Annotated in this window: 41 protein-coding genes (2 of these 41 cut by a window edge); 4 read left to right on the top strand and 37 right to left on the bottom strand. The window is 37.6% G+C overall.

The window, feature by feature from the left end:
- The 7 genes from F4694_RS22930 to F4694_RS22960 all read right to left on the bottom strand — a co-directional run.
- On the bottom strand, window positions 1–582 hold the 5' portion of the coding sequence (locus tag F4694_RS22930) for an ABC transporter permease (protein ID WP_257029361.1). Its footprint begins 288 nt before the window's first position; the window shows 582 of its 870 coding nt (coding positions 1–582); its start codon is at window positions 580–582; its stop codon lies off the left edge, out of view.
- Between the two features lie 684 nt (window positions 583–1,266).
- Window positions 1,267–4,398 (bottom strand): beta-galactosidase, LacZ type, encoded by a 3,132-nt coding sequence (lacZ, locus tag F4694_RS22935; protein ID WP_179602232.1) that lies wholly within the window; start codon window positions 4,396–4,398, stop codon window positions 1,267–1,269.
- Window positions 4,399–4,581: 183 nt separating this feature from the next.
- Entirely contained in the window at window positions 4,582–5,619 is a 1,038-nt protein-coding gene (locus tag F4694_RS22940; RefSeq protein WP_179602233.1) for a LacI family DNA-binding transcriptional regulator, read from the bottom strand.
- 182 nt (window positions 5,620–5,801) lie between these two features.
- Window positions 5,802–7,589, bottom strand: a complete 1,788-nt coding sequence (locus F4694_RS22945; protein ID WP_179602342.1) for an ABC transporter ATP-binding protein — start codon at window positions 7,587–7,589, stop codon at window positions 5,802–5,804.
- Between the two features lie 25 nt (window positions 7,590–7,614).
- Window positions 7,615–9,369, bottom strand: a complete 1,755-nt coding sequence (locus tag F4694_RS22950) for an ABC transporter ATP-binding protein (RefSeq protein ID WP_179602234.1) — start codon at window positions 9,367–9,369, stop codon at window positions 7,615–7,617.
- 74 nt (window positions 9,370–9,443) lie between these two features.
- A complete protein-coding gene (locus F4694_RS22955; protein ID WP_179602235.1) occupies window positions 9,444–9,890 on the bottom strand; it encodes a MarR family winged helix-turn-helix transcriptional regulator in 447 nt (148 codons plus the stop codon).
- A 537-nt stretch (window positions 9,891–10,427) separates the two neighbouring features.
- Window positions 10,428–11,249, bottom strand: a complete 822-nt coding sequence (locus F4694_RS22960) for a helix-turn-helix domain-containing protein (RefSeq protein ID WP_179602236.1) — start codon at window positions 11,247–11,249, stop codon at window positions 10,428–10,430.
- Window positions 11,250–11,378: 129 nt separating this feature from the next.
- On the opposite strand from F4694_RS22960, the gene F4694_RS22965 reads away from it, so the two are divergent.
- The 3 genes from F4694_RS22965 to F4694_RS22975 are packed head-to-tail and all read left to right on the top strand — an operon-like array spanning window position 11,379 to window position 14,447.
- Complete coding sequence (locus tag F4694_RS22965) at window positions 11,379–12,539, top strand: Gfo/Idh/MocA family protein (protein ID WP_179602237.1); 1,161 nt, start codon at window positions 11,379–11,381, stop codon at window positions 12,537–12,539.
- Window positions 12,540–12,564: 25 nt separating this feature from the next.
- Window positions 12,565–13,302 (top strand): ThuA domain-containing protein, encoded by a 738-nt coding sequence (locus F4694_RS22970; RefSeq protein ID WP_179602238.1) that lies wholly within the window; start codon window positions 12,565–12,567, stop codon window positions 13,300–13,302.
- A gap of 53 nt (window positions 13,303–13,355) precedes the next feature.
- Window positions 13,356–14,447, top strand: a complete 1,092-nt coding sequence (locus tag F4694_RS22975; protein ID WP_179602239.1) for a Gfo/Idh/MocA family protein — start codon at window positions 13,356–13,358, stop codon at window positions 14,445–14,447.
- A 147-nt stretch (window positions 14,448–14,594) separates the two neighbouring features.
- On the opposite strand, the gene F4694_RS22980 is transcribed toward F4694_RS22975, so the two are convergent.
- The gene (locus F4694_RS22980) at window positions 14,595–15,749 is read right to left on the bottom strand and encodes a rhamnogalacturonan acetylesterase (RefSeq protein WP_179602343.1); all 1,155 of its coding nucleotides are present in this window, start codon (window positions 15,747–15,749) and stop codon (window positions 14,595–14,597) included.
- Between the two features lie 440 nt (window positions 15,750–16,189).
- Here F4694_RS22980 and F4694_RS32415 point away from each other — a divergent pair, with 440 nt between their 5' ends.
- Entirely contained in the window at window positions 16,190–16,324 is a 135-nt protein-coding gene (locus F4694_RS32415) for a hypothetical protein (RefSeq protein ID WP_257029356.1), read from the top strand.
- Between the two features lie 98 nt (window positions 16,325–16,422).
- Here F4694_RS32415 and F4694_RS22985 read toward each other — a convergent pair whose 3' ends face one another.
- From F4694_RS22985 to F4694_RS23125, 29 genes are all read right to left on the bottom strand, one after another.
- On the bottom strand, window positions 16,423–16,740 hold the full coding sequence (locus tag F4694_RS22985) for a cupin domain-containing protein (RefSeq protein ID WP_179602240.1): 318 nt from the start codon (window positions 16,738–16,740) through the stop codon (window positions 16,423–16,425).
- Between the two features lie 21 nt (window positions 16,741–16,761).
- Window positions 16,762–19,047, bottom strand: a complete 2,286-nt coding sequence (locus tag F4694_RS22990) for a DUF4962 domain-containing protein (RefSeq protein WP_179602241.1) — start codon at window positions 19,045–19,047, stop codon at window positions 16,762–16,764.
- A gap of 34 nt (window positions 19,048–19,081) precedes the next feature.
- Window positions 19,082–19,846: an SDR family NAD(P)-dependent oxidoreductase gene (locus F4694_RS22995; RefSeq protein WP_179602242.1), complete on the bottom strand. Its 765-nt coding sequence runs from the start codon at window positions 19,844–19,846 to the stop codon at window positions 19,082–19,084.
- Between the two features lie 210 nt (window positions 19,847–20,056).
- On the bottom strand, window positions 20,057–22,576 hold the full coding sequence (locus F4694_RS23000; protein WP_179602243.1) for a CBM96 family carbohydrate-binding protein: 2,520 nt from the start codon (window positions 22,574–22,576) through the stop codon (window positions 20,057–20,059).
- 222 nt (window positions 22,577–22,798) lie between these two features.
- Window positions 22,799–24,631 (bottom strand): cache domain-containing sensor histidine kinase, encoded by a 1,833-nt coding sequence (locus F4694_RS23005; RefSeq protein ID WP_179602244.1) that lies wholly within the window; start codon window positions 24,629–24,631, stop codon window positions 22,799–22,801.
- A complete protein-coding gene (locus F4694_RS23010) occupies window positions 24,628–25,668 on the bottom strand; it encodes a response regulator transcription factor (RefSeq protein ID WP_179602245.1) in 1,041 nt (346 codons plus the stop codon). The genes F4694_RS23005 and F4694_RS23010 overlap by 4 nt, the downstream gene beginning before the upstream one ends.
- 157 nt (window positions 25,669–25,825) lie before the next feature.
- Window positions 25,826–27,418 (bottom strand): extracellular solute-binding protein, encoded by a 1,593-nt coding sequence (locus F4694_RS23015; RefSeq protein ID WP_179602246.1) that lies wholly within the window; start codon window positions 27,416–27,418, stop codon window positions 25,826–25,828.
- 119 nt (window positions 27,419–27,537) lie between these two features.
- On the bottom strand, window positions 27,538–28,416 hold the full coding sequence (locus tag F4694_RS23020; protein WP_179602247.1) for a carbohydrate ABC transporter permease: 879 nt from the start codon (window positions 28,414–28,416) through the stop codon (window positions 27,538–27,540).
- Between the two features lie 11 nt (window positions 28,417–28,427).
- Window positions 28,428–29,399 carry an ABC transporter permease gene (locus tag F4694_RS23025; RefSeq protein ID WP_179602248.1) on the bottom strand — a complete coding sequence of 324 codons (972 nt, stop codon included), beginning with the start codon at window positions 29,397–29,399 and terminating at the stop codon, window positions 28,428–28,430.
- Between the two features lie 197 nt (window positions 29,400–29,596).
- Window positions 29,597–30,853, bottom strand: a complete 1,257-nt coding sequence (locus F4694_RS23030; protein ID WP_179602249.1) for an MFS transporter — start codon at window positions 30,851–30,853, stop codon at window positions 29,597–29,599.
- A 164-nt stretch (window positions 30,854–31,017) separates the two neighbouring features.
- Window positions 31,018–31,386 carry a hypothetical protein gene (locus tag F4694_RS23035; RefSeq protein ID WP_179602250.1) on the bottom strand — a complete coding sequence of 123 codons (369 nt, stop codon included), beginning with the start codon at window positions 31,384–31,386 and terminating at the stop codon, window positions 31,018–31,020.
- Between the two features lie 180 nt (window positions 31,387–31,566).
- Window positions 31,567–32,298, bottom strand: a complete 732-nt coding sequence (locus F4694_RS23040; RefSeq protein WP_179602344.1) for a CAP domain-containing protein — start codon at window positions 32,296–32,298, stop codon at window positions 31,567–31,569.
- 661 nt (window positions 32,299–32,959) lie between these two features.
- The gene (locus F4694_RS23045) at window positions 32,960–33,769 is read right to left on the bottom strand and encodes a polysaccharide deacetylase family protein (RefSeq protein WP_179602251.1); all 810 of its coding nucleotides are present in this window, start codon (window positions 33,767–33,769) and stop codon (window positions 32,960–32,962) included.
- A 34-nt stretch (window positions 33,770–33,803) separates the two neighbouring features.
- Complete coding sequence (locus tag F4694_RS23050) at window positions 33,804–37,043, bottom strand: glycosyl hydrolase (protein ID WP_179602252.1); 3,240 nt, start codon at window positions 37,041–37,043, stop codon at window positions 33,804–33,806.
- An 89-nt stretch (window positions 37,044–37,132) separates the two neighbouring features.
- Window positions 37,133–37,771 carry a YesL family protein gene (locus F4694_RS23055; protein ID WP_179602253.1) on the bottom strand — a complete coding sequence of 213 codons (639 nt, stop codon included), beginning with the start codon at window positions 37,769–37,771 and terminating at the stop codon, window positions 37,133–37,135.
- 111 nt (window positions 37,772–37,882) lie between these two features.
- Window positions 37,883–38,728 (bottom strand): carbohydrate ABC transporter permease, encoded by an 846-nt coding sequence (locus F4694_RS23060; RefSeq protein ID WP_179602254.1) that lies wholly within the window; start codon window positions 38,726–38,728, stop codon window positions 37,883–37,885.
- Between the two features lie 2 nt (window positions 38,729–38,730).
- On the bottom strand, window positions 38,731–39,690 hold the full coding sequence (locus tag F4694_RS23065) for a carbohydrate ABC transporter permease (protein ID WP_179602255.1): 960 nt from the start codon (window positions 39,688–39,690) through the stop codon (window positions 38,731–38,733).
- Window positions 39,691–39,781: 91 nt separating this feature from the next.
- Window positions 39,782–41,089: an ABC transporter substrate-binding protein gene (locus tag F4694_RS23070; protein WP_179602256.1), complete on the bottom strand. Its 1,308-nt coding sequence runs from the start codon at window positions 41,087–41,089 to the stop codon at window positions 39,782–39,784.
- Window positions 41,090–41,277: 188 nt separating this feature from the next.
- Entirely contained in the window at window positions 41,278–42,573 is a 1,296-nt protein-coding gene (locus F4694_RS23075) for an ABC transporter substrate-binding protein (protein WP_179602257.1), read from the bottom strand.
- Window positions 42,574–42,597: 24 nt separating this feature from the next.
- The gene (locus F4694_RS23080) at window positions 42,598–44,157 is read right to left on the bottom strand and encodes a response regulator transcription factor (protein WP_179602258.1); all 1,560 of its coding nucleotides are present in this window, start codon (window positions 44,155–44,157) and stop codon (window positions 42,598–42,600) included.
- On the bottom strand, window positions 44,150–45,934 hold the full coding sequence (locus F4694_RS23085; RefSeq protein WP_179602259.1) for a sensor histidine kinase: 1,785 nt from the start codon (window positions 45,932–45,934) through the stop codon (window positions 44,150–44,152). Before F4694_RS23085 ends, F4694_RS23080 begins: the two co-directional genes overlap by 8 nt.
- Window positions 45,935–46,223: 289 nt before the next feature.
- Complete coding sequence (locus F4694_RS23090) at window positions 46,224–46,847, bottom strand: YesL family protein (RefSeq protein WP_179602260.1); 624 nt, start codon at window positions 46,845–46,847, stop codon at window positions 46,224–46,226.
- 40 nt (window positions 46,848–46,887) lie between these two features.
- The gene (locus F4694_RS23095; RefSeq protein WP_179602261.1) at window positions 46,888–47,595 is read right to left on the bottom strand and encodes a DUF1961 family protein; all 708 of its coding nucleotides are present in this window, start codon (window positions 47,593–47,595) and stop codon (window positions 46,888–46,890) included.
- Between the two features lie 166 nt (window positions 47,596–47,761).
- Window positions 47,762–50,113, bottom strand: coding sequence for an AraC family transcriptional regulator (locus F4694_RS32750; RefSeq protein WP_179602262.1), 2,352 nt, complete (start codon window positions 50,111–50,113; stop codon window positions 47,762–47,764).
- 206 nt (window positions 50,114–50,319) lie between these two features.
- On the bottom strand, window positions 50,320–51,204 hold the full coding sequence (locus F4694_RS23105) for a carbohydrate ABC transporter permease (protein WP_179602345.1): 885 nt from the start codon (window positions 51,202–51,204) through the stop codon (window positions 50,320–50,322).
- A 33-nt stretch (window positions 51,205–51,237) separates the two neighbouring features.
- Window positions 51,238–52,230 (bottom strand): ABC transporter permease, encoded by a 993-nt coding sequence (locus tag F4694_RS23110; RefSeq protein WP_179602263.1) that lies wholly within the window; start codon window positions 52,228–52,230, stop codon window positions 51,238–51,240.
- A 78-nt stretch (window positions 52,231–52,308) separates the two neighbouring features.
- Window positions 52,309–53,838: an extracellular solute-binding protein gene (locus F4694_RS23115; protein ID WP_179602264.1), complete on the bottom strand. Its 1,530-nt coding sequence runs from the start codon at window positions 53,836–53,838 to the stop codon at window positions 52,309–52,311.
- Window positions 53,839–54,008: 170 nt separating this feature from the next.
- The gene (locus tag F4694_RS23120) at window positions 54,009–56,603 is read right to left on the bottom strand and encodes an exo-rhamnogalacturonan lyase family protein (RefSeq protein WP_179602265.1); all 2,595 of its coding nucleotides are present in this window, start codon (window positions 56,601–56,603) and stop codon (window positions 54,009–54,011) included.
- A gap of 11 nt (window positions 56,604–56,614) precedes the next feature.
- Window positions 56,615–57,671, bottom strand: partial view of an oligogalacturonate lyase family protein gene (locus tag F4694_RS23125; protein ID WP_179602266.1) — the 3' portion only. It continues 140 nt past the right edge of the window; the window shows 1,057 of its 1,197 coding nt (coding positions 141–1,197); its start codon lies beyond the right edge, outside the window; its stop codon occupies window positions 56,615–56,617.

Genomic DNA, 57,671 nt, shown 5'->3' on the forward strand with positions numbered 1-57,671 from the left:
GATATATCGAATACGCTGGAAAGCGTTAGCTCCATCGATTTCTGCTGCTTCTAAAATGGATTTGTCAAGGCCCATGATCGCTGCGAAATAGACGATCGATCCATAGCCTGTTGATTGCCATAGGAATGTAATGACAATAATATAAGGCCAAATTGCCGGATTCGAATAAGTCTCTACTGGATCCATGCCAATCATTTTTAAAAATGAATTAAGTATCCCATAATCGTAACTAAGTATGTTATAAGCTAAAAGTCCAACTAAAACGGCAGAAATAAAATGCGGCAGAAACATAAGTGTTTGTGATATCTTTTTGAACCATTTATTTCTTAGTTCGTTGAGCATGATGGCTACAGCTATTTGGAGGATATTACCTAAAATGATGAAAGCAATATTATAAGCTATCGTATTAAAGGTTAACTTCCACAAATCACCAGTCATAACCAAAAAGCGAAAATTATCAAAGCCAACGAACGCGCTCTTAAAGATTCCAAGTGAATAATCAAAGTTTACAAAGGCAAGATAGAGTCCCGGCATTGGCAGGTAAGCAAAAACAGCGAAGAAAATAATGGCAGGTAAACACATAATAAGAAGGGTTCGGTTATTCCACAATCTTTTAAATAAAGTATCTTTGATCTTCGTTTTAACAATAGGTGCCTGGTGTGATTGCACCGTAACGGTTTTCATATAAATCCCCCCTAAACAACACGATTTTGACACGAGCACGAACAAGTTTTCACAAAAGAAAATAAACAAAGTGGTTTAATACATTACTAATCTATCTGTATAAAAAAGTCTTTCCAAAACTACGAAAGGATCTTTTATATAGAAAGATTAGTTCTTTAGCAAATCGTGAAATCGTTTTCAAAGTCATTTCTATAAAATTCCGGTTAATTTTAACATACATAATTTCTACGTAGGTCAAATGAAATGGGTTTCATAATTACTAACAAAAAATGCAGTTTGTTGTTTGAAGCACTAGTAATTTCTTAGATTAATACGATGAAAGCGGTTACCTAATTTTCATTATATTCATATTTCTATTAAAAGTAAATACTATATACTGAATTTTCCTATTGTTCCGAAAATTATTTTATATTACACTTCCATTGGGCTTATTAGTATTTGTCCTACATTAAGAAACGGGTTTCAATATGTTCCCTTGGAAAAATAATGATCATCCAAGGGAACAAACCAACCCTTTTTACAGTAGTTCTTTTCTAGCAGCAAAATAAGAATCACCAAATTGACAAGGTACTATAAATTCCTTTATATTTTAATCCCCTTAATTTTAAAAGAATAAGAGTAGCATCGATTTGCAAAGAGGGTGAATTCAGGATGTGTTTTTTGGCCCCAGCTGTCGTCTCCGCCTACGCCCATTTGTTTATAATTAATCCTTACTACCGTCTTATCGCTAGATGGTAATTTATATCCGTGATCATGTTCTTCAAGCTCAAAGGGGGTGTATGGTAAAGCATTCACTTCAACCGTAGGGCTTCCAGAAATTTTTAATCCTTCCCCCTGCTGATTGGTTAACAATGCCCATCTTACACCTGTTTTATTTCCGCATTCCTGTGGTCTTAGGTATGGTACATATTGGTCTTTTACTATACCACTATAAATTCCAATTTTCGCGCCTTTCTCTTTATCCCAATAATTTTCATATGGGCCCTTTCCATACCAAGTGATGGTATCAAATCTGCCATCTAATGTTGTCATCATTCCAACCTCTGGTATCTCAGGAAGATCGTTCCCTGGTTCTAGCTGATAGTCTACTGTTATTTCTCCATCACCCATAATGGTGTAAACAATCTTGCAAGATGACAGTGTTGCCGGCAAAGTGAATTCCGTTGTAACTACAGTAGCCGTACTCTTTGCATCAATTAAAAACGATGTAAGAACTTTATTCTTTCCAGCTTCTCTCCATACAGAGCTGCGTTCCTGCAATTTATTCCCACGGTCATTATCTGTCATCGCACGCCAAAAATTTAGACCTACACCATTCTCGAGTAAAGGGATGCCATTAAAACTATAGGACTCTAGGGTTCCATTTCCTTTATTAAAAATAACATTAAAGCTTTCCCCACTAATTGTTACATAATTGTCTTCTTGAATTACTTTTGTTTGTGGGAAATTGACAGGCATACTTTCTGATATTGCATTAACTGTAGGAACAACAAATTGTTCAAAAGCAACTTCATGGCCATTATCTGCCCAATTGGTGCTATTTTTCAAATGCAGGCTAACAGTTAAAATGTATTCATCAGAATGTTTACATCCTTCAGGAATAGAGTAAGCTAATTTAATCGTTTTTGTGGAGCATGGTTCTACCCTTATTTCTGAGGTGCCTTTTTGAATTACCAAACCATTTTCTGCTAGCTGCCAAACGAGTTCGTACTTTTGAAGGTCTGTAAACAGATAGTTATTTACTACATCAACAAGTCCCTCTTGGAGATTAGCTGCAGTAAAGCGGACATTCTGATAGCACTTTTTCACCTCGATAATCTTTGGTGATATCGTACCATCTGCAAAAATCAAACCATTCCCTGAAAAATTCCCATCATGAGGTGTTTCTCCAAAGTCACCGCCATAAGCTAAGTATGGTACACCATCATTGGTCTTTGTTTCCAAAGCTTGATCCTTCCAGTCCCAAATAAATCCTCCCTGAATAATAGGGTATTTTTCAAATAAATCTGTATACTTGTAAAGGTTTCCACAAGAATTCCCCATTGCATGACTATATTCACATAGAATGTACGGTTTCGGATTATCAGTGTACTTAGCATATTCAGCATATTTCTTTACACCTTCAGGACTTACATACATTGTGCTTTCAATATCTGAAGCGGCTTCTGATTTTCGGTAATGGAAGATTCCTTCATAATGAACAATTCTAGTAGGATCATTCTCCTTTAGAAAATCATGCATTTTTATAAAATTATCCCCGCCAAACGATTCATTCCCAAGCGACCAAATAATAATCGAAGGATGGTTTTTATCTCGTTGAAACATTGAGTTACAACGATCAAGGACGTTTTCTCGCCATTCAACCTTGCTGCCTGGCACCGCATCGCCTTCATCTTTCTGCCCATACCTCCATGTCCCGTGAGTTTCAAGATTTGTTTCATCAATGACATACAAACCATATTGATCACATAATTCGTACCACAATGGATTATTCGGATAATGCGAAGTACGGACGGCATTAATATTATGCTGCTTCATTAATTTAATATCATTAACCATATCATCGTAACCAACAGCTCTCCCTTTACCGGATGCAAACTCGTGTCGATTTACACCTTTGAAGACAATTCTTTTGCCGTTGATTTTCATGAGACCATCTTTTATTTCAAATGTTCGGAATCCTACCTTACAGCTTTCCGTTTCTTTAATGATTCCGCTTTCATCTTTTAAAGTCAAAACTAGAGTATAAAGGTATGGACATTCTGCACTCCATTTAAAAGGATTACTTACATGAGTTGAAGTATTGATCGAAAGGAGGGATTGATTTTCCATATCAACCATTATTTGAAGTGATTCTTCTAATACAGGGTTTTCTTCATGGTCATAGAGCATCGCTTCAACTGTATAGCCATTCACGGTCTGCTCAAATGCATTTTTGATTTTTGCTTCAATTTTCAATTTAGCGTCCTTATATTCCTGATCCAATTCCGTGGTCACAAAGAAATCATTAATATGAATTTCTGGAGTAGAATACAAATAGACATCACGAAAAATTCCGCTCATTCTCCAAAAATCCTGGTCTTCTAACCAGCTCGCATCACACCAACGATAAACCTCTACCGCTAACTTGTTTTCGCCATCAATTAAGTATGGTGTTAAATCAAACTCGGCCGGTGTAAAGGTATCTTCACTATATCCGACAAATTCTCCATTCACCCACACATAAAAGGCTGATTCTACTCCTTGAAAGTTAATATAAACCGGTTTGCCCTTCCAATCCTCTGAAATCGTAAAACTACGAATATACTGTCCAACAGGATTATAGTTTGTCGGAGCAAAAGGCGGCTTTATATCTTCTTTTCCTTCCCAAGGGTATCTAACATTCGTATATTGAGGATAATCATATCCTTGTAACTGCCAGTGTGACGGCACTTTGATTTCATCCCACTCACTAGCATCATAATCCCCCTTAAAAAAGTCCTGATTTCTTTTTTTAGGATTCTCATAAAATGCGAACTTCCAATTTCCATTTAACGACTGATAAAATTCAGATGAAGTTCGGTCTCCTTTTAATGCCTCTTCTGCTGTCCTGTAAGGCATTAATGTTGCATGAGCATCCAATCGATTCAATTGAAAAATCTCTGGGTTGTTATTCCACTCAGGATATCCATTTTTAGGTGGAGAGTATTTATATTTATTCATCAGTTTAAACATAAAACTACCTCACTTCCATAAACTTATTTAAAATCATGAAATCGGTTTCAAACCTATCAAAAAACAAAGGAATATAATTATCTATTATAGTAAAGTTGATTACTATAACTTTATATTCCTCAAACGCGAAACCCATTTCATAATTATCGTACCTCAAGATTTGGAAACACGCAATATTTTATTTCATTTTTCTGAAAATATTTTACAAGAATCTCTTAGTACGAGTGATGTTGGAATAACCGTTTCTTTCTTTGCTTCTTTCTCATTAATTAAATCTACTAGTACCTTAATAGCGGTTTGACCCAATTGATCATAATTCTGACTTATAGTCGTAATGCCTGGAGGGAAATGCTTTGCCAAATAAATGTCATCAAACCCAACAACTGAAACATCATCTGGAACCTTTAACCCAAATTTGGTAAGGACCTTTATTACGCCAATTGCTACTAAATCGTTCGCACAGATAACCGCAGTAGGCCTTTCTTTTAAAGAGAGGAATTTTGCAGCAACTTCTTCACCAGATTCAATACTAAACCCGGCATCCAAAACCCAACTTTTATTGACACCTAGTCCTTTCGTTTCCATCACATTAACAAATGTTTTCTTTTTTACATCCGTTGAACTTATCCCTTCTAATCCGCCAAGAAAACCAATCTTTTTATGATTTAGGTTTACTAGTAGTTCAACAAGCATTTCAACCCCTGATTCTTCATCCGTTCTAACAATATGGGCATCTACCCCTGACATTTGACCGTTAACAAAAACAACAGGAACTCTTTCCATTACTTTCTTCATTTCTTCAGCGTATTCCTGATCGGTGTCAGTGTCATTAATTCTACCGCCAAGATAAATAATCCCATCGACCTGTTTTTCTACTAAACTTTGCAAGTATTTCGATTCATTTTCTGAGTTGTTCATCGTATTGCACAAAAATGTTGTATATCCTAATTCCAATGCAAAAGCTTCACTTTTTTGAACCAGTGTTGAAAAAAACGGGTGATTTATGTCTGGTAAGATAAATCCGATGGTTTTCGATTGCTTATGTAATAAGCTTCTTGCTAAACTATTGGGTCTAAAGTTATATTTTTCAATCACATCAACTATTTTCCGCATTGTCTGTGGACGGACTTTTGCATTTCCGGTTAAGACTCTTGAAACTGTAGCTGGAGATACATTAGCTTCTTTAGCAATGTCATATATTGTTATATTTTCCTTTTTCATACCTTTCCACCACCGCTAATGATTTCATTGCAATCAAGAAGATTCAGTGAAACCGATTTCATTCAATTGTACTGCCATAATAATCTTTAGTCAACACCTATTAGGCTCCCCTATTATAGGAGAGCCTTTTTTTCTATTAACATATAAAACAATTGGACAAGGTAGTATCTTAGCTTCTTTAATTACGAAGCTTCTTCAAACTGACTATTATAAAGCTCAGCATAAAAACCATTTTTTGAAAGTAATTCTTCGTGATTACCACTTTCGATTATATCTCCATCCTTCATAACAAGGATTAAGTCTGCATTTTTAATCGTAGAAAGCCTGTGGGCAATGACGAAAGATGTTTTTCCAACAGTCAATTTATCCATAGCCTGTTGAATCAATACTTCTGTTCGAGTATCCACCGAACTTGTCGCCTCATCTAAAATCAGTAATGGTTTATTATCAACCATCGCACGTGCTATGGTAATAAGCTGTTTTTGCCCAGCTGAAAGATTTGCTTTATCATCGAGAATCGTATCATATCCCATTGACAGAGTTTTAATGAAGTGGTGCAGCCCCACTGATTTACATGCCGCCACTACTTCTTCATCACTTACGCCATTTCTGGAATAGACAATATTTTCACGAATGGTTCCTTCGAACAGCCATGTGTCTTGTAGAACCATACTGAATAGATCATGAATGTTTTCCCGCGTGAGGTTATTAATCGGAACACCGTCGATCAGTATTTCTCCACCATTTACTTCATAGAAACGCATTAGTAGGTTGACTAATGTTGTCTTACCAGCACCTGTTGGCCCGACAATTGCGACTTTTTCTCCTGCTTTAGCAGTTGCCGAAAAGTTATTGATAACCATTTTATCTTGACCATAGCCAAAGCGAACATTCTTAAACTCGACATCACCGATGGCCTCCTCAAGCTTTTCTCTTTTATCACTTTCATTAACTAGCTCTTCTTCAGCGAGAAATTCAAATACACGTTCACTGGCAGCCGCTGTTGACTGCAGGTTGGTAGCTGCTTGAGCAAGCTGTGTAAGAGGCTGGGTAAATAGGCGGACATAAAGCATAAATGCTACGATCACACCAAATGTAATCATATTATTCACAGCGAGAACTGCCCCCACAATACATATAACCACAAAGCCAAAATTACCAACAAACATCATTAACGGCATCATGAGTCCTGACATGAATTGAGATTTCCAAGCGCTAGTATATAGTCTTGTGTTAATCTCATGAAAGGTCTCCCGGGCTTCTTTCTCTCCGTTATATACCTTCACAACATTGTGTCCTGAATAAATTTCTTCAATATGACCATTCAGTTTTCCTAGCTCTTTTTGCTGCTGAGCAAAGTATTTTTGTGATTTTGAGATAATGGATGTCATCAATCCAAACCCTACAATAGTAGATAAAATTGCAGCAATCGCCATGATCCAATTGGTATAGAACATCATGATAAGGGAGCCGAGGAACATGGTTATGGCTGAAACAAGTGTACTTAAGCTCTGGTTCATCGTTTGCCCAATCATATCTACATCATTCGTAACACGACTAAGAACATCCCCGGTACTTGTAGAGTCAAAGTATTTTAATGGTAAACGATTAATTTTGGTTGATAGATCGGATCGCAAATTTTTTGAAACACGCTGCGTGACCGTAGCCATGATAAATCCTTGAATATAGTTAAACAAAAATCCTAATCCATAAAGGAATGCAAGAAGGGTTGCCACATTAACCACTGCGTCAAGATCAATGCTAGACATCATTCCTTCTGTGATTATATCCGTAATTTCACTAAGTAGATCTGGCCCAATAATATTGAAAACGGCACCTGCCATTGCAAGAATCAATGCTATGATAATAGCTGGTAAATATACCCTACAATAGGAGATGAGTTTCCTCATCGTATTCTTAAAATCTTTAGGTTTTTCTCCACGCCCCCCTTTTCCATGGGGAGATTTCATATGAGCGCCACTTTCCTGATTTTTCTTACCCAATTTCAAGCTCCTCCTTTGATAACTGAGAATAAGCAATTTCCTGATAAACACTGCAATTTTGCATTAACTCATCATGTGTACCAACGCCGACAACTTCACCATGATCCAGCACTATAATCCGGTCTGCATCTTTAATGGTACCAATACGCTGTCCAACTATTAACGTTGTGGCGTCTTTTGTTTCATTTTTAAGTTTGGAGCGCAGCACTCGATCAGTTTTATAATCAAGCGCTGAAAATGAATCATCGAATATATAGATTTCTGGCTGTCTATGAACTGCCCTTGCGATAGACAATCTCTGTTTTTGTCCCCCGGAAACATTGGTGCCTCCCTGAGAAATCGAGGCATTGTACTGGTTCTCCATCTTCTCGACAAATTCAGTTCCTTGTGCAATATCAATTGCCTTCTTAACATCCGTTTCCTTCGACCCACTGTCCCCATATACTACATTTGTAGTAACTGTACCACTAAACAATATAGCTTTTTGAGATACATAACCGAGCTTTTTGCGTAGAGATTCCTGGGTATAATGTTTAACATTTACACCATCGACCAACACTTCCCCTTCTGTTGCATCGAAATAGCGAGGAATTAGGTTAAGTAATGTACTTTTCCCACTGCCTGTTGAGCCAATAAATGCTACCGTTTCACCTTTACTAGCCTTGAAACTAACATTGCGGAGGATATATTCTGCTGCGTCAGGATATTTAAAACTTACATTTCGGAATTCAATTTCTCCTGAAAGACCTTTTTCTCCTTCTGTCACGTTTCCATCAATGATTTTTGCTTTGGTATCGAGTACTTCTTGAATTCGTTTTGCAGATACGGAAGCACGAGGAAGCATGATAAATACGAAGGAAAGCATCATAAATGCCATAATTACCTGCATGGCATAAGATGAGAAAACGACCATATCTGAGAACAATGATAAACGATCCGGCAGTGCTGCAGCGTTAATTAACACTGCTCCAATCCAATAGATTGCGAGACTTATACCTGACATGATGATCCCCATCGTCGGCATGATTAAGGCCATTGCCCGGCTGGTGAAGAGATTTGTATTTGTAAGCGCAATGTTGGCTTCGTCAAATTTCTTTTCCTGATAATTTCCAGCGTTGTAGGCCTGCACAACCCGTATGCCGGTCAAGTTTTCCCTTGTTACACGATTCAAGTTATCTGTTAAACTCTGAATAATTTTGAATTTTGGCAATGCGACAAAAATAAGAATACACAGCATCAAAATTAGGAATAAAACGGCAAAGCCAGTTGCAGCCGTCCATTGCCAGCTCTTTCCCATCATTTTCATGACAGCCCAAACCGCTAGAATTGGAGCCTTTACGATTACTTGTAATCCCATTGAAATAAGTAGTTGAATCTGAGTAATATCATTCGTGGAGCGGGTAATAAGACTTGCTGTTGAGAAGCCATTGATCTCTTCGATTGAAAAAGACATTGTCTTCTCGAAAACCATAGCCCGAAGACGAACAGAAAAACCAGCCGCGACTTTAGCTGCAAAAAAGCCAACAATGATAGATGCAATCACACTACCAACTGCACATAAAAGCATATATCCTCCTTGGAGGAGAACATCACTCATCTTACTTCCTTCTGTTTGTACCAGCATGGTGATTTCATGCATATAATCTGGTAGCTTTAAGTCTAGGTACACCTGTGTCACGATGAATACCAAACTGCACAGTATTAACAGGTATTCTTTTTTCTGTAGATATTTAAATATTTTCAGCATGTATATCCCTCCTGTGAGCCATTCACATTAAACCTAATAGTGTTAGATAATTCTTTAAAAACTTAGCAGACTCACTATTCATGCCTGCATTCTTGATCATTCATATCATTGGTAATATCTTTTATCCGTTTAATAATTCGAATTAATTCCTGAGCATCTTTTTCACCAAGTTGTTGAAGAGTATGCTGCATCATCGAAATCAGTTTATTATATTCTTCCATCATAAAACTTTTACCAGATTCAGTTATTGTAACAATAACCACTCGTTTGTCGTTTTCAGCCCTGTTTCGTTCAATAAAACCTTTTTTGGCTAAACTGTTGAGGGCGGATGCAACACGGGGGGTGGTAAGATCCAATTTCTCACTAAGATCACCTGATGGAACCCCGTTACTTCCAAAAGTAAGATACCCTAAAATTCTTCTCTCACCATGAGAAAGATCATCAACTTTTTTCTGAAATGGCAGTTTAGCTGTTCTAGTCATAATATGAAACAGCTCTTCCGCCAACGCCTTGAAGTCCATTTTCAAACCCCTTCCGAAATATCTAATACTATTAGATAATATATTCAATTTGGAGCACATTGTCAAGGAATTTCAATCCAGGACAGAATAATAAGAACGATAAAAATTTTATGGGTTCTGTACTGCCTATTTTAATTTGCCAGTCCCCGCCTAATTACACTTTAAATTTTTGATATTCTCATAAAAAAACTAATCAGAATTTTTTTCCGATTAGTTTTTGTTTTATTGAATGTTTTTTTACACTCTCAGATATATTATTTTAGCTTTGTTAAAATCTGATGTAGTTTTACTGTGTTTGAAAAATAAACGGAAAAATTCCGGCTAAATTGGGAAATACCCATATTTCCTTGAAATTAAGCGGAGCTTTTCCGTTTATTTGATCAAAATCTTTGGATTTTGTCATATCTAGAGCAGTTAACCGGAATATCTCCGCTTATATCAGCTTCATAAGCTTCCTCTAAATACATTAACCGGAAATTCTCCGCCTATGAATTCTCATACCTACACGGAAATCAACAATGAACCATAACAGAGCCATTATTTTAAGTTCTGATGAATTGCAGTCTCCAAAGGGTACATATCCATAAACGACTGGGGCTGCTTATCTCGGTACTCCTTTGGTGTACATAATTTTATCTTTACAAAGTTACGATTAAATGAACGTATGCTTTCGTAACCACAAAGGAAAGCAATTTCTGTAATATTCTTTTCTGTATAAATTAATAGATAACAAGCATAATTTACTCTGGTTTCATTTAAAAAATCGACAAACGACATATTAATATGGGTATTAAAATACTTCGATAAATAGTTATAACTGTAACCTACTGTTCCAGCGATACTTTTTAAAGAAATCGATTCTGTAAAATGGTCCTGAATATAGGTTAACAATTTATGGAGCAGCTCTTGATCTTGTTTTTCACTTTTAATTAAGCTGGTTTGTCCCATTAGTTCAGACAATAGTAAATAAAGGCAAGCCTTTTGTTCTAGCAGATTTGGGTTATCTTTGAAAAGTGTCCTAGAAATGAGTGTATTTGCTTCCTGAGATAAGGTGAAAACTGGATTTTCAAGTGAACTATTTTCTATCATCCTTTGAAATGTCGGAACATAGTCTGGCGAAAAAATACAAATATTAGCTCGAGAATGTGATTTTGTAATAAACGAGTGAATTTCAAACGGCAATATGAGTAAGAATTGTCCAGTTTTCAAATGGTAACTTTTTTGACTAATTATGACTTCCATTTCCCCATCAACCAAGAATAATAATTCAAAACCACGATGAAGATGGCTTGGAAAGTTTAAATCCAATGTATGATAGTTTGATATGTAATCAAAATGGTGAGCCTCATATATTAACATTCTAAGAACATCCTCAAAGAGTAAATTTTGTCTAGGATTATATAAGTTTTTACTTGTTGTGTCAAACCTGTAAATGATAGATTTATCGATATTAGAGTTATCTTGATGGCAAACGAAAGGAGATACGATATGGAAAAAATTAGAATTGGAATGATTGGTTATAAATTTATGGGTAAAGCACATAGTCACGCTTACCGGGATCTTCCACTCTTTTTCCCGAATACCGTTCATCCTGAGATGAAGGTTATTTGCGGACGTGACCTAAACGGTGTGACCACTGCAGCCAAGCAGTTCGGCTGGGAGGAATATACAACGGACTGGAAGAGCCTCTTAGTAAGAGCTGACATCGATTTAATCGATATTAATGCACCTAGTGATGTACATAAAGAAATAACGATTGCCGCTGCTCAAGCTGGCAAACATGTTTTTTGCGAAAAACCGTTAGCGCTTACATTAAAGGATTCTAGAGAAATGCTGGATGTCGTTGAGGCTGCTGGAGTCAACCATATGGTTGGATTTAACTATCGTTTTGCTCCTGCTGTTATGCTGGCTAAAAAGCTTATTGATGAAGGAAGGCTCGGCCATATCTATCATTTCCGTGCTTGGTTTTTACAGGATTGGCTCGTGGATCCAAACTTCCCGTTAGCCTGGAGACTCCAGAAAGAAATTGCCGGTTCAGGCTCTCATGGAGACCTTGGGGCTCATTTAATCGATCTATCTCACTATCTCATTGGCGATATTACCGAAGTCATTGGTATGAACGAAACATTTATTAAAGAACGTCCTATTCCATCGCAGATGACTGGTTTATCAGCAAAAGTCAGTGATAGTAATGAAAAAGGCGAAGTGACAGTCGATGATGCTACCCTATTTTTAGCTCGATTTGCTAACGGAGCTTTAGGAAGCTTTGAAGCTACTCGCTTTGCGGCTGGACACCGCTGTACGAATTCTTTCGAAATCAATGGCAGTAAGGGGAGTGTGATCTTTGATTTTGAACGGATGAATGAACTGCAAGTTTATTTCGTTGATGACCGAGACGATGTTCAAGGCTTCCGCCGCATCTTAGCGACTGACCCCGCGCACGCTTATGCGGAAAACTGGTGGCCGCCAGGACATACGATTGGTTATGAACATACGTTTATTCATGAAATGGTTGAACTTATGGATTCTTTCCGGGAAAATCGACAGCCTGTTCCAAATTTCCGTGATGGCGTAAAGTGCCAGGAAGTCTTAGAAGCGGTTGATTTATCGATTGAAAAACGCCAATGGATCCGAATTTCTGACGTTTAAAAAAATGTAAAGGAGTGCTTTTACCATGAAAAAAAGTGCATTGATTGTTTGGGGAGGATGGGATGGCCATCAGCCCGAACAGGTAGCTGAGATATTTAAAGGGATTCTTGAGGAAGAAAACTTCCAGGTAGAGGTATCCAATTCACTAGACTCGTATGCTGACAAGGAAAAACTTAAGCAATTGGATTTAATCGTTCCACACTGGACTATGGGTGAAATTGAAAGAAAGTATGTCCTAAATATCTCTGAAGCAGTTGCAGCAGGTGTTGGTTTAGCTGGATGCCATGGTGGAATGTGTGACTCTTTCCGTAATAATGTGGACTGGCAATTTATGACCGGGGGTAATTGGGTCGCCCATCCAGGAAATGATGGTGTGGAATACATGGTCAACATCAAACATTCCTCAAGCCCATTATTAGAGGGTATCTCTGATTTTAAAGTCACTAGTGAGCAATATTACCTTCACTACGATCCAGCTGTAGAAGTATTAGCTACTACTCGCTTCCCGGTTTTTCACGGACCGCACAGTGCTAATAAAGCAGTGGATATGCCTGTTGTTTGGACCAAACGCTGGGGCCTTGGAAATGTGTTCTATAGTTCGTTAGGACATCAAGCCAATATTGTTGCTATGCCTGAAGTTTCTCTGATCATGCGACGCGGATTTTTGTGGGCTGCTGAAGGAAAGAAAAGAGCCGAAGAAATGGATGTTGCATCTATTTATGGTAATGTACGAACTTATACTGGCATGGGTGACAGTCAATAAGAGAAAGCGGAAGGCAAGGCAAGCTAATCCATAAACATAAACTGGAGGTTTCTATGAAAAAACTTAAAATCGGTATCATTGGTTGTGGAAATATTAGTTCGATTTATATGGAAAACTGTCAGAAGTTCCCTCACCTCGAGCTAATGGCATGTGCGGACTTAGATGTATCGCGGGCACAGTTACAAGCTGAAAAGTTTGGTGTCCCTAGGGCTTGTTCCGTAGAAGAATTACTGTCTGACCTAGCGATTGAACTCGTAATCAATTTAACCATTCCTAAAGCACATGCCTCTGTTTGCATTCAGGCACTTGAAGCAGGCAAGCATGTTTATACAGAAAAACCACTGGCTGTCACACGCGAGGAGGGTAAACAAATTTTAGAAACAGCTAAGAAGCATAATCTTCTTGTTGGCAGTGCACCCGACACTTTCTTAGGTGCGGGGATTCAAACTGCTATCAATCTATTAGAACAAGGAGAAATTGGAGTTCCGATTGGAGCATCTGCATTCATGATCTGCCGTGGGCACGAACATTGGCATCCAGACCCTGCCTTTTATTATGATACTGGCGGCGGACCGATGTTTGATATGGGACCATATTACTTAACAGCCTTAGTGGCTCTTTTAGGTCCAATCAAACGAATTACTGGTTCTACTCGTATCAGCTATCCTGAAAGAACGGTGCTTAGCACTCCGAAAGCAGGTACTAAAATTGATGTAGTAATTCCTACACACATCTCGGGTGTGATCGATTTTGAATCAGGTGTAGTTGGAAATATTACCACAAGCTTTGACGCCTTTGGCGGCACATCGCTGCCCCCTATTGAAATTTATGGCAGTGAAGGAACGTTGCTTGTCCCTGATCCCAATACGTTCGGAGGACCTGTGAAAATAAGGAAACGGGATGAAAACGAATTTAAAGAGGTTCCTCTTGCATATGGATATTCCCAAAACAATCGAGGGCTTGGCGTTGCTGATATGGCTAAAGCCATCCTCGAAGGTGGGAAATATCGTGCAAATAGTGAATTAGCGTATCACGTTTTAGAAGCGATGCATGGCTTCCATGATTCTTCAGATAGCGGAAAACATTATGTAATGGAAAGTACATGTGAGCGTCCTGAATCGGTGTCTTTGGAATTACACGCTTAGTCATTCGATCTTTACTGGATACTAGAAACCTTGATAAATGATAACTAAGGGCTCCCCATTTTTTGGAGAGCCCTTATTTTTGGAAACTTACTTGCCCAAAATGCCTCGTCTTGCGATATTTATCCCTTAAACATTTAAAGTTATCAGTTAAAAGGTTTTATTGGTGTTTTTTTCTTTATCTCCCGTGAAACCGTCTAATCCCTGTCTTTTTAACTCCTCTGCTACAAGTCTTGCAAGTTCTGTTGCTCCTGCACGGTTTGGGTGCAATGTATCACCATTCATATAAAGAGCAAGAGTGGCTTCCGGTCCAATAGAGGTAAAGTATGCTGAACTTAATACATTTAAGTCTATCAAAGGTACATTTTCTTCCTGTGTTAAAGCGATAATAGAGTGTCTGTACCAACGGTTTACGGACGTGTGAACGCCATCCGCATTAAAGTCTGATGCTCTTCCTTGTGGAGTCGATAGTACCACTGTTGCACCTTTTGCCTTGACCTGCTGGACCATTTCCCGCATATACTCTTTAAATTGCGCTTCCGTTGTTGTATTTTTAGGATTTGTATCATTAATTCCAAGCTGTAAAATAAAATAATCGCCTGGTTTAATATATTTTAGAATGGCTTCTAACTGGCCATCATCCTTAAATCCTCTTGCGATTTGGCCACCGGATGCCATATTTCTAACCTGAAAGATCTCTGGGTCAACAAATTGCGGGAATAATTGCCCCCACCCAGCCTGGATACTGCTGTCTAATGGATAATAATTCGCGACTGTGGAGTCCCCGCCAATATATATTGTTCTTTTGGTTTCTGGATGGCGGGACAGCTTGTTGATTTCGAGAGCACTTAAAGTAAAATTGGTACCCGCCTTACCTTCCGTAATTAACAGATTAAGCTGACCATCCTTAATAGGTATTTGAAATGAATCTGTCGCATTATTACCTGTCATATTTATGACCTGATAGACTTCTTCTGCAGCGACACTGACTCTGAATGCATCTCCTAAAGTGACCTTAACTTCGTAAAGTCCATTTGGCAGATCAACGTTAAACGTATTATCACTAGTTGTACCATATTCTAAAAACTGAACAGCATCACTAGCGACGCCTGAACCGGATGCCGGTACATTAATCATATCTTCCGGCGTATTAAAGCCATAACGCTTTTTCTCATCGTATTTCTCGGTGGCACTGACACCTACGTAACCTTTTTCCACCTCACCATTGCCGAAGTCAAACTTATAATTACTTGGTTCTGCGTTTACAGGTAAATGAGTAAAGCTTCCAAAAAATGCAACCATCATTATAATAATGGTTAATGTCTTTAAAATCGCATTCTTTTTCACGATTCCTTCCTCTCCCTTTTCCTTTTAATTTACTTTCAATTTCATCCTGTGTTCTCGCTATCTACATGACATAGCTATGTAGGCCCTACAAACCAAAAAAAGAACGAAAGCGATTACATTGATTGTCGCCATCCACCACCTCCCTTCTTGAATATATTTCAGGAATATTTTTCCGTCATTATCAATTTTTTAAATTATCAAGGAAATAGGATTTTGTATTTTCTTGCACCAACAGCAAATTCATGGTGATAGGTCTTTGTTAACTGGCATTTTATTATTCCGGGTATTTGGTTTGATGGATTGGAGATGACTGGGTTGAGACATCATCGTCTACTCCTGCCCTTAAAAACATAATCTTTAAAAAAAATGAACAGAATATAGTTTTGGAGGTGATAAAAATGGATGAGAATACAAAAAGCTATCCGAATGCGAGTTTAGGCGGAAAGAAGTCTAATGAAAAAGGTGAAGGTGATTCTGGCCATATGCGTTATGGTCAAGGGAACAAGGGCGAAAGCAAGGGTAGAAACAAGTAATAGCAAATAAAATTTGTAATATTGATCCTTTTCACCATAACAAAAAATGCTCACAAACATTGTTTTAACAACATTTGTGAGCATTTTAATACATTCAATTATCTATTTAGCAGATCATTTCTAAGCGGGGTGAACGTATCAATGATGGCGCCTGCTACTAATGCCTTTGCACCGTGCTTTGCTCCACCTGGAATAAAGATCGTTTCTCCAGGTCCGATAATATGCTTTTCACCATCAATTGTAAATTCAAATTTTCCTCTTAAACAGTAAGTTAGCTGTTCGTGAGGATGGCTGTGTTCATAGCCTTGTGCCCCTTCTTCAAAATGAACTTCCATCATCATAATACTGTCTCCTGGAGGGAAAATTTTTCTTTTCACACCTGGTTCCGCCGCTTCCCAATTCAACTGAATACTCATTTAGTACCTCCTGTTCTCTTTTTAATAGGCTTTTGCAACTTCAACGCGGAATGTTTTCCCGTTTTCTGTTAAATAGAGATGTACTCCGTGGTCCTGATCATCCATAAAATATGAAACGTATTTCTTTTCCCCTTTTCGGTTCGGAGTTAACAGGGTCACAATTCGGTGCCCTTTTGCTTTTTTTGTTGTGGCCTGCAAATGCCATTCTCTTGGCAAGCCTTCCACTTCGGCTGGGTCGACATCCTTGTAGTCATTATTCTGATCTAATGAAAGTTCTCCGGAAGAACTATAGATAAACCGGCCTTCTAAATCGGCTTTTTCTCCCTCAATTTTAAACACCTGATCCTCGATTTTCAGTTGGTGTAAGGAATGCAGAAGCCAGTTGACACTGCCTGCCTGTTCCAAATCTACGGAATCCACAATGACAAAGTACGATTGATTCACGAAGTAGATTTCTCTCTCAAATTTAGTTAAATACGGTACATATTCTTTGTATGCGTTGGTGGCATCTTCTCTTACATAGCTGTATTCGTCCGTTGATACCACTTCCAACACTTCACCATTTGCCTGTTTATTAAGAATTTTATTGGATTCGGCATACTGTCCTACACCATCGATTAGCAAAGTGTTGTGAGATTGGGTCTGCCTTCTCCATTTTTTATGCATGGTACTGTTAAAGCCAACATAATGTCCAGATCGCACTACAAGCGGCTCTCCAAATGCATGAAGGACAAAACTATTCTGATCCCCATGACTATGACTCAGCGACCCGTAAGGACTACTCTTCGTTAACAGCATAATATGCTCATCGGGCTGGTCCATTTTATCGTGGAAGGCAACCCAGCCAACATCCTTAAACCATTTAACTCGCTCAGCATCTGCTGGCGGTACGGACTCAACTTCAGGGAAATCGTGAAGATAAAGCATTTCATCAAACTGAAAGTCCCACCAGCCATAGTTGAAGAACTTTTGATCAGCATCCTTGTCCCATGCTTTTACCTGCTCATAATACCATTGATACCAGCCATTTCCGGTAATTCCCGCAAATTGACGGATATTAAAAGCGGTCTTCAAACCCGGGCGTTCGCCAAGATTGGATTGGTCGCCAAAGCTCGCACGGCGGGTATCCTGACTATAACAATATAATGGGAAGTCTCCGGTTTTCTGGAAAAACGGACGCTTGTAAAAATCAAGACTCAGAAAATTCTTTAATAGATTTAACGCATCAATCAGATATGCCATCCCGGTGGTCCAATACATACCGCCTTCTGCCCATCCGCCATCTTTACCTCCCCAAGGTGTATAGAGACATGCGTAATATTCGATTGTATAATCCAGCCATTCCTGTGCCTCCGGAGCATCATCCAATAAGGCAATCGAACAAGGAATAAGGACAGAAGACAGGGAACGGACCGCATGGCTGTCATATGGAACCTGGTGAATTTTGGAACGTTTGATAACATGGTAGGCTACTTGTTCGGTTCTTCTTAGCAGGGAATGTCGTACAAGACCTTTTTCCTCATCAGACAGGTGTTGAAAAAGCCAATCATATCCCCAGGCTAACGCAGCTGCGATACGGAACGCACATTCGTCATTGTAATCTCTTGATGTGGTGCCCTCTGTGTCCCAATTTGCCACATGAATCAGCCATTCCTTTGCTCGATTGAGAATCGTTTCATCTTCGAGGATTACACCCGCCACACTTAAATGACGTATAGCATAGAGTGTTTCTTGGCAGTCCATGTACATTTGTCTCCACAGCTTAATTACTCGTTTATTTTCCGGATACGGGCTTGGTTCCGGCATTAATTCACGATCGAGCCATGGTTTGACCGACTTTTCGTAAAAAGTACTCCAATTGCAGTGCTGCGGATTTTCTTTAATGTTCGCTTTAAATGTCTCCACTTGCTCAGGAGATAACCATAACCTTGGGTGTGCAAGACTCACTTCCTGGTATCGCTCATCTCTGCTTGGAATAGCGGTAACTGGAAGACCTTCAGGGATTGTGAACTTCCTTGCTTCACTCCAATTATGCTCCACAGTGTCTACTAACGCATACCGCCAATAATAGGTACCTGGTTCCATTGCGGTGTTAGGTGTATAAAAATTAAAGGGAACAGGTTGAATCGTTTCAGTTTGTTCATGTGAGAAATCTTCATTTTTTGAAATCTGCAAGCAGTATTGGTCATTCTCTAATTGAACCGGCAGCCAGGTAAACCGGGGTGGATTCTCGATTAATTCAGTCGTCTCATCTGGCGAATATTTTACATCTAATATACCACTGACTGGTTGATAGATTGATTGCATTTTGTTATTCCTCCTAATCTATTTTTTAAAGAATTTATTTCATGAACATACCGCCATTGATTTCAATGGTTTCTCCCGTAATATAGGAAGCATATGGAGATGTTAGAAATAAGACGGCACCGCTGATATCCTGAGGTACACCGCCACGGCCCAATGGAATTTTTGCAACTGTGGCCTTTCTTCCTTCCTCCGTATTGAAGGTAGCATGGAATTTGGTTTGATCAATAAAACCAGGAGAAAGTGCATTCACTCGAATCCCAAACGGTGCCAGTTCTTTTGCCAGTCCCTTAGTAAAAGTTATGATTGCTCCTTTCGTCGTTGCATATGGTACTGCACCAGGTCCGCCTCCATCATGGGCAGCAACGGAGCTTAGGTTGATAATGATACCGCTTCCTTTTTCTTTCATGCCTGGGATAACCGCTTTGCTCATAAAGGCAGCCGATGTTACATTGACATCGATTATTTTCCGCCATAAATCGATGGTCATATCTTCAATCTTTCTTCGCTCCACTAAATGACCAGCATTATTTACGAGAATGTCTACTGTTCCCAGCTTTTCTTTTACTTCTACTGCAAGAACTCCTATTTGATCAAGGTCTGTTACATCGGCCTGAATCATGATGGCTTCCCCACCCTGATCTTTAATGATGCGGACGGTTTCTTCCGCACCTTCTTGGTTGCTTAAATAATTTACTGCCACTTTTGCACCATTTGCGGCTAAATCAATGGCAATCGCCTGCCCAATTCCGCCACTTGCGCCTGTTACTAAGGCTGTTTTTCCATTTAAATTGAAATGCATATCCTTACCTCCTATTCATAATAAAAAGAAAACCTATAAGATATATTTGGAATAACCCCATTGTAACAATTAGGTTGTTAACGTTCTTCGGAATAATTTTAGACTCTAAAGGCTTTTTTTTAGCCAAACGGATAATCTCTATCAAAAAGAAGGCTGGCTCAAAAGGTCTTTCATTTGCCCCTTTGAGCCAGCCACTATGAAAATCTCATTCTATTTTTCAATTAGGAGTGATGGCCAGTTAGCTTGGTTACTGTCTTCTTTCGAATACATATTAATATTACCGTTCTGCCCTTTTGTATCGACAATCATCAAGGTTACTTTTCCGTCGGGGTGTGATTTAATAAACGGTGTCACATCCAGATTCATTTTTGCGGCTTCCGCAGAGTCAACGGTAATCGAACCAAGATAAACAGCAGAATCCCCGATACCTGTTACTGTAACAGATTCCTGTGCATGATTAGGAGAATTTTGCCACGTAATGGTATCTTCAGTCCAGTTATCATTGGTTAATCCGAAAACATCCAGCTCCACACTCGTTGTGTTACTTCCTATTTTTCCAGTCAACTCCAAAATGGCTTCCTTGACATCGTTAATGTTTGCTATATCAAACTGGAAATAAGCAATCCGGCCTTTTGTATGATCTAAATTATTTTTAATGTTAAAGTATTTGTAATAGTTTTTGTCAGTGGACCCTGCTGCTGTTAAATCTGGATTTTCGAGGCCGTAATTGGATGTTGGTCTCTCAATATCAACAAGTGCATCCGCTGCAGGAGTTAGTTTCTCCTGTTCCCCTGGACTTTCTTCCTGACCCCCAGATTCTAAGTTAATATAAAAATCATTCTCCGTGTTCTTTTCAACTTTATTGTCATTCATGACAATCTCACTGCCGGCTTCAATTCTGATACCATTCGTATTACCTTTAATATGATTGCCAGTTATTGTGATATTTTTAGGATCACCTGCGCCGATATTCCCCGCCTTTGTATCTCCCCTATCATGGGCTAGTACAATACCGGTAAAACCATCGGCTGTATTGTTGGAAATCATGTTGTCACGAATGATGGTTCCTGGAGCATTTAGGATATAGATTCCTTTTCCATTACTAGGTTCGGTCGTATTGGTAATCATATTCTTCTCAATAATGGTATTCGGTGAACCCATGTACACTTTGATACCTTCACGTGAGTTGCTAATTTTATTATCATGAATATAGTTGTAAGCTCCTGACGCATCGTGGTTCGTAGGGGCTGTACCGCCAGTGTTACCGACACCAATACCTGCTCCATTTACAATCCCTGTAATCGTATTTTTATAGATTTCATTCAAAAACTCGTCTTCACCATGTAGATCAATCGAATCTAATACCGTATTTTCAAAGGTATTATTATAAATAACATTATTGTGTGCATAGTACTGGATCAGTGCACCATGACGGATGTATGGCCCTTTAAAGGCACTGTTTCGAACGACATTATAGCGGGTATCATTTTTATAACCTGTACGGTCCGTTTTGGGTACCCCCTGGATACTCACGCCATAACCGGCACCACCGCCGCCTACATCCGTTGCATTTTGGAAAAGAGCATGCTGAACCACGACATCATGGCTATTTTCAACCCTGACACCCATTCTTTGGTATTTTTCGATGGTTACATGGTCAACAAGAATGTTATATGACGGTGCATCACCTGCTCCATCCGTAATATAAATACCGTATGTCGGTCCACCAAGATCAGGATTGGTCTTGGTAGAATCTGTAGAATACTTGCCATCAAAAGTGGAAGTAATCGTCAAATTTGAGACCACGATATTATTCATTCCGTAAGAGCGCAAGACTTTACCGCTTGGTACGTCTGCATCAAAATCAGAAACAAGGTAAACATTGTTTTGACTCTCTCCTCTTAGGTTTACACCTGATTTCAACGCAATATGGGAGGAACCATCGTTTGCTAATGTCCCATTTAAATTATAGGTACCATTTGGAAGATATACTTCATCACCCGGATTGGCTGCGTCAATTGCAGCTAAAATAGTTGCCAGATCATCCTTTTCATTATCCTTTGTATCAGCACCGTAATCTAAAACATTTAGTGTTTTCCCGGTTACTTTATTTGGCTCATGAATCGCATGTTGTGAACCATCAGGATTGATTAATCCGGGCTTCGTATAGGTTACGTCTTCCCGTTCTTCCGGTTTAGGAGGAACGAGTTCTGCAAGGACCAGTTGACCATCAGCTGTTGGACTGTAGATATGTGTAACTGTAATACTATTCCAGAGATTTACGGAGTTCCCTTTACAAAGAATTTTCACGTATCGGGCAGAAGAGTCTTCAACGTCATAGGCTGCGAGACCAAGCTCTCCTTCTTTACTAACTCCATTCTGAAGGACGTTTTCCCACACTGTGCCATCGTTAGATACCTGGACATCAAAATAGGATTGTCTTTGGTTCCCATTATGAAAAGCAAGACCTAGATACCCTATCTCCTGAGTGCTTCCAAGATCATATAAAATCCATTCCTCTAACCCTTGCGAGGACCAGCGTGTACCTAGGTCATCATCTAATGTGTTTTCAGGAAAGTTTCCATCATTCCCACTTGCAGTTACTTCCACGATTGGTAGTTTAATAGGCTGAACTTCTGCAGAATAAGCGGGAAATCCGGGAATGACTAAGATCAACACAACCATTAAATACAGAAACATAGAACCCTTTTTGTTTCGTTTTGAAAACATTTTTACCCTCCTTCTTTTCACTTAAAATCTGACAATCTTCTAAAAACTTGGTATCACACTTTGCTCCTTTCCATCAACAAGTGAAAACGCGGTCATTACTTAGGTTAGCAAAAGGTCTCCTTTTTCATATTAACCAGTAGCAAGGTGAGAATCTGTTGTTTTCTTTATATCGATTAGTCAAATTTTTAGATATCTAAAAAGATTGGATAAAAATGTTATTTTCTATGCGGGCTGATTCGTATCTCTTTGTGCATTTTGGTATGGCAGAATGATTGAAACAGTTGTCCCTTCATTTACCCTACTGCTTAAGTCTAACCCATATTGATTTCCAAAAAGCAGCTGGATTCGTCTGTTTACATTTGTGACCCCTATCCCTAAATCACTTCTAAGTTCTGGTTTATTTTTTCTATCTGCTTTTATAAATTCTCGTAATTCATTTAATCGATCATCCTGTATCCCCCGGCCATTGTCGATTACACAGACATGAAGACACGAACCAATGATTTTTGTCCGAATGGTAATGATGATTTCATTTACGGCTTTCCTAAAACCATGTTGAATTGCATTCTCCACAAGAGGCTGGAGGCTGAGCTTTACCATTGGGGTATTGTATAACGATGGATCAATATCTAAAATCAAATTAATAGGCTTTTTTATTCTGAGTTCATGAATGACGAGATAGCCTTTAACATGTTCAATTTCATCCGCTAATGTGACCAATTCTAAATTTCGGACTGAATAACGGAACATACCGGCCAATGCCTCCGCCATTTTTGAAATTTCCTCAATTCCGTTGATGATCCCATATCCGTTCATTGTTTCAAGGGTATTGTACAAGAAGTGTGGATTAATCTGTGATTGAAGTGCCTGAATCTCTACCTTTTGTTTTTCAAGTTCTCTTTCCTGTAATTCGATTTTTACCTGTTGATTATTTAACTCAGCTATGAAGACCTGGTCGACCAACGTTGACAGCCTATCCACCATTCTGTTGTAGCTTCTTAAAAGACTACTGATTTCATCATTTCTCGGAAGATCCGGAACTTTTTTCCACTCCCCTTGTTCAACGGTTTTCATTGTTCGTTCTAATAATTGGATTGGTTTGACCACTTGCCTGATAGAGTTAACCGATAGGACAAAAGCAATAAAAATCACCATCACAGCTGAAATCACAGCGGTTAAGCGGACTCCGGAAATCGGTGCAAAAAGCTGTGTTTTAGGTACTGCGGCAATCAGTTTCCATCCTGTATATTCTGAAGTTAAAAAATGAAAGAAGGTAGACTTATTGTTCCATTGATCGAAAAAGGTACCCTGTTTATGTTTGCTAAGCTCTTCTTTACCCACCTGATTTAATGTTTTACCAATGAATTTGGTGTCAGGATGATAGATAACTTTCCCATTCGAATCCGCTATCATAAAAAACCCTTCATTCCCAAGGTTAGCTTCTTTCCACAATTCTCCTAATTCAGAAGCATTAATTTCAATCCCTAGGATTCCATTAGGGGAAAACGACTTCATACCTCTAATTTTTCTTGCGATAGTAAGTGTAATTCTTCCATATTGATCGGACGGATGGATGATTATTTTGCCACTCTCCGGCGTAATCTTTTTTAAATTATTATATTTATCTTCCGAAAAAGAACCTCCCTTATCTCGTAACCAAATTTGTCTCTTGTTATCTCCCAATATGTACATTCGATTGATTTCTGGCTTCTGTATGACGATATTATCCATCATCGTCCAAATATTTTCATAATATTGATAACGGATGTGTTCCTCTACGAACACATTATTCTCTTCCAGATCAAGAAAATGCTTTACATTGGGGTTTGAAACAATCGGCAGTGTTACCAGTTCATAATTTTTCACAAAACGGTCAGTCTGAAAATTCACATTCGTGACCACCTGGCCGAGGTAGTCTTCCGTTTGCTTTTCAAGAAGATTGGATGACTGCATATAAATGATGCTTGCCACAATGATTAAAGGTAAAATCATAACTAGTGCAAAATACAACAGCAATCTTTGAAAAAGGTTCAAATTTTCCAGTCTTTTTTTCATACTTCAATCCCTAAAGACTGACGATATTCTTTTGGCGAAATGCCGGTATATTTTTTGAAAGTCTTTGCAAAATGTGGTGCGTCATCATAGCCAATTTCACTCGAAATATCAATAATCCTCAAATCGCTTCTTTCAAGAAGTTTCTTAGCCGTTTCCATTCTTAAATGAATTCGATATTCGACAAAAGTCTGCCCGGTTTCTCTTTTAAATAACTGACTAAAATAAGAACTGTTAAGACCTAGTTTTTGTGCGACATCGTCTAAGTTTATCTTCGAACAGACATTTTTAAGCATGTATTCCTTGGCTGCCTCAATCGGATCAATGATCTTCCCCTTCCTTTGAGATCTAGTCTTTTGAATCATTTCTATACAAATATCCTGAAATTCACGAGTTATTTGATTGATATTCTCTCCAGTTAAGTTAAGTGCAGCGTCCAGACTGATACTGCCCTTTTGATTAATCCTCTGTACCAACGTTTTTACTATATGGTTCATGACATTTTGATAATATGATAGTTTTAATTGTTTTTTCTCCATTTTTTCTTTCCATTTCGCAATGGTTTCGATCACAAGATTCTCATCTAAAACCCATATGGTAGATTCAAGGTCTACTAGCATTCCTTCAATTTCTTTAATATCAATAAAATCATTCTGCTCTTTTTTGATGTTTTCTACCAAGCGGAGCATCGTTTCGTTCAGTTTCTCTTTTGTAATCGGTTTCAAAAGATAGTCTTTTGCACCATGTAAGATGGCACGCTGTGCAAATTTAAAAGAATCGTATCCTGATAAAATGACCCATTTTGCAGTCGGATTATATTTAGCAGATTTTTCAAGTAATGATAGCCCATCCATTTCAGGCATATTAATATCCGTAAAGACTATATCAAAAGTTTCCTGCTGCAGGAGAATATCGGCATCGATACCATCCTCCGCTTCCAAAATTTCTTGGATGGATACTCCTTCCAGTTCCAAATGCTCTAAGAGATGGCGTAATGCTTTCCGAATTATGAATTCATCTTCAATAATTAATATTTTCATGAATGGCTGCACCCCTTTTTTTAAATATTAAAACTATTATACAATGAAAGCTTTTAGCAATTGTAACAACATTTCGGAAAACGAAAAAAAATCTGTATTTTTGACACTCCAATGCAAGAAAGCTGTCCTAAGGTGGTTTTTAGGACAGCCGATCTTGTTATTTTCTTCTTGACTCAGTAAATTCTTTCTTTTTATATCTGTCAGCAGCTTCTTCTAATACCTTATTGCCGCCTCTTTCCTTCCATTCTTCAACTACCTTTGGCCAATCGCTGATTGGTTCAGCACCAGTAATCATCTTAGCCATATGTCCCATCAGCAATTTTGGCGGAGTATCTGAACCTGGCTGCAAATCAGGCAGTGTATCCAATGCCGTCAATGGCGGGTCGAAATTTATCCCATCACGGCCTTCTTTTGCAAGAATGGTATCGTAAACTTTAATCAGTTCCTGTCCCTCTGGTGTCAATTCAAGTAAACCTTTAATATAAGTAGTGTCCTGGACCATCCATAAGAAGGCAGTGCGATAACGCTCAATGTTTACTTCATCGACGCTTACAGGAGTTTTATAATTGATTTTTCCATTTTCCATTGTGTAGTCTTTTCCTTCAATTCCGTAGGTAAAGTACTTTGCTGCTTCTTCAGATAACATCCAATCGAAGAATTTAATAATTCTCTCTGGATTTTTTGTCTCTGCATTGATTGCATAAGCACGGGTAACATCACCATATAGGTAATATCCACCTTTACCATCTGGACCAACCGGAGAAGGTACAACCGCAATTTCAGCCTCAGGAACATTTTCCTTTAATTGCTGCTCCCATTGTAATAATTCGTTGGCATTCATGGACCACATTCCAATGTTCCCAGTGATTGCCTCGTTTTTATACTGCTTTGAATCGATCGTTAAAAATTCTTTATGAAGCAAACCTTCATCGTACATCGTCTTATATGTTTTTAGGGCAGCCTCCATGTTCTTTGAATCAAAGAATTTCGGTACAGGTTTCCCATCCTTATCTACCTCCCACATGCTGCTGTATGGGAAAACGTCAAAGGATCCAAAGAATGTATCTGCATATTTGAAATCTGCTCGTCCGCCAAACGGCTGCGCTACACCCATTTTCTTAAATTCACGTAACACATTTAGTGTTTCTTCCACTGTTTTTGGTACTTCCAAACCTGCCTTGTCAAGCAAATCTTTACGGATATAGGTAGCTCTCCGCGAAGGATTTGAGAGGAACTCAGGAATTGAATAGATTTTTCCATCCTTATATCTTTGTTTCTCCCAGGCAGCTTTTGGAATATACTTTTTCAAATTTGGGCCATACTTTTCAATTAAATCATCAAGCGGAAGGAACACTCCTGCCTCAACTGCTTGCTGTAACGTTTGTCCACTTCCTTCTCCATACCCTGCTGATGTCTGAACTACATCCGGAATATCCCCTGAAGCAAACATTAAATCCATTTTGGTGGAATATTCATTATGTGGCATAAGACGAATTTCCAAATCCGTGTTCGTTAACTTTTCGAGCTCTTTTACATATTCATCCTCGTTAATATTAGGAGAATTTTCTACATGTGTAAAAGCCAGCGTCCTCATGGAAATGGAGAATTTCAATGGTTCTTTTGATTCCTCTTCTGTTTCTTTTGTGTTTTCTGTCTTTTCAGATGTTTTTTCACTTTGACATCCTACTAATAAAATGAGCGAAAAAAGTGCGACTGCTAAAATTTTAACTAGTCTTTTAACCTCTTTCATAGATCCTATCCCCCCTAATTCATTAAGCAAGCGTTTTCATTTGCTTGAATTGATTATAATCTGTCAATGAAACTATCAACTATGGGATTTCTTTAAGTCCACATGTCTTTTTTTTATATTTACTCTTTAATAGACCCAATCATAGTACCTTTCACAAAATGCTTCTGTAAAAAAGGATACAGCAGTAAAATTGGCAGTGTGGCGATTACCACTGTCGCCATTTGAATACCTTCTGGTGAATTTAAGGCGATTGTTGAATACACGGAATTCGATTCAACGGACATCTCATCATTCACGATCATCTGTCTTAACTTTACCTGAAGCGGATACAATTTCGGATCATTTAAGTAGTATAAGGCAGTTTGATAGCTATTCCAATGACTCACTCCATAAAATATTCCTATTGTTGCTAATACAGGTTTTGAAAGTGGCAATACGATACGGAATAAAATCCCCAGTTCTCCAAGGCCATCGATTCTGGCAGCATCTATTAATGTACTTGGTATATTTAAGAAGAATGATCTCATTACAAAGAAATTGAATGCACTAATCATGCTTGGAATAATTAAAGCCCACAATGTATCTACCATTCCAAAGTTTTTGACTACCAAATATGAGGGAATCAATGGTGCTGAAAAAATCATTGTAAATAACACCATAAATAAGATAATCTTCTTCCCTTTGTATTCTGGTCTTGACAGCGGGTACGCAAGCGAAGTTGTTGCCAATAAGTTAATAAAGGTCCCGCCGACAGTAACAACCAGTGATACTAAAAATGCTCGCCAAATGGAGGCGTCATGGAAAACGTATTCATAATTGATCAAGGTGAATTCTACAGGCCAAAAGAAGACCTCCCCTTTTGCTATCGCATTTGAGCCGCTGAATGATTTAGCAAATACAGATATTAAAGGGAGAAGCATCGTCAGCGCAAGTGAAGCTAAAAATAATACATTGCATATATCGAATATTTTAGATCTAAAACTTGTACTATATTTCATCCTTTCCCCTCCTAATACAAACTATTTCCGGATACTTTTTTGCTGACAAAGTTAGCAAGGACAAGGAGCACAAGACTTACAACTGATTTAAATAGGCCTATCGCAGTCGTGAAACTGTATTGCGCATTCCGTAAACCTACTTCGTAAATATAAGTATCTAGAATATCTCCATTGGCCTGGTTTAATGGATTCAAAAATACGTAAACCCTTTCAAAACCAAAGTCTAGAAAATGACCGATATGAAGAAGGAATAAAATACTGAACGTTGGTAAAATTGCCGGCAGTGTTACATTCAAAATCTGCTGAAGTCTATTGGCACCGTCCACTTTAGCTGCTTCATAGAGTTCGGGATTGACTCCTGCAAGTGCCGCCAAGTAAATAATGGTTCCCCAGCCCACACTCTGCCAAAGATAAGTCAGCACTAATATTGGCCGGATAAAATCTTCAGAACCCATAAAATAGATTGATTCATGACCTAACCATTCAATCAATTTATTCACAATACCTGTAGTTGGAGAAAGAATTCCAATAAACAAACCGCTAATAATAACCCAGGAAAGAAAATGCGGCATATAGACAATCGTTTGTATGAATCTTTTATATAACACCAAACGCAATTCATTTAATAGAAGTGCTAAAATCAAAGGTGCGGGAAAAATTAATATATCATAAAAACTTAATAACAAGGTGTTCTTTAAGACTCGAATGGAATCAGGATTCTGAAATAAAGCTTGAAAATGCTTTAAACCTACCCATGCGCTATCCCAAATACCTGCGAAAATATTGTAATCTTTGAAAGCAATAACTGATCCCATCAAGGGTACATATTTAAATATTAGGAAATATAAGATTCCTGGAATCGATATAAAATAAAGTGCTTTATATTTGTTAAGACTGCTGAGAGTTTGCCTAATACGAGATTTCTCTTTTATTGTGATGTTTTGATCTGTACTCAAATTTTGCTGTACTAGCGTACTTTTCATCTATCTCTACCTCCTAGACCTTTTTCTTTGAATTTTAAATCAGCATTCTAACCTCCTTCGGAAATTGTTTTCTAAAATTTCAGACTTATACGTTGAGACTTTTTCATATATCCTAATAATGTTATTTTATCATTGCAGAATAATATGTACTTCGGATACATTTTAGCTGATATTGGGTTTTTTTTAGGTTTAGAGAATTAACCCTCGTTTTCAGTTACAGTTTTACTGTCAACCTCGTTCCCTTGCAAACTAGCATTACCTATCCTATAAAAAATAATAGAAATAAAGCTTCCAAATAAAAATAATGTAATCCACGGCACGAAAGAATACTGGCTGTTTATGGCGAGATCATGAAGGTATCCCCCGCCTGTATTTCCTAGAAATCCGCCTATGGCAAAACTCCAGCCGGTAAATCCAAAATAGGTCGCAAATGAGTGAGAATCAGAAAAACTAGATATTAAGAGATTCATAGTAGGTACCACTAACATTTGTCCAAGGGTGAAAATTAATACTGCCCCAAGCATCGACCAAAATCCTTCAGCAAAACTAAACATCAGCATGCTCAGTCCAAGTATGAAAGTACCCAAGGCCATAATATGGAGTTGCTTTATCTTATTGGATAGGATTTGCAACAATGGAATTTGTAGCAGAACCATAAATACTGCTCCAGCCATATAAAGATAGGACACGCTGTCAACACTTTCAAGCAATACTTTGGCTCTGACAGGAACCGAAAGATATAACTGAACGTTTAAAGCCCATACACCAATGACTAACAGACAAAATCCTAGAAAGCTTTTATCCTTACATATTTTTTTAACGATTGGAAAAAGCTTTTGTCCTTTTAAACTTTCCCCTTCCATTTGAGGCAGGAGAATCCAGGACAATAAAAAAGCTAAGGCAAACATAAACGCAGAAGAAAAACAGACTAGAGAAAAATCGAATCGAAGGAGTAACATTCCAATAACGGGGCCCAATATAAACCCAACATTGCTCAAAGTCTCTCGAATACTGAATATTCTTGTTTTCATTTCTTCACTTGTTGTTCGGGCATAGGCCCCGAAACTTGCGGGATGGAAGAGCGCTCCTCCCAAACCTGAAATAAATGCTGCCACTGCATATCCTGCAGCATGGTCGACAATACCATATAAAGTAAACCCAACAATTCGAATCCCTACACCTAACATAATCGTCTTCTTGTAACCAATTCGGTCGGCCGCTATTCCACAAAAAAAGCGCAAACCATTTTGAGCTAAACCACTGACCGCAATAATTGAGCCAGCTAGAGCAGTACTCATTCCTAAATGATTAATAAAATATACACTTAATATTGGAACCAGCATATAAAAACCGATTGCCATCACTAACGTATCCACGTACAAAGCCAATAAACCTGGACTTATAGAACGATGTACAATTACATCTTCATTAGTCTTTACCCCCCTAAACATCATGCCCATTCACCTTCTTTAAATTCATTACTCGATACTACCATTAATTTTTAGGAATGAATATTGGACTTTTTTATATGATGATGGGTTTTTTATGGTTTATAGCGTGAAGTTGAACCTACTTTAGAACAGAAAAAGCACGCCTGAGCGTGCTTCCTCTTTTATAGCTATTGACGGAAAGTCTGATTCTGGAAGCTCTGCATCGGCTGCGATTGGAACGCTGGATTTACAAACGTCTGGTGTTGAAATCCAACAGAACCTGTCTGACCAGACAGTTCTCGTTCCAGCTGATTACATTGATTAATGACTTCCTGACATCTCTGAATTGCCATTTCATGTCCTTGGAGGCTTTGTTGAATGGTTTGAACAGCCATCCGCTCTTTTTGAATCATTTGCTCAAGCACCTGAGCATTTTGCTTCTCATTTTGAAGCATTTGTTGATATTGCTGGTTCGCCATTTGGGTTTGTTGTATTAACTGTTGTGCAAGTTGACGGCATTGTTGAATATGAGTAATTGAATGTTGGCTTGTATACATTCGTAAATCCCCCCATTTTTGGACTCCGAGACATTTAGGGTTGAAATTCAACCCTCTATTATAATCCGCGTTTTGTACCCTTCTCATCCGCTTAGCTAAATTCCAAATAATGATGAGAATAACTCTTTTCTTATTATAAGAAGAAAGGAACCCATGATGGATTCCTTTCTTCTAACTAAATTATTTGCCAATAAACATCTGTGTCCAGTGGTTGCCAGACTTCTCGTACCCTACTCCAATATGTGTAAAGTTAGTGCTTAAAATGTTCTGTCTATGCCCGGCGCTGTTCATCCATGCATTTACGACTTCTTGAGGTGTACGTTGACCCTGGGCGATATTTTCGCCAGCTGATCTATATGTCACACCAAAGTCCCTCATCATGTCAAATGGTGAACCATATGTCGGGCTTGTATGTGAAAAATAATTGTTCTGTGCCATGTCCAGTGATTTCTTTTGTGCCACTCCACTTAGTTGTGTATCATGTTTTAAAGCGGGTAGACCGTTTTTACTGCGTTGTGCATTGGTTAAATCAATAACCTGCTGAACATAGGCACTGACGTTACCAGTTGCTGGTGCTGGCGCTGCTGGCTTAGGTGCTGGTGCTGCTGGCTTAGGTGCCGGTGCTGTTGGTGCCGGCGCTGGTGCTGGTGCTGCTGGCGCTGGTGCTGCTGTTGGACCTTGTTGTTGGTTTGGTGCTTGTCCAGTTGGTCCTTGTTGTTGAGTGTTTGGTGCCGGTGCTGCCGGTCCTTGTTGTTGAATTCTACCTTGTTGGCCTCCAAATTGGTACCATTGGACTGATCCGAACGGAATATACCTATACTGAGCGTGTTGAATTAAGATCGCTTTTGTATGAGGGTAACTTCTACTATCTAAAGTTGTTCGATCAGCAGAGATATTCAAAGCGTCGTTCAGATTGTTATTGTTGTTTTTGTTGTTTTTATTATTATTGTTATTGTTGTTATTGTTGTTCCCTACATTTACTAAATCAGGGTCTAACCCACGATTTAAAGGATTGTAACGTATATTATTCGTGTTATTAGACGTACGGTTGTTATTTACATTTGTAGTATTGTTATTTCGATTTGTCGTACGATCATTATTTACATTTCTTGTACGATTGTTTCGATTGTTCGTACGATCATTATTTACATTGGTTACATTATCGTCATTACGCGCATTTCGATCCCAATCCGGATCATTATTATCTCTATTGCTGTAATCCTCAGTCAGAGGACCATTATGGTCAATACCATCATCTCTGTTATTTCCAACAGTTAAATACGTATTGTCTCGATCTGCCCTGCTTGTACGCACTTCGTCCGCTGCATCATTATTGTTATTACACGCAGCTAGACCAAATGTCAAAACCCCAGATAGTACTAAGCCTAAAGGTTTTTTTATCAAAGTAATTACCCCCTTGCAAAAATTTTTTTTTGCCTTCTTATTGTTGATTATTTTTCAATAAATATTGATGGTAATAACCGTGTTTTTTTACATAAAAAAAACCGTATGGTAATGAAACCTAACGGATTTTTTCCTATAATGAGGGTAAAGTAACATCAAGTACAACATTTCAATTTTTGGAAATTAAATTAACTTGCTTGCCAGCTTTTGCCTCAATGATATTATTATCGGCGCTCAGCCACACGGAAATAGCCGAAGGATTATAGACAAAATGGCTGTCTGCTGAGAATTTAAGGTTTTGAAATGCTTTGAAATAGTCCACAATTTCGATATTTGTTGCATACCAAATTTCACTTTTATTGCTGATTATTTCACAGAATGTTTCGATTAGGTCCCAGTTTTGATCATTGTCAAACTCATAACTATGACCCCAGACATACATCATATATAGATATTGTTTTTTGTTAAGTTGAACGAAATCTTCTGCTAGTTTGATTAAATTTCGGTTATGGTGACAGGTTGGATTCCATTCATGGAAGTCATCCGGAATAGAAAAATTTCCTGTACTATGTACCGTTCTTGCGTATTCGATTCCTAAATATGGGAGCATTTCTTTTATTAATCGATTATAGGATCCATTCGGATATGATAATCCTCTAACCGTATATCCAGCTATTCGCTCCAAACTTTTTCGGTCTTCGATGATTTCTTCAATCAGTTGTTCTTTTGGTGATCGGGCAATCGTAGGATGTGTTACGGTATGTGTGGAGATTTCATGTCCTTCATATAGTTGTGCAACTTCTTCTTCGGGGATACGATCTTCAAACCCCAATAACCCTGAGTTAACATGAAAGGAACCCTTAATACCGTATTGGTTGAAAACCTTAACTAATTTTCTGTCAGCTGCCCTGCCGTCATCATAACTCATTGTTAACACTTTATGTTTACCTTCTGGGAAAGTCATAATCACCTTTGGCATTTTTATCCCTCACAATCCATTAAAAATATCTCTGTTAATACTTCGTTAAACCAGCAACTTCACAGAGCTTATGTTCCTCATAATCAAAATATTTACCTTCTAGAAGCCCTATTAATGTGTTGGTTACCTTCACTTCAACCAGGTTTTCTCCTGTATGTAGAATTTCAGATTTCCCCTTCCATTGATAGGGTGTCCAAGCCTTTACTCCAAGCCGATGGCCGTTCACAAAAACTTCCATACAGTCATGAAAATTTCTATCCAAATCATTAAAAAATAATTCAAAATACGCCTCTTCCGGAACACTGTCTAGATGAATTATCCTTGTAAAAGCCAAAGTCCCAGCATAATATGGATAGCTTGGGTATGGACCCTGTTGTAAGGATGAAGTGTTTAATGCATTTGAAATTACTGGCTGATTCTCCTTGTTAAAAGTAACACCAAAATCACCTAACAAATAAATGGCATCTGTAACTCCATCCCAGTCATGTTCCACTAGTACTTCAATTCGGAGTATGTTTTCTCCATGTTTTAAGGTGGGTAAAATATCACTGGTGACATTACTATTGTCATAAATGAAGTTCTCATGAAAATTCTCTACCCTGTGTTCATTGATATAAATTTGATATTGGCCAGAAATAGCTCCCTTATCCATCAATATCAAACATTTCTCTGGCATTTTCTCAATCATGAACTTCCTTTGATAACTACAGGATATCGGATAATTAAAGGCCAGTTTCATCGGTATACCAAATGATTGACGAAATTCGATGGGCAGACTTTGTTCATTTATTATGTCAGAACATTGATCTATGAACGTTTTTACCGGAACAATCGATTGATTATTAACTTGGATTTTCTTTTCCGTATCGATTTTAAGTTGGAAATGATCGAACCTTAGGGTATTATCCTGAAGCGCCTTCACTTCCCAATTCCCTTTCAACTCGACTTTCCACTTCCATCGCTCAGATTTTCCCTTAACTTCTTTTATATCATCCTTACGGTTTATCTGGACGAGACAGCTTTCATATGATCCAAAATGTATATCCAGTTTCCAGCCATTTCCGTCCCATGTTGCAGCAAGAAGCTCCACTTCGCCTGTTTCCAAATCTAGTCTACAGAACTCACATGGATATGATACTGTCAAGGTTGCATGCTGGTCTCCCTCTTCCTGATTACTGATAAAAACCAGGTTTGATTGATCTGATACCTGACGTTTTTCTGTTAAGAAACTCTTCTTTCCACTTTCTGTTTCAAAGTGTATTTCCTCATGGATATGCTTGTTTAATAGTTGAAGCAATATTTCAATTTCCCCTGAAGGAATAAAATAAGCATTTTGCGCGCCTTTGTGATAGGAATCGACAAGTACGGATTGGTTATTCCAATAGTCTGAACACAGAGATTCACCCATCCCGAAGGTTTCTAAAATCTCTTTTTCTAGTAAGGTATCATCAATCGCTTCAAAAGGAAGTAGTTTATTCCCGATCACTACACCGCCTTGATCGAGGAACAATTTAATTTTTTTCCAGGCAGCACTTTCGATATTAGAAAGCGGCGGAAGGACCAGGACAGAATAACTGGCAGTACCAATTTTGATTTTTCCCTCTGTTATCTCTGCTTCGCAAAGGATTTCCGGATCTAAATGGTCATACTGTTTGTGATGAAATAGCAGCTGTTTAGAGAGTTCAGACCAATCTTGTTTTAAACGTTGGAGCTTCGCCATTTCTGAGTCATCATCACCGATATAGTGAAAGTTATGAAATGGATTTCCCATTTGAGTCCATAAGCTTGTTGTCGGGTCAAGGAGTGCGATGGAACGAATCGGTATTCCACTGCTCATCACATAGCCAAGCCTTCCTGTATAGTCTCCTAATGTTCGGAAGTGCTGCCAGTATGGATTTTGATAAAATTGAGACGGCGGTGCATCATGCTTTGTCAGCCCATCGAGCGTAAAGAAAAAGGCATGGAAATTATAAAAATTAATGCCAAATGCTGCAAGCCGGTCAAGCATCCATTTTGCATCCTGCAAAGTCATCGACCAGCCCACACTATGAAAGCTTTCAATTAAAGCCCTTTCTCTTCCCAACTGATTTGCTAATGAACTAACCATTTTAGGGTTTGCGCGAAAACTTGTCATATACCGATCAAGAATCCATTCCAGTGATATTCCAAGTTTTTCATGGGCACTGTCACCGCCAGGTATATGACTGTATACCTGATTGGACATTCGAACGGAAGGCACTTCCGCTACATATTGGATTTCCTGTTCCTCACACCAATCATGGATTTGTTTATGATAGGACTCCCTTAAAAGGAGATGAATGGATTGAAAATAATCATATCGGACCTTTGCGGTATTCTCTCCACCGGATTCAATTAATGTATATAGATACTCCCTTAAATCATAGCCATTGTGTTTTTGGAAAAAGTCCGGTAATTGAGGGGACCATGGAATTCTCCCTATAAGCCCCGTTTCATCCGTAAAAATCCCTTTAACACTTTTGCCAAATTCTTCTCCTAAGTTTTCGGCATATCGTTCGTGCGTTAATTCAATAAAGGTCTTAATTGCTTCCCGGTTACAAGGGTCAACGAAGGTTCCATAATATTTAAAATCGTCGATTTCTTCTTCAAGGAAACAATGAATCTCCCAATCTCCTTCCGGGGCAGTCCACTTCAGTATTTTTATCGTGTTGTATGTAAAAAATCTTTTTTGATTATAAGTAGTTAGTCCTACCTTTTGATATACCGGTTCGGACTGGTAATTACCAATGTATTTTTTAATATCAATGGGTTCATCCCAACGTTTACTGCCTGTTTCCTGATCAACTGGAACAGCTTTAGCTGACAGCACACGTCCCCATGGCAGCTCCATATTACAGGTTTGGTTACTTTGCAGTGTTTCACTTTTATGGACCAATGTATAGTGTTTGGCGTCAGGATGAAGAAGTGTAACCTCTCCACCGGCAATTCCACTTGGGTATGGATATTCATCATATAGCCAAACATCCATGTTAAGGGTTTTAGCCGTTTCTACAGCAAACTTCACTTTTTTAAACCAATCCTCCGATAAATAAGGCACTTTAAGTCCCTGCCTTGGGCAAATAAAAAAACCTCCCACACCCTTATCAGCCATTTCCCTGATTTGGCGTGCGATTTCATGGTCATCCATCACACCATTCCAAAACCAAAAAGGATGGATCCGGTAAGCAGACGGAGGATTTTTAAAAGTGGTTAAATCGAACATGCTATTATGTCTAATCAGGTTATACTCTTGCACAATAAACTCCTCCAGTAACTAGCTTTAGTAACATGCATAAAAAAAATAGTTAAAAATCGGGCCTCTAATCATGAGAACCCGATGAGTATTTACTGCTCTTGAAATAACAATTGTGATTTTTGATTTATTTTATCAAAGGCATTGGTCGCTGGTTTCATAATAAATAGTGCCAATAGGTTTCCACTATACAATAAACAAATCGGCGGCGCATAGGATAATACAAAAAGGATTCCAAAGCTGCCAATCAACATATAAAAGGTTGAAAGTGGGTTCATAATCATCACAAAAAACGAGTTTTTCATTACCTGACTTAGTTTCATATCATAATGCACAAAAATGGGAATGATATAAAAAAGCATTGATATAAAAATTAGCGTGATGATAAAGAATGGTACATAAAGAAAACTGGCAAAACTATTTGCCGCATGTTGGACGAACTGAAAATCAATGTATAAGATCAATCCAATTGCAACAATAATCACTCCGAGTACATTACTCTTTAAAAATTCTCGCTTATATGCAGTCCAAAAAGTCTTAAAAATAGACATTTCTTCGTTACCTAGCATCCATTTACGAGCAACTGCGAACATTGCCACCGTTGCAGGAAAAAATCCAAAGATGATGAGACCTAGTAGTGAAAATGATATCCATAATAAATTTAAGAATGCTAATCTTGATATCCATTCAAGCAATTTATTTAAACTGCCTAAAAATCCTGAAGTGTCCATTTTTAATCCTCCTTAACACTTGTACCCAATGTTTAGAAATATTATATCTTTGCCACTTCCATTTAGGGTTTGAAGTGGCAAAGTTTTAAGTATATTCTTTTGGATATCATATTATCCTTTTAACCCGCTGGTACTAATCCCTTCAACCACATGGCGTTGGAAGAGGAAAAAGATTACGAATACAGGAATCAATGTAACAACTGACATCGCAAACATCGCGCCCCAGTTCGATACGGTTTCATTACTCAAGAACATATTCAAAGCCATTGATACCGTGTACTTTGTTGGGCTGTTTAGATAAAGAACCGGCCCTAATAATGACTCCCAAGTCCAATAGAATGAGAAAATAGCCGCTGTCGCTAGCGATGGTTTAATTAATGGCAAAATAATCTTCGTGAATATCTTAAATGTGCCACATCCATCAATGATCGCTGCTTCATCGAGTTCCCTTGGAATGGTACGGATAAATTGGACTAAAAGGAAGATAAAGAACGGATGTCCAAAATAAGCTGGAACAGCAAGTGGTTTAATAGAGTTGAGCCAATCAAGCTTTGAGAAAATGATATACTGCGGTACCATTACCACATCATGCGGAAGCATTAAAGTAACCATCATAATCCCGAACCAGAATGCTTTTCCTTTAAACTCTAGACGTGCAAACCCAAAAGCAATAACCGCTGATGAGATTACCTGTCCAATTAATGTAATAACAACTAGGATGGATGTATTTTTAATAAAGACACCAAATGAATTGCCGCCAATACCTTTCCAACCTTCTATAAAGTTGGTCCAAATCCATGGATCTGGGATCAGTGATTTTGCTGTAACAAAAATCGTATCACTAGGTTTAAAAGAACTCATCAGGAGCCAAATAACAGGGTAAAGCATTAAAACTGCAAAGCCGCCGACAAGTATATGATAGACCCACCATCTTGGTGATTTTAATTTTAATGCCATTGTTATCTGCCTCCTTCCGATTCATAGTGAACCCAATATTTTGAAGTAGTAAAAATAATCGCTGTTAAAATTCCTACAATAATAAGCATAATCCATGCCATTGCTGAAGCATAACCCATATTAAAGAACTCAAAACCTTGTATGAATAGATATAAAGAATAAAGTAGAGTTCCGTCTAACGGACCACCTGTACCCTTTGAAATAATAAAGGCTGGGACGAACGTCATAAAAGCTGCAATAGTTTGCATAACTGTATTGAACAGAATTACAGGACTTAGCATTGGCAGCGTAATTTTGAAGAACTTTTGAATCCCGTTTGCACCGTCAACACTAGCAGCTTCATAATAACTTTTTGGAATACCTTTTAATCCAGCTAAGAAGATCAGCATCGAAGAACCAAATTGCCATACGGATAAGAAGATAAGCATCCATAATGCCGCAGTCGGATTACCAAACCATCTAACAGATGGGATACCAAGTACATCAAGTAGAATATTAACAATCCCGACATCACCAAAGACATTACGCCACATAATCGCAACCGCAACGCTTCCGCCAATCAGAGAAGGTAAATAGAACAATGAGCGGTACAGTCCAACAGCCCTAGATGCAGTATTTAACATTAAGGCAATTAATAATGCAAATGCGAGTCTTAAAGGAACTCCACCCAATACATAGATGAGGGTAACTTTTAATGATTTCCAATAGCGGGGGTCGGCTGTAAACATTTGTATGTAGTTATCCAAGCCTATCCATGTTGGGCTTGCAAATAGATTATAATTTGTAAATGATAAATATAAAGATGCTAATATAGGAATGAATGTAAAAGCTAGAAATCCGATAATAAACGGACTGATAAATGCATAACCTGTTAGGTTTTCCTTAATGATACGGGAGCGCTTGCTGACAGGGGTGATCGTGATATCTGCTTGTATATTTTCCTTTATCACACGTGTATTCATTTATTCATCTCCTTATTCTTTGGCCTGCATTCCTAAGATGAAAGGACGATAGCTGATCCATCTATCACATGATCAGCTATCGAAGTGGAAATTATTTTTTGTTTTGTGCTAAGACACTTTCAGCTTGTTGTCTAAACTGTTTTGCAGCGTCTTTCACTGATAGATTTCCATAAGCCATTTGTTCAGCTAAACTATCAAGAGTTTCAATCACTTGTCCGGCACCAACTGGATCTGGACCATCGAATTCTGAGCTATTTCCTTCCGCCCAATCAACATAATCAAATACTTGGACTTGTGCTGGTGAAAGTAATGGCTTTAATGCTTCTTTTACAACTGATGAACCAGGAACACCACGGTCACCAAGATTTAATTTGTTCGCTTCGATATCATTGATCATGAAATCAATAAACTTTGCAGCTTCTTCTTTATGTTCTGAATTATTTCCAACAGACCAGAACATACTTGGTTTTAAATATAAACCTTTTTCACTGTCAGGACCTGGCATTGGAGCAATAGCAAGTTCTCGATTCGCCACTTGTTGAAGCCCGACAAACTGGTTAGACCATTGCCAGATACCAATTGCGTTTTGAGTAACAACAGGATCATCTTCAATTCCTTTTAACTGTGCTAAGAAGTCAGGTGTTGGAACCGCTTTATCCTTAACCAAACCAGATGTCATGTTGAAGAATTCTTCGAACAGCTTGTCATCTTTATATCCAAGAGAGGCACCATCTTTGCTATAAAGTGACTTCCCTTGTGTTCTTAAGAAGTAGTTGAAAAATACATCCGCTTTCATTCCTGTATCCATAAATACGCCAGCAGCTTTTGCTTTTGCTGCGATTTCTTTGTAATCGTCCCAAGTCCAATTTTCTGGGATAGAATCTACACCAGCTTTTGCAAGTACCGCTGGATCATGATGAAAACCAACAACGTTTACACCAGCATTAATTCCATAAAGTTTATCGCCAAGTTTACCGCCATTGATGATATTGTCAGCAATATCTTTTGTATTAATTTGTTTATCTAAATAAGGAGTTAAATCAGCAATTTGTTCATTTTGTGCATACTGTGAAAAGTATGATAAATCCATTTGGATAATATCAGGCAGCTCATTTGCGGCTGCTTGAGGAGCTAGCTTTTTCCAGTAGTCATCCCAAGCTGCATATTCAGCTTCGATTTTTACATTTGGATTCTTTTCTTGATACATTTCAATAATTTTAAGTGTGTAATCATGTCGAGGCTGAGATCCCCACCAAGCGATACGAAGAGTTACTGGTTCATCTTTTTTGTCTTCTTTTTTAGGTTTAGTTTCTTCACTGCTCGTTGAACTGCTGCTGTTACATGCTGCTAATGTAAAAACTAAAACAAATGAAAACAATAGCACTAAAAATTTCTTCATTCTTTATTTCCCCCTTCTTTTTTTCACACTTTTTATGTAAGTGTTTACATCCTTAATTATGCAACGAAATCAAAATTGTCTGAATCTAATTTTCCGCTTTGTTTGTTTAAAAATCAGACATTTAAAAAGCTCCCTTGAAACAAGCAGCTGTGTGCTTGTCACAAGAGAGCTTTCTTTTTCTATATAGATTAGTTATTATTTGAGAGAATTGTGGTTGCTTCCGATCTAAAAAGTTGTGCTCCTTCTGCCGGTGTTATTTTTTTAAACAATATTTGTTCGGAAACGTCTTGTAATAATTTCACAACCTCATTACTGCCCAGAGGATCTGCTTTGTCCACTTTTTTGTTTGTATTTTTCACTTCATTTACGTAATCGAATACCTTTTTCTGAGCAGGAGATAAATCTTTTTCTATTTTCTGTACAACCTTCGTGGAAATGGGAACTCCTCTTTCGCCTTTAATGACTTTATTTGCTTCAATATCATTTATAACGAAATTTATAAATTGAGCTGCTGCCTCTTTATGCTTTGAACTTTTTGACATCGAAAAAAGCATACTAGGCTTTACAGAAAGTCCCGCATCTTGTCCTGGTCCCGGAGGAGGCAAAAGCTCAAGCTGCCGGTTAGTTGCTTGTAAAAAGCCGATATACTGGTTGGAATATACCCATTGCATCGCAGACTGTTGTTTGACTAACAACTCATCTTCGATTCCTTTTATCTGTTCCGTAACATCCGCTCTAGGGAAGGCACCTTTATCAAGAAGTCTTATTTGCATATCGAAATAATCAATAAACAATTGATCATCCTCATACCCTAATCCAGTTCCTGTTTTATTATATAAATTCATGCCTTTTGTACGTAAGAAATACGAGAAGAACACATCTGGTGACTTCATTCCGTTTGTACCATAAATACCTTTTTCTTTATGAACTTGTAAAGCTATTTTCTCAAAATCACTCCATGTCCAATTCGCATTTGGCTTATTATCCGCACCTGAAGAAAGTAAATTTTGGTCAACGATGATGGCCGGCGCATTTAATCCTAAAGGAAAACCATACAAATGTTCATCGATTTTCCCACCTGAGAGAATAGCTTCACTTATGGAATCTGTCTTAATTAGATTTTGATCAACATACGGTGTTAAATCTTCAAGCAAGTAATTCTCACTGTACGTTTTAAGATAAAGCATATCCATTTGGACAATGTCTGGAAGTTGATTACCCGCTGCCATTGGAGCCAATCGTTTCCAATAATCATCCCAATTTGAATATATTGGTTCTACATTAATCGTTGGATATTTTTCCTCAAACAATTCAATTACTTCCAAGGTATAGTCATGCCGAGGTTTTTCTCCCCACCAGGCAATTTTTATGGTTATTTTCTCATTCCCTTTACTCTCGGCAGAATCTGTTAAATCGAAATCTCCACACCCACCAGCGAAAAATACCATTACTAGGGATAAAGTAGAAAACAATAGTTTTTTCATATTTTTTTCCCCTTTTTACTCTTTTTACAGACCTTGTAAAGATTCTCTTTTATATTCTGATGGAGTAAAACCTGTATGTTTTTTGAATACCTGACTAAAATATTGAGGGTTTTCACCATAACCAATTTTTTCAGCAATCTCGAATACCTTTACATCATTTTCCTTCTCGATCATTTTTATGGCTAACTCAATTCTTAATCTTGTAATATAATTTGAAAACTTTTCTCCCGTTTCTTTCTTAAAAAGCTTTCCTAGATAATCGGCATTCATATATAACATCTCATTTGCAACCCAATGCAAGGATAAATTTTCATTCCCAATATACTTGTCGATCGTCTCGATAACCTTCTTAATTATCGTGGAATGTTTATTATTATTTTGATTAAAAAATGTTAGGGTGATTTCCTGGGCAACGCTTTCAAAAAAGGACTTCAAATTTTGAATGGTGTCTATTTCTAAGAGTAGATTTAATTTGGTTAAATACATATTCATCTCTTTAGGTTCACATAAACGGATCATCGCATTAAATAATTGAATGACATAAGATTTGGTGATATTGATATCAAGCCTTAACTCTATTAACTGATTAAAAAAAGTCTCTATTTCTGCATTAACATCACACCAGGATCCGGATTTCACCAATCGGCAGAAGGTTTGGTCATCGTAATAGAACTCTAATTCCTCTGTTGGATTTTGATAGGCAATGTCTTTTTTGGTAATAACTCCGCCTTCTCCTAAATAAAAACGATAAGCTAGACAGTCTAGTGCTTCACTATATAGTTTATTCGCGGTACTTATTTTCCCTGTGTCGCTGATGGCGACCGTTGAATCTATTTGGTAATATTGAAAAAATGTTTTTTTAATCTTTTCAATTTGAGAGAGTAGTAGAGAGTAGCTGCAATAATCCTCAAGGAGGAATAATATCGTTTCGCCAACCATGCAGCTAAGAATATAGGAACCAAATATATGTTCAGCTATATTTTTTATAGCAAACATATGCTCAAATTCAAAATTCCCCTCAAGTTGAAATAAAACCAGCCTAACATTCGGTGTATGTAAATCTATGTTAAAAAGTTTTTGATAATACGCTAGATCTTTGTTTTCATAATGATTGGTTATAAATTCTTTCATCAGCTGTTCTTTTGCATAAGGAAGAACACTGTCGAGTGTTCCTTTCATATTTTGAATAAATTGTTCACGAATTTGCTTTTGTTGCAATTCCTCACAAATCTCTGTTATAGCATCCATAATTGAATTCTCATTACAAGGTTTTAATAGATAATGCTTCACCCCGTATTGCATTGCTTGTTTGGCGAAATCGAATTCACTGAAACCGGATAACAAAATAAATCGTATCTCAGGAAATACACTATTAACCTTTGCAACTAGCTCGAGACCATTCATTCCAGGCATTTTAATATCACTAATCACGATGTCCGGTTGTTGCTGTTCAATCATACTAAATGCCTCAATCCCATTTCTTGCGGTCCCAATTAAACTTGTCCCAATCGACTCCCAATTGATTACCTTTGACATCCCTTCGGTTATGATTCGTTCATCATCAACTAGCAATACTTTATACATGGCTCTCCCCCTTATCGAAAGGTAAAACAATGATCACTTTCGTTCCTTTATTAGGCTCGCTTTCAATTTCTATTCCGTATTTCCCACCGTAGGCCAGTTTAATTCTGTCATTAATATTCGACAAGCCTACCCCTTGTCCTCTTGTTTTTACTTCTCCTCTTTTTAACTTTTCTATAAAGGTTGACTCCATTCCGGGTCCATCATCTTCTACAATTAGTTTAATACTTTCTTTTTCTACTATTGAATAAACACTAATTTTACAAGGATCAATCTTCGGCTCTAAGGCATAGTGAATGGCATTTTCCACAAGAGGCTGTAACGTTAGCTTCGGAATATAGAACCCGCCTATATCTGAATCTACCTCCATGTGAAAATCTAATCTTTCTTCGAATCTATATTTCTGAATTATCACATAATTACTTATAACATTAAGCTCTTCTTCAATCGTGATTAGTGGTTGTTTTAAGCTGATTGAATTACGCAATAAAAAACCAAGCGCTTCTACCATTCTAGAAATTTGTGTCTGCCCATTGCCTTTTGCTAACCAATTAATAGATTCTAATGTATTATATAAAAAATGAGGATTGATTTGAGCCTGCAGCGCCTTAAACTCTGTCTCTTTAATGGTTAGCTGTTTAGAGTAATTTTCATTAATGAGTTCATCAATTTGCTGGATCATCGTCTGAAAATTTTGCTGAAGTTTACCAACCTCATCATCCTGCATAATTGGCGTTTTAAGTGCATTCCTGCTTGCTTCCTTAAAATCTCCCACCTTTACATATTGCATGCTAGCTACAAGATTCTCCAAGGGAATGGTGATGTTCCTTGCAAATCGAATTCCAAAAATCGTTACAACAACAAACATGAGTATAAATATGATGACCAAAAATGTTTTTACCTTGTTGATATTCTCAAATATTTGATTAAAAGGAATAACGTTTAAGTAACCCCAATCAAAGTAGTTGGATTTAATGTGAACAAGGAAATAATTCTTTTTATCGATTTTTTTTATTTGATAACCTGAATCTACTTTTTCAGAATCTAAAGATATGGCTGCTTCTTTAAATAATGAATTCGTTTCTTTTGGAAAGATAATATTACTATCTCTAACAATTAAGAATTCACCATCCATTTTTCTAGAACCTTCTAAAATGTTCGCTACCAGTTTGTCCATATTGATATAGATGACAATCGTACCTAGGTTGTCGAAGCTTAAATTGCGAAACTGTCTTATTTCGCGTGCAGTTGAAAATAAAAGGTCATTCTTCTCCGGGTTTAACCAAACATTACTTCCATTAGCCTGCATGGCCATTTTGGTAATATCTGCTTTTTGCGACGGGGTAAGTTTTACTGTCTTGGGTCCGACTACATATTCTTCTCCATTTACATCTACTAAATTAATAGATTGGATATATTCTTCCTTATTTGCGTAGCTTGTAAGTCTGTCCAACATGTTCGTACGCATACGAAATTTGTCGTATTCGGTACTGTCTTCACTGATTGATGATAGGTACTGCTGGATTTGGGAATCGGTCAAAATATTATAGGACAGTTCCTCTAAGTTTTTCAATTCACTCTCGATACTATTAGAGGATGTACTTAAAACCTGTGAAGACTTACTATAAATCTGCTCATCGTAAATATGAAAAGCGTACTGCAATCCAAAAAAGGTAAAAGAAAACGATATAACCATTATCCAAGATACTAGTAGAAAAAGTTTATATTTAATTTGTAAGTTATGATAATCCATCTTTAATCTATCAAGTATCCTCTTCATTTAGGTTATTTCTCCATTGTTTATAGTAAGATACTGATTGCCTTGGTGGAAGCGCAGTCATTATTGGGCAGTAAAAAACGTTTTCTTATAATAAAGATTCTTCGTAAAATTAATTAAATTTTATCATTTACTTCCTGTTTTTCATAGTGCTATTTGTTTATCAGGTATAAGGTTACTATTAATCTAACTAAAAAAGGCCCTCAAATGATGAGGGCTTCTCCGGGTTTATCCTGCATTTTGGTAAATAGTGTGAAGTGTATATTTCCAATCAGTCGTCTTCCATTTCCTTTTAAGAGGCATTTTGTAGTTTCTTTATTCTTGAAAAAGCAATAAAAGATGCCCACATTATTACGAATGATAAGATACTTCCACTGAATATTGGAATTAATCCAGGTATCGTTGTCATCAAAAGATAGACTGCAAAGCTTCCAATCACCATCAATACTGTAGATAATGGGTTCATTAGCATGATCACGAAAGCACATTTGATAACTTGCAGGATCCTTAGATCAAAATGAACTAACGTAGGAAAAACATAAAATAATGTTAAGACAAAGCCTAAAGCAAGCATCAGGGATGGGTAATACAATAGATTAATAAATCCGGTCGTATTTCTTAAAAAGAAGATATCAATATATAAGATGTAGCCTGTAATGGTAAGAATAAGCCCTAGGAGATTACTTTTGAAAAATTCGCTTTTATAAGATTCCCAAAAAGTCTTTAAGATTGGAATTTCATCTTTATCCATAAGTATTTTCCTAACGATTACAAACATAGCGGTTGTAGCCGGAAACAAACCAAATACGATTAAACCCAGCAATGTAAACGAAATCCATAAGATATTAATGTATGCTAATTTCATAATCCAATCACAAAGTCTGTAAAATCCACCTATGGCCCCGTTCATCTGCATAGATTTTTCCCCCTAAGTTTATATTTATTAATTTACAAGTTTATACATTTTTCGTTTCTGGTCTTAAAACAGCTCTGTGTACAGTTAAATTTGCATAGGCTGCTTTCATAGGCGCCATCTGCCGCAAGCCGATTTTTCCGCCGCCATAGATCGATCCAAAGCTGACTCCATCATCTTCCCATTCAAGTAACGGTAAATCATTAATCGAAAACTGAACAATCCCCTCATATTTTACAAGTCTCATATGATAAGGGGCGATTGCATCCTCAACTGGCGGCAAGGGATCTGCACCAGCTGCAACTAGATGAAATCCATGGCTTTTGCGCAAATTACATGTACGAAAAGCCCGTTCATCTGGATGCTTATGCCTAAAGTAAGATAAATGCAGGGCATTCATTTCACCTGAATGATACTCAGGGTATCTCCCGTTTCTTACTGGCAAATTAGTGGAAAAGAGATTCTCTCCATACCTGCCGGTTGCTGCAAAAAATATCATACAAAGGCCCGGTTCTCGTATTGGATAAAATTCCCATTCAATCATAATTTTATCTGGAAAATCAATTGGACACCAAAATACCCAGTGAGCATCGTCCCCATATATATCAGGGTCTAAATCGTTTTCTAAATATAATAAATTATTTTCAAAATTAATTCTTGCCCTTCCTTCCAATTTCCAGCCTTCGATATCTCCTATACTCGAAAGCCGATTGTGATAAAGACACTCCCCTTTTTCAAATTGCCTATACATAGTTTCTTCTCCTTAGCATCATTTTCTATTTAAAATAATATAGGGTGTTCAAGGTTTTCCAGCAACCATACTTTTTTGTATCGGTTAAACTAACGTGTTTTCAATCCCTAATGGAGGTGCATATGGCAAGAACATCCTATTTACAAAAAAATGATGGTTCTAAACACTACCCATCATTTTCAACTTGTATATAATTATCCTTCTGATTAAGTTTACGGTATTGGCTTGGTGGAATACCTATTTGTTTTTTAAATATCCTATTAAAATAACTGTGTCTATAACCTACACTTTCAGCTATGTCGTTAATCTTAATATCCGTATTTATAAGTAGCTCCTTTGCTTTTTCAATTCTTAATTGTGTTAAATAATCGATAAAGTTAATTCCCACCATTTGTTTAAATGCCTTACTTAACGAATATGGGTTTGTACCTACCTCGTCAGCACAGCTTTCTAAGGAAATGTCATCCGCATAACTTTCCTGTATTTTGGTGACAACCTTTTCAATTACCCGTTTTAATTCAATATTCATTCGACCCTCTAACTTCTGAATAAACGGTCCTACCACATCTTGAGTAAACCATTTAATGATTCTCTCTGTATCACGAATTTGAGAAAGTTCTTCATACATATTTTTCCCTTCAAACAGTTCATGTGGATGTATCCCAGAATGGAGTATTTCATGCTGGATAGTACTATAAAGCTGCACAATCCCCTGATGAATATTGATTTCATTAATCCCCTTCTCCGTTAGTTCCTGTAAAAATGGTCTGATTAAATTCTCAACCTCTGCGGTATGTCCCATTCTTATCGCTTGGATAACTTCCTTTTCGATTGCAAATGGATAGTGGATTTGATTAATATGTTCCGATCTTTCATGCTCTTTAAGATCAATAACCTGATTACTATTTTCAAATATTCTAAAACGCTTTCCACTTCGAACTTCCTCAAAAATATAAGGAATTCTCTTAATACTATCGGTGGGTTCACTGATTGTAACCGTTACCTGCATATTCAATATTTCATTTACAGTTTTTGTTACTTTATCAGCAAAGCTATGTAATTCCACCCTGAATGAATCACTGTTTGGATGGATTACTAGTGCCCCAACTGATAAATCCGTAAATTTTATTATATTAAACTGATCAAACATATCGTTTGCCAGTTCCTCCATTATATTTGATGCAGAAAATGTAACAAGACTTTCATCATTATTTGAGAAACTATCCTTTGATTCGCCTAAACCTGTTAGTTGAATTTCCAGAGCTGTAAAAGATTTTCCTTCTAACTCCCAGCCATAATTCTCCATTCTTACCCGCAAATCTTCTTCCGTATTATGATATAAATAACCCTGTATTAACTGTAGAATAAAACTGCTTTTGATTTGTGTAATCTGCTCGACCAGACGGGATTGCAGCAGATTACTTTTTTGTGATAGATTTTGAATTTGATGTTCGATTATTGTAAAAACATCCCGGCCTTTACGTCTCCATAATCCCTCTTCTTCATGTCCTAAGGATTTTAATAGTTTATTAATCGGAGAATAAATACGATTTGACGTGAACCAGGATAAAACAAACGCAAGAATAAGTGCGGATATACTTAAAATTAATATCAATCTGGAAACAAGTACTACTGGTGCCGTAATCGAAGACATCGGAGCAGCAGACACATATGTCCAATCAGAATCTACCCTTGTAAATTTACCGTAGGAGATAGAATACATTTTTTTATTATGTTTTATTTGGAATGAGCCTTCAGTATGTTTCTGAGTTTCCATTTCACGCTTTAATACATTTATAAAAGAGGAGTCCTTTGTGCTATTTGATGAGAGTAAGATTTCATTTTCTCCATCTAAAATAAATGTCGCTCCCTTATCATAGGGGGTTAATGATTTTAATAGTTGTAGCGCTTTATTTTGGTCTATCGTGACAATAATTGAACCAAATGGATCCTTGCTTGTTGCAGGAATACGGTGTACAAATGCAAGCGTTTTCTTTTTAGAGCCAGCTTCTAGTGGGAACTCTGTCCAATAGAGTCTTTTACTACTTTTTAATGTTTGATGATAAATCTGCTTTGACTGTTCGTCCAATACGTTATATTCACTATTAAATAAAATGGGCTTTTCGCCTTCAATATATAAATCTACAGTTTTAATTAGATTATGTCTGCCCTGTAATAACAAAAGAGTTTTAGAAATATCATAGGTTTCAGTAAATTGCCCAACAAAATCAATATTCCTTAATGATTCACTAAATCTCGGTTCAAATGCCCATTGTGAGGTAGAATACTCCAAATATTTAAATTGTTCATCAATATTCTTTGCTCTTTGCTCTATTTGACTAGTATGTAATGTTCTTAATTCATTTTCAACTTTTCCAACAGCAAACCAATAAATACAAAGTCCAGTGATTAAGCCTGGAATACTAGCAATGAGTAAAATTAAGATAAAGCTATTACGATGAAAACTGCCTCTCCATTGAAGTGTTTTTAGTTTTGCACTTATGTTTTTAAATTTCACTAGTACACCTCCGCATTTGGAACTTTACAAAATTCGACTGTAACCAATTATGGCATATTTGCATTAAAAATGAATGCGCTTTAATAAAAATGTCTGAATTTTCACTATAAATGTCGGATTTTTGATAATACAAAAGGGCCATTTGCATTGAATGAAGTTATCATCCAATGCAAATGGCTCTTTATAATTTTTAAATGCATCTTCATTTATCCTTTAACCGAACCTAATAACATACCTTTTGCAAAGTGTTTCTGTAAGAATGGATACACAATTAAAATAGGCAAAGTTGCAACAACGACCACTGCTAGTTTTAATGATTGATCAGGCGGTTCCACAAAGTTTGCACTCGTAGAGGCAGCATCACCAAGCTGTGCCTGTGATAGAATAATAATTTGTTGAAGCAAAACCTGTACCGGCCATTTTGCACTATCGGTAATGTATAGCAAAGCACTGAAGAAGTCATTCCAAATAGCTACGGCATAAAACAGAGCGAATGTTGCAAGAACAGGCTTGGAAAGCGGCAGCATGATGCGCCAAAATATCCCTACTTCTGAACAACCATCTATCTTTGCTGCTTCTTCTAATTCAATTGGTATATTTTGAAAGAATGTTTTAACAATAATTAGGTTAAAAGGATTGATCGCAATCGGTAAAATTAAAGCCCAGTAAGAATCTAATAATCCTAATGACTTTACAACGATATATCCTGGAATCATTCCTCCACTGAAGAGCATCGAAAAAACAATTAGATTCATAAAGAAGTTACGACCCATCAACGTCTTTCTTGATAAGGGATAGGCCATTGAGAACGTAAAGAATAAACAAACCAATGTCCCTACTAAGGTAACCCCAATAGATACTAAAATACTTCGAGTGAAAGTGTCAGTAGAAAAGATATATTGATAGGCTGTAAGTGTAAAAGTTTCAGGGAAGATAAAAAAACTTCTTCTTGTTAATTCTGCTTCAGTTGCAAAGGAACCAGCAATAATATAAAGGAATGGCGATACCATGATAATCCCAATAATCCCCATAAGAATAAAATTAAATACATCAAATACTCTCCCAGCTGGAGTATTATGCATTTTTGGCATAGACATACTTTCCACCTCCTAAATCATAAAACCTTAAAAAATTCCGTCCTGCCCCATCTTCTTAGCCAATTTATTGGCACCTAAAACAAGGACTACACCTACAATCGCTTTAAATAATCCTACTGCAGTACTATAACTATAAGCCCCTTGGGTAATACCCACAAAGTAAACATAAGTATCAAATACATCTGCGACACTTCGATTGAGGGAGTTACTCATAAGGAATATTTGTTGGAAGCCTGTGTCAAGGAAATTACCTAGTCGTAAGATTAGTAGAACGACAATCGTGCTTCTAACAGCTGGAAGAGTGACGTGCCATAATCGTCTCATTCTTCCTGCCCCATCTACAATCGCCGCTTCATATTGCTCTTTATCGACAGAAGCAAGTGCTGCTAGGAAAATAACTGTTCCCCAGCCAGATTCTTTCCAGATGATTTGTCCCATTATTAGAGGACGGAACCATTCTGGAGAGGAAAGGAAATTAATTTCTTTCCCATAAATAAGGGATACGATTTCGTTTACTACACCGCCGCTAGTGGTAAAAAAGATATACGTAATACTGGCGATAATAACCCAAGACATGAAATGCGGTACATAAATAAAGGTTTGCACCACACTCTTGTAAGCTTGAAGTCTTAATTCATTTAATAGAAGTGCTAAAATAATTGGAGCCGGGAAAAAGAATACTAAGTCCAAACAGGCAAGAATAAAAGTATTTTCTAGTAATCTAAAAAAATCAGGGTTTTTGAAGAAATCGATAAAATTTTCAAAACCCACCCATTTACTTCCGAAAACTCCTAGAAACGGAGAGTAGTCTTGAAAGGCAATGACAATTCCCCACATGGGAAGATATTTAAAAATAATAAAATAAGCTAAGCCTGGAATTAATAGCAGGTAGAGCCATTTATCTCTTTTTAATCGCTGGATATTGGAAATATTCGATTTTACTTCAGCCTTTGATCCCTTTTTCACTGCATTATACCCTGGTTCCACGGTTTCGACACTCTGTGCCTTAAGGCCTTCCATAAATTCACTCCTTTCAAATTCAAGGTTTTTTGCAGGAACAGGCAGTGTATGAACACTGCCTGTTTTTACACTTTGCTATTATTTCTTTATTTTTTTGTATAGGTCATTGATTTCTTTGATATAGTCGTCTCCGCCTGTGCTGCGCCATAAATTGATTGCATCTTTAAATCCTGCTTCATCAATTTGTCCTACTATAAATTTAATACGTGCATCGTTGATGATATTGTCTAACTGCTGTCCTTTTTGCGCGTAAACTTCAGATAACAGGGATTCAGCTGGATTTGGAACAACAATTTTTTCATTATCTAACAGTATTTGTGCCTCTTTTTCTCTAACAGCTGTTAATTCTGGTTGAATAAATCTACTCTCTGGAATACCCGGCACGAATTGATTTATGTCTGTAAATTCATTGATAAGGGCTTGATCATTGTTTGTAAGAAGGTTTAATTTCCCATCCTTCATTTCATAATGGCGGCCTTCTACACCGTTATAGGCCAGTTTTTGTGCTTCTTCCTCATTCAATTTATCTATGAATGCTAAAACTTGCTTTAACTCTTTTTCAGTTTTTACACTAGATTTTGGAATAGCTAACAATCCAGAGTAACCTGAGGTAGGAAGAGAACGAAGACCTTCTGGACCTTCAACAGCACCAAAGATGTCAATTGGCTCAGTTAATTCAGGATTAGACTTTTTGAAATCTTCATCTGCACGGCGTCCACGGTCAAGTACGTCTACAATCACACCAGCTTGGCTATTCATCAATGGATCTCCCCATTTTTGCGGGTCCATTACGGCAAAGTCTTCGTTGATTAATTTTTCATCATATAATTTTTTGAAGAATTTTAATGCATCCATATATTCATCTGTCATGAAGTCCGGCTCAAGTTTGCCACCTTTTTCACCCCATTTGTTTGGAGCACCGAACCAAATTTGCATGATATCAAATGGACCAGTATATTTCGATACAACCATTCCATATGTGTCGTCTTTACCATTTCCATCTGGATCATTTTCAGTAAATCCTTTTAATACGTTGTAAAATTCATCAATTGTTTTCGGTGTTTCTAAACCGAGATTTTTTAACCAGTCTGCACGAATCGTTACACCTAATCTTCCAAGCGGACGAGAACGATAAATGCCGTATATTTTTCCATCAATCGCACTATTTTGTAATGTAATTTCATTCGCTTTACTTAAATTTGGATAATCCTTTAAATATGGTCCAAGCTCCCAGAAGGCACCGTCGCGTACTGCGCTAACAAAACTAGGAATCTTAGAAGGTATCATCATGATTTCTGGCAGGTCACCAGATGCTAAAGTGATATTTAACTTATCTGTATAGGAACTATTTAAAACCCAATTCATTGTAATGTTTGTGTTGGTGAACTTTTCCAATTCCTTTAAAGCTGGGCTGTCATCAGCTGGTGGATCTGGTGTATAGGCAGTAGTCATAATTCTGATTTCAGGTGTTGAACTTTTCCCATCTTTACTATCACCGCTTGATTTTTCTGAATCGCTGCACGCAGCTAAAGAAAATAATAACATTGCTGAAAGAGCTGGAACGGCAACTTTTTTACCAATTAACCTCTTTTTCATTCTTTTTTTCATTTTCTTACCCCCAATGTGTGTTTATAAGTTCAATCTTATTCAGTAGTCCATTGCCTCAAATTGGAAACGGAACACTGAGTCTTGTTCTTCTAAACCAAATGTAAACCGCTTTCATTTTTCTAACAATTACATTTTTTTGACCTAACAAAAACCTTGTTTTTATTATGTTTTTAACTATTTAAACACTTTATTGTCGAATTAATACTTTCTTGGAAATCCTTATTTGGCAAGTAATCACCGATTAGTTCCAATGAAACAATAGTGTTCAAACACCATTGCGAGGTAGTATTGGTTGTAATGCTAGGAATTTCGGTAATTTCCCTCCATGTGCTTATTTCTTGTATTTTAATTGGCAATACCATTTCACTTATTTCTTCATTTAATAATAAATTCCATGCTATTTCAGCAAGTTTCGCATCATTTTTCTTTGCTGCTGCATAAGCCACCATTCCTGAAGCTAACATTGGCAGGCTGAACAATTTATCATGAAGAACCCCATTACTCCTCTTTAATTTTTCTTCATTACTAAGAACATAAAATTCTCCAAATTCAGCCAACATCTCTACCCATTCTGCGTCACCAAGTATCTGTGCGATTTCCATCCAGGCCTGGGGGCCGCCAAATGCAATCACCATATGGTACCCTCCTGCATTACCATCACCCATGTGATGGAGAGTGCTAGTTTCTGGATCGTAACCAAATGTCGGCCCAGATAACAATCGAAAAGGAAGCTTTTTTAATGTTTCAATACCAGAAACGAGTTTGTCTCTGTATTCACCATTTTCTGTTCGTTCCCACTCTGAGAGCCAATTAGAACAAAACGCTGCCCAATCTGGACCAACTCTCGCATGACTCTTAAATTGCTCAGTTGTATAGAATTCTCTCATCGGATCCAAGTTTAGTAGAGCCTTATCGGCATCTCTGACTTCCGTTAATAAGTCTCTTGTTCTTTCATCTGTGGTTAAAAAGTAATAATATTTATGAAGTCCCGCCATACTAATTCTTGCTTCTTTACAGCCGCAGCCCCAATGACTGACATTATGCCTGGACCCTAATCCTGCATATTCCCCAAAATGATAGCAATCCACTTCACTAGTATGCCTAGTCATTGCCTCCGCCATGGTAAATACATCTTCTCTGCCTGAGCGTAAAAATGTGTACCACAGCCAAATATTCGGAACAAGTTCTGTATTCTGCCAGGCAAATCCTCCTAAATCATATCTCCATTGATGACGGACTGGATCGTATGTATGCATGACATCGCCATAATTCCAAAAACCATACCATCTTCGCTGGTCAATTTCTTTTTTATAAAAGTTGAATGCTTCATCAAGTTGATCCTCTAGTTTTTCTTTCATAGGAGTACTTCGATCAGGCAAACTCCAAACGCCTAAAGATTTCGTACCGTAATAATATTCAGGTTCACAAACCAACAATATAGGTGCCTGCCACTCGTCAGCCTTATTAACTAATTGTTGATTTGTCGGAGATTCGGTATAAAAGTGGAAAAAGATTTCGCTTGTGTTCGCAATCCCCATTGGATCCGCTCTCATTTCATCGAATCCCTCATAGGCGGCGACAACATGTGTTTCTATGTTATAATGGCGTAAATCCATTGCCTCTGAATCTGGTGACCAGAACCAAACCTTTAGTTTTGCACTTTCCTGACTCAAATTATTTACCTCCAATGATGAAGGAAACTTCTGCCAAAAGTTCTTTAACCCGATTGCTACACCACTTTCTGTACCACCCACATACATTAAACCTTTTGCTCTCGTACCATGAGTCGACTCTACCCAAGAGAAGTCTTCGTTTGTTCGTTTCATAATTCGGTAATGATCAGAAGAATCTTGAGAGATTTTGAAATCATTCCAAATAGCATTTTGTTGTGCATGCTCGAGAATGTTAGCATGTTGTTGTTCGTTAAAGGTAATTACTTCTCCGTTAATCTGTTTTTCATATAATTCTCCTGCATTCCGGTGCCTTCTTGTCAGCAATAGCTGTGCCGGCTCAGAATAGATCCCTGTATCCCCTGTGAATCGCACATTTCGATTGAATGATTCCCCCAATAACGGAACCGTAAGTTCAAGACCTACACCTTTAATAAAGTCTTCATTTGGATTTCCATCATAAAGGAGTGTATGGACGGCACGAATAGATGCAGTATCACAGTAAAAATAAAGCCGTAAAACAAACGGCAGCAACTGTTCTTCTCCGTATACATTTTGATGATTACCCTCAATTTTAATAACAGTTCTTAGTAACCCTTTTTGTTCAATTTGAACAGCATGAATCTCACTTTGCAGTGGTTCTTCCCGGGTAATTTTTATTCCATTTTCTTTACTACGGACTTCTCTTAATGCTATTAATCTACCATTTTCACTGATTGTTTTTGTCCCTATTCTTACGTTATTGATAATAGTGCTGCCTTGTTTGTTTATGGTCACGCTAATTTCACCAGTATCAATTTCAATAGTTTTATCTGTTTCGTTAGCCATTAACGTGCTGCTGCTTTCCTGCTTCTCGTTATTGATACTAAGTTCATAGCTATCACTTTTTTCTTCCAAAACCGCAGCATGTCCAGTCCACTTAACACTTCCATCAGGCCAATAGGCCATTGGCCAGTTTTGTATAGGAATCTCTAGCCCGCTGCTATCCTGTAGAGTAAGCAAGTGGTTTCGATCAAGTTCTCCCTTTTTCCATGGAACGCCCCATGAAACCCCCGCTTTTTCAGATGGCCTTTTGTTTAACCATTTTAATTTCATATCTTATCCTCCTATTCTTTCAATAACTTTCCATCTATTAGTTGTGGCAGACTTTCAAATTCAGGAACGTCGACCAAGTATATGTTTCCGTATCCATTACGATCGGAGGTGAACAACACTTGATTACCGTCATGGCTCAAACGTGGATGTACATGGAGCTGTTGTACCTGGAAACTTCCTCGGTGCTTACATAAAATCCGCGGCCCATCGATTCCATCGCATGTTTTCTTCCACAAGAAAATACAATCCTGATACCTCTCACCATGGTAGGCGCTAGACTGCTGTCCGTCCCCCACAATTAACTCTGAATCATTCGAGTGAATGTGCATATTTTGATAGGGAAATTCAAACTCCTGCGTCTCGGAATTATCAAATTTTGTGTAACCGAGAAATTTACCATCTTTCCGATCTAGTGATTCAGTAAATCCGTGATAGCCAATATGAAGACCATCACGATGCCAATATTCGTGACCGGCAAACTGGTTTGGTTCTCCTTCTCGTATCTTCCAAACCTCCCCAGTGTCGATATTCATTGCCCAAATTCGATGATCCACCTTTTCCCACGGACCTTCATGGCAGAATGTAATCAGATGAGGCTGTGTTGGTGATGCATTCACATGGCCAATCCAGCGTTTTTCTTCATGAATCACATTAGTTTCCCCTGTCTCAAAGGTTAGCAGACAAATCTGGCAATGCGGCCGTGCTGCTTCCGTTTCCTCAAAGCCTACATACCCACCCGAAAGATTACTTTGAATAGTTTTAGATAAATCCTCTGAAAGGCCAAAGCATAAATGCTTTCCATCTGCCGTACAACTAAGATTGCTAAAGTTATAACCTTCTGGCAGATTGAAAATAATTCTTTCTTCCAGAGTATCTAGATTAATAGCTGTAATACTATTTGCTAATGTAAAGTAAGCTTCGTTTTTAGCGGGATTAATATAGGTTCCTTGAATTCCCTTAGGCGTTTTTGGGTCAAGATCTGTTAGTTGTGTTAATTCGCCATTTGTTAGATCCAAACTATAGAGATTTGAAGCATTGTCCCGATCTGAACAAATTAATAATTTTGTT

The sequence above is a fragment of the Neobacillus driksii genome (assembly GCF_013409995.1).
Lineage (GTDB): Bacteria > Bacillota > Bacilli > Bacillales > Cytobacillaceae > Neobacillus > Neobacillus driksii.

Bases quoted from the DNA above. Each gene is read 5' to 3' on its own strand.
- lacZ (WP_179602232.1), bottom strand. From the start codon at position 4,398: ATGTTTAAACTGATGAATAAATATAAATACTCTCCACCTAAAAATGGA.
- F4694_RS22940 (WP_179602233.1), bottom strand. From the start codon at position 5,619: ATGAAAAAGGAAAATATAACAATATATGACATTGCTAAAGAAGCTAAT.
- F4694_RS22945 (WP_179602342.1), bottom strand. From the start codon at position 7,589: ATGAAATCTCCCCATGGAAAAGGGGGGCGTGGAGAAAAACCTAAAGAT.
- F4694_RS22950 (WP_179602234.1), bottom strand. From the start codon at position 9,369: ATGCTGAAAATATTTAAATATCTACAGAAAAAAGAATACCTGTTAATA.
- F4694_RS22955 (WP_179602235.1), bottom strand. From the start codon at position 9,890: ATGGACTTCAAGGCGTTGGCGGAAGAGCTGTTTCATATTATGACTAGA.
- F4694_RS22960 (WP_179602236.1), bottom strand. From the start codon at position 11,249: ATGTTAATATATGAGGCTCACCATTTTGATTACATATCAAACTATCAT.
- F4694_RS22965 (WP_179602237.1), top strand. From the start codon at position 11,379: ATGGAAAAAATTAGAATTGGAATGATTGGTTATAAATTTATGGGTAAA.
- F4694_RS22970 (WP_179602238.1), top strand. From the start codon at position 12,565: ATGAAAAAAAGTGCATTGATTGTTTGGGGAGGATGGGATGGCCATCAG.
- F4694_RS22975 (WP_179602239.1), top strand. From the start codon at position 13,356: ATGAAAAAACTTAAAATCGGTATCATTGGTTGTGGAAATATTAGTTCG.
- F4694_RS22980 (WP_179602343.1), bottom strand. From the start codon at position 15,749: ATGATGGTTGCATTTTTTGGAAGCTTTACTCATTTACCTGTAAACGCA.
- F4694_RS32415 (WP_257029356.1), top strand. From the start codon at position 16,190: ATGGATGAGAATACAAAAAGCTATCCGAATGCGAGTTTAGGCGGAAAG.
- F4694_RS22985 (WP_179602240.1), bottom strand. From the start codon at position 16,740: ATGAGTATTCAGTTGAATTGGGAAGCGGCGGAACCAGGTGTGAAAAGA.
- F4694_RS22990 (WP_179602241.1), bottom strand. From the start codon at position 19,047: ATGCAATCAATCTATCAACCAGTCAGTGGTATATTAGATGTAAAATAT.
- F4694_RS22995 (WP_179602242.1), bottom strand. From the start codon at position 19,846: ATGCATTTCAATTTAAATGGAAAAACAGCCTTAGTAACAGGCGCAAGT.
- F4694_RS23000 (WP_179602243.1), bottom strand. From the start codon at position 22,576: ATGTTTTCAAAACGAAACAAAAAGGGTTCTATGTTTCTGTATTTAATG.
- F4694_RS23005 (WP_179602244.1), bottom strand. From the start codon at position 24,631: ATGAAAAAAAGACTGGAAAATTTGAACCTTTTTCAAAGATTGCTGTTG.
- F4694_RS23010 (WP_179602245.1), bottom strand. From the start codon at position 25,668: ATGAAAATATTAATTATTGAAGATGAATTCATAATTCGGAAAGCATTA.
- F4694_RS23015 (WP_179602246.1), bottom strand. From the start codon at position 27,418: ATGAAAGAGGTTAAAAGACTAGTTAAAATTTTAGCAGTCGCACTTTTT.
- F4694_RS23020 (WP_179602247.1), bottom strand. From the start codon at position 28,416: ATGAAATATAGTACAAGTTTTAGATCTAAAATATTCGATATATGCAAT.
- F4694_RS23025 (WP_179602248.1), bottom strand. From the start codon at position 29,399: ATGAAAAGTACGCTAGTACAGCAAAATTTGAGTACAGATCAAAACATC.
- F4694_RS23030 (WP_179602249.1), bottom strand. From the start codon at position 30,853: ATGATGTTTAGGGGGGTAAAGACTAATGAAGATGTAATTGTACATCGT.
- F4694_RS23035 (WP_179602250.1), bottom strand. From the start codon at position 31,386: ATGTATACAAGCCAACATTCAATTACTCATATTCAACAATGCCGTCAA.
- F4694_RS23045 (WP_179602251.1), bottom strand. From the start codon at position 33,769: ATGCCAAAGGTGATTATGACTTTCCCAGAAGGTAAACATAAAGTGTTA.
- F4694_RS23055 (WP_179602253.1), bottom strand. From the start codon at position 37,771: ATGGACACTTCAGGATTTTTAGGCAGTTTAAATAAATTGCTTGAATGG.
- F4694_RS23060 (WP_179602254.1), bottom strand. From the start codon at position 38,728: ATGGCATTAAAATTAAAATCACCAAGATGGTGGGTCTATCATATACTT.
- F4694_RS23065 (WP_179602255.1), bottom strand. From the start codon at position 39,690: ATGAATACACGTGTGATAAAGGAAAATATACAAGCAGATATCACGATC.
- F4694_RS23070 (WP_179602256.1), bottom strand. From the start codon at position 41,089: ATGAAGAAATTTTTAGTGCTATTGTTTTCATTTGTTTTAGTTTTTACA.
- F4694_RS23075 (WP_179602257.1), bottom strand. From the start codon at position 42,573: ATGAAAAAACTATTGTTTTCTACTTTATCCCTAGTAATGGTATTTTTC.
- F4694_RS23080 (WP_179602258.1), bottom strand. From the start codon at position 44,157: ATGTATAAAGTATTGCTAGTTGATGATGAACGAATCATAACCGAAGGG.
- F4694_RS23085 (WP_179602259.1), bottom strand. From the start codon at position 45,934: ATGAAGAGGATACTTGATAGATTAAAGATGGATTATCATAACTTACAA.
- F4694_RS23090 (WP_179602260.1), bottom strand. From the start codon at position 46,847: ATGCAGATGAACGGGGCCATAGGTGGATTTTACAGACTTTGTGATTGG.
- F4694_RS23095 (WP_179602261.1), bottom strand. From the start codon at position 47,595: ATGTATAGGCAATTTGAAAAAGGGGAGTGTCTTTATCACAATCGGCTT.
- F4694_RS23105 (WP_179602345.1), bottom strand. From the start codon at position 51,204: ATGCCAAAAATGCATAATACTCCAGCTGGGAGAGTATTTGATGTATTT.
- F4694_RS23110 (WP_179602263.1), bottom strand. From the start codon at position 52,230: ATGGAAGGCCTTAAGGCACAGAGTGTCGAAACCGTGGAACCAGGGTAT.
- F4694_RS23115 (WP_179602264.1), bottom strand. From the start codon at position 53,838: ATGAAAAAAAGAATGAAAAAGAGGTTAATTGGTAAAAAAGTTGCCGTT.
- F4694_RS23120 (WP_179602265.1), bottom strand. From the start codon at position 56,603: ATGAAATTAAAATGGTTAAACAAAAGGCCATCTGAAAAAGCGGGGGTT.